The 57,671-nt window shown below is 51.0% G+C and carries 45 protein-coding genes and 2 pseudogenes (1 of these 47 running past the window's edge); 21 read left to right on the plus strand and 26 right to left on the minus strand.

The features are described 5' to 3' along the window. Positions 1-40: 40 nt before the first annotated feature. Positions 41-244 carry a DUF7853 family protein gene (locus LIX00_RS24340; protein WP_227357534.1) on the plus strand — a complete coding sequence of 68 codons (204 nt, stop codon included), beginning with the start codon at positions 41-43 and terminating at the stop codon, positions 242-244. Positions 245-364: 120 nt separating this feature from the next. Here the strand turns inward: LIX00_RS24340 and LIX00_RS24345 are convergent, their stop codons facing one another. Then, the gene (locus LIX00_RS24345) at positions 365-664 is read right to left on the minus strand and encodes a helix-turn-helix transcriptional regulator (RefSeq protein WP_227357659.1); all 300 of its coding nucleotides are present in this window, start codon (positions 662-664) and stop codon (positions 365-367) included. Between the two features lie 585 nt (positions 665-1,249). Between LIX00_RS24345 and LIX00_RS26580 the strand changes: the two genes are divergently transcribed. After that, complete coding sequence (locus LIX00_RS26580; RefSeq protein ID WP_497007362.1) at positions 1,250-1,366, plus strand: DUF8106 domain-containing protein; 117 nt, start codon at positions 1,250-1,252, stop codon at positions 1,364-1,366. 214 nt (positions 1,367-1,580) lie between these two features. On the opposite strand, the gene LIX00_RS24350 is transcribed toward LIX00_RS26580, so the two are convergent. Further along, positions 1,581-1,763: a DUF7556 family protein gene (locus tag LIX00_RS24350; protein WP_227357535.1), complete on the minus strand. Its 183-nt coding sequence runs from the start codon at positions 1,761-1,763 to the stop codon at positions 1,581-1,583. A 448-nt stretch (positions 1,764-2,211) separates the two neighbouring features. Here LIX00_RS24350 and LIX00_RS24355 point away from each other — a divergent pair, with 448 nt between their 5' ends. Continuing rightward, the gene (locus LIX00_RS24355; RefSeq protein ID WP_227357536.1) at positions 2,212-3,735 is read left to right on the plus strand and encodes a hypothetical protein; all 1,524 of its coding nucleotides are present in this window, start codon (positions 2,212-2,214) and stop codon (positions 3,733-3,735) included. 354 nt (positions 3,736-4,089) lie between these two features. Here LIX00_RS24355 and LIX00_RS24360 read toward each other — a convergent pair. Beyond that, positions 4,090-4,566: pseudogene (locus tag LIX00_RS24360) on the minus strand (DNA-binding protein); the annotation flags it as partial. A 145-nt stretch (positions 4,567-4,711) separates the two neighbouring features. Between LIX00_RS24360 and LIX00_RS24365 the strand changes: the two are divergent. Beyond that, positions 4,712-4,999, plus strand: a complete 288-nt coding sequence (locus LIX00_RS24365; RefSeq protein WP_227357537.1) for an AbrB/MazE/SpoVT family DNA-binding domain-containing protein — start codon at positions 4,712-4,714, stop codon at positions 4,997-4,999. Next, positions 4,996-5,487 (plus strand): PIN domain-containing protein, encoded by a 492-nt coding sequence (locus tag LIX00_RS24370; protein WP_227357538.1) that lies wholly within the window; start codon positions 4,996-4,998, stop codon positions 5,485-5,487. The genes LIX00_RS24365 and LIX00_RS24370 overlap by 4 nt, the downstream gene beginning before the upstream one ends. 135 nt (positions 5,488-5,622) lie before the next feature. Here the strand turns inward: LIX00_RS24370 and LIX00_RS24375 are convergent, their stop codons facing one another. Then, on the minus strand, positions 5,623-6,585 hold the full coding sequence (locus LIX00_RS24375; protein WP_255679379.1) for a TackOD1 domain-containing metal-binding protein: 963 nt from the start codon (positions 6,583-6,585) through the stop codon (positions 5,623-5,625). Positions 6,586-7,548: 963 nt separating this feature from the next. Here LIX00_RS24375 and LIX00_RS24380 point away from each other — a divergent pair. Next, positions 7,549-8,094: a carboxymuconolactone decarboxylase family protein gene (locus tag LIX00_RS24380; protein WP_227357540.1), complete on the plus strand. Its 546-nt coding sequence runs from the start codon at positions 7,549-7,551 to the stop codon at positions 8,092-8,094. Positions 8,095-8,157: 63 nt separating this feature from the next. Here LIX00_RS24380 and LIX00_RS24385 read toward each other — a convergent pair whose 3' ends face one another. Both LIX00_RS24385 and LIX00_RS24390 read right to left on the minus strand, forming a co-directional pair. Further along, a complete protein-coding gene (locus LIX00_RS24385) occupies positions 8,158-8,649 on the minus strand; it encodes a DUF7995 family protein (protein ID WP_227357660.1) in 492 nt (163 codons plus the stop codon). 128 nt (positions 8,650-8,777) lie between these two features. Next, on the minus strand, positions 8,778-9,215 hold the full coding sequence (locus tag LIX00_RS24390) for an SWIM zinc finger family protein (RefSeq protein WP_227357541.1): 438 nt from the start codon (positions 9,213-9,215) through the stop codon (positions 8,778-8,780). Between the two features lie 143 nt (positions 9,216-9,358). Here LIX00_RS24390 and LIX00_RS24395 point away from each other — a divergent pair, with 143 nt between their 5' ends. Continuing rightward, complete coding sequence (locus LIX00_RS24395) at positions 9,359-10,039, plus strand: nucleotidyltransferase domain-containing protein (protein WP_227357542.1); 681 nt, start codon at positions 9,359-9,361, stop codon at positions 10,037-10,039. A gap of 373 nt (positions 10,040-10,412) precedes the next feature. On the opposite strand, the gene LIX00_RS24400 is transcribed toward LIX00_RS24395, so the two are convergent. Beyond that, the gene (locus tag LIX00_RS24400; protein ID WP_227357543.1) at positions 10,413-11,270 is read right to left on the minus strand and encodes a DNA-binding protein; all 858 of its coding nucleotides are present in this window, start codon (positions 11,268-11,270) and stop codon (positions 10,413-10,415) included. 646 nt (positions 11,271-11,916) lie between these two features. Here LIX00_RS24400 and LIX00_RS24405 point away from each other — a divergent pair. Together LIX00_RS24405 and LIX00_RS24410 are read left to right on the plus strand one after the other, a co-directional pair. Beyond that, on the plus strand, positions 11,917-13,218 hold the full coding sequence (locus LIX00_RS24405; protein WP_227357544.1) for a metallophosphoesterase family protein: 1,302 nt from the start codon (positions 11,917-11,919) through the stop codon (positions 13,216-13,218). After that, a complete protein-coding gene (locus LIX00_RS24410) occupies positions 13,215-16,712 on the plus strand; it encodes an AAA family ATPase (protein WP_227357545.1) in 3,498 nt (1,165 codons plus the stop codon). The genes LIX00_RS24405 and LIX00_RS24410 overlap by 4 nt, the downstream gene beginning before the upstream one ends. 928 nt (positions 16,713-17,640) lie before the next feature. Here LIX00_RS24410 and LIX00_RS24415 read toward each other — a convergent pair. From LIX00_RS24415 to LIX00_RS24440, 6 genes are read right to left on the minus strand one after another with little or no spacing between them, the layout of a single operon-like run. Continuing rightward, entirely contained in the window at positions 17,641-19,146 is a 1,506-nt protein-coding gene (locus tag LIX00_RS24415; protein ID WP_227357546.1) for a primase-associated protein, read from the minus strand. Then, complete coding sequence (locus LIX00_RS24420) at positions 19,143-20,042, minus strand: bifunctional DNA primase/polymerase (protein ID WP_227357547.1); 900 nt, start codon at positions 20,040-20,042, stop codon at positions 19,143-19,145. Before LIX00_RS24420 ends, LIX00_RS24415 begins: the two co-directional genes overlap by 4 nt. Then, positions 20,039-24,250 carry an ATP-binding protein gene (locus LIX00_RS24425; protein ID WP_227357548.1) on the minus strand — a complete coding sequence of 1,404 codons (4,212 nt, stop codon included), beginning with the start codon at positions 24,248-24,250 and terminating at the stop codon, positions 20,039-20,041. Before LIX00_RS24425 ends, LIX00_RS24420 begins: the two co-directional genes overlap by 4 nt. 32 nt (positions 24,251-24,282) lie before the next feature. Then, positions 24,283-26,502 carry a VirB4 family type IV secretion system protein gene (locus LIX00_RS24430; RefSeq protein WP_227357549.1) on the minus strand — a complete coding sequence of 740 codons (2,220 nt, stop codon included), beginning with the start codon at positions 26,500-26,502 and terminating at the stop codon, positions 24,283-24,285. Positions 26,503-26,504: 2 nt separating this feature from the next. Next, positions 26,505-27,545 (minus strand): TraC-like domain-containing protein, encoded by a 1,041-nt coding sequence (locus tag LIX00_RS24435; RefSeq protein WP_227357550.1) that lies wholly within the window; start codon positions 27,543-27,545, stop codon positions 26,505-26,507. A 6-nt stretch (positions 27,546-27,551) separates the two neighbouring features. Continuing rightward, positions 27,552-27,941: a hypothetical protein gene (locus LIX00_RS24440; RefSeq protein WP_227357551.1), complete on the minus strand. Its 390-nt coding sequence runs from the start codon at positions 27,939-27,941 to the stop codon at positions 27,552-27,554. A 247-nt stretch (positions 27,942-28,188) separates the two neighbouring features. Between LIX00_RS24440 and LIX00_RS24445 the strand changes: the two genes are divergently transcribed. The 3 genes from LIX00_RS24445 (at position 28,189) to LIX00_RS24450 (ending at position 29,782) form a co-directional block, all read left to right on the plus strand. After that, complete coding sequence (locus tag LIX00_RS24445; protein ID WP_227357552.1) at positions 28,189-28,725, plus strand: DUF7342 family protein; 537 nt, start codon at positions 28,189-28,191, stop codon at positions 28,723-28,725. Positions 28,726-28,730: 5 nt separating this feature from the next. Then, positions 28,731-29,147 (plus strand): toxin-antitoxin system TumE family protein, encoded by a 417-nt coding sequence (locus LIX00_RS26585; RefSeq protein WP_497007363.1) that lies wholly within the window; start codon positions 28,731-28,733, stop codon positions 29,145-29,147. A 104-nt stretch (positions 29,148-29,251) separates the two neighbouring features. After that, complete coding sequence (locus tag LIX00_RS24450) at positions 29,252-29,782, plus strand: hypothetical protein (RefSeq protein ID WP_227357553.1); 531 nt, start codon at positions 29,252-29,254, stop codon at positions 29,780-29,782. 43 nt (positions 29,783-29,825) lie between these two features. Here the strand turns inward: LIX00_RS24450 and LIX00_RS24455 are convergent, their stop codons facing one another. The 8 genes from LIX00_RS24455 to LIX00_RS24490 form a co-directional block, all read right to left on the minus strand. After that, positions 29,826-30,119: a hypothetical protein gene (locus LIX00_RS24455; protein WP_227357554.1), complete on the minus strand. Its 294-nt coding sequence runs from the start codon at positions 30,117-30,119 to the stop codon at positions 29,826-29,828. Positions 30,120-30,263: 144 nt separating this feature from the next. After that, positions 30,264-30,596, minus strand: a complete 333-nt coding sequence (locus LIX00_RS24460) for a DUF433 domain-containing protein (protein WP_368410794.1) — start codon at positions 30,594-30,596, stop codon at positions 30,264-30,266. Between the two features lie 10 nt (positions 30,597-30,606). After that, positions 30,607-31,029: a toxin-antitoxin system TumE family protein gene (locus LIX00_RS24465; RefSeq protein WP_227357556.1), complete on the minus strand. Its 423-nt coding sequence runs from the start codon at positions 31,027-31,029 to the stop codon at positions 30,607-30,609. A gap of 2 nt (positions 31,030-31,031) precedes the next feature. Then, positions 31,032-31,565, minus strand: a complete 534-nt coding sequence (locus LIX00_RS24470) for a DUF7342 family protein (protein ID WP_227357557.1) — start codon at positions 31,563-31,565, stop codon at positions 31,032-31,034. 127 nt (positions 31,566-31,692) lie between these two features. Beyond that, a complete protein-coding gene (locus tag LIX00_RS24475) occupies positions 31,693-33,099 on the minus strand; it encodes an ATP-binding protein (RefSeq protein WP_227357558.1) in 1,407 nt (468 codons plus the stop codon). Positions 33,100-33,146: 47 nt separating this feature from the next. Beyond that, positions 33,147-34,622: a TrbL/VirB6 family protein gene (locus tag LIX00_RS24480; protein WP_227357559.1), complete on the minus strand. Its 1,476-nt coding sequence runs from the start codon at positions 34,620-34,622 to the stop codon at positions 33,147-33,149. 76 nt (positions 34,623-34,698) lie between these two features. After that, positions 34,699-36,528: a DUF8186 domain-containing protein gene (locus LIX00_RS26590; protein ID WP_497007364.1), complete on the minus strand. Its 1,830-nt coding sequence runs from the start codon at positions 36,526-36,528 to the stop codon at positions 34,699-34,701. 70 nt (positions 36,529-36,598) lie between these two features. Beyond that, entirely contained in the window at positions 36,599-36,940 is a 342-nt protein-coding gene (locus LIX00_RS24490; RefSeq protein ID WP_227357561.1) for a hypothetical protein, read from the minus strand. Between the two features lie 242 nt (positions 36,941-37,182). Here LIX00_RS24490 and LIX00_RS24495 point away from each other — a divergent pair, with 242 nt between their 5' ends. Together LIX00_RS24495 and LIX00_RS24500 are read left to right on the plus strand one after the other, a co-directional pair. After that, positions 37,183-37,554 (plus strand): helix-turn-helix transcriptional regulator, encoded by a 372-nt coding sequence (locus LIX00_RS24495; RefSeq protein WP_227357562.1) that lies wholly within the window; start codon positions 37,183-37,185, stop codon positions 37,552-37,554. Positions 37,555-39,434: 1,880 nt separating this feature from the next. Further along, positions 39,435-39,641 carry a hypothetical protein gene (locus LIX00_RS24500; protein WP_227357563.1) on the plus strand — a complete coding sequence of 69 codons (207 nt, stop codon included), beginning with the start codon at positions 39,435-39,437 and terminating at the stop codon, positions 39,639-39,641. 578 nt (positions 39,642-40,219) lie between these two features. Here the strand turns inward: LIX00_RS24500 and LIX00_RS24505 are convergent. Then, positions 40,220-41,215 carry a PGF-CTERM sorting domain-containing protein gene (locus LIX00_RS24505; RefSeq protein WP_227357564.1) on the minus strand — a complete coding sequence of 332 codons (996 nt, stop codon included), beginning with the start codon at positions 41,213-41,215 and terminating at the stop codon, positions 40,220-40,222. Between the two features lie 205 nt (positions 41,216-41,420). Beyond that, entirely contained in the window at positions 41,421-44,381 is a 2,961-nt protein-coding gene (locus LIX00_RS24510) for an FtsX-like permease family protein (RefSeq protein WP_227357565.1), read from the minus strand. 1,109 nt (positions 44,382-45,490) lie between these two features. Here LIX00_RS24510 and LIX00_RS26220 point away from each other — a divergent pair. From LIX00_RS26220 to LIX00_RS24530, 5 genes and pseudogenes are all read left to right on the plus strand, one after another. Continuing rightward, positions 45,491-45,745, plus strand: a pseudogene (locus tag LIX00_RS26220) (FtsX-like permease family protein); the annotation flags it as partial. Between the two features lie 1,320 nt (positions 45,746-47,065). Further along, positions 47,066-47,812, plus strand: coding sequence for an FtsX-like permease family protein (locus LIX00_RS24515; RefSeq protein ID WP_227357566.1), 747 nt, complete (start codon positions 47,066-47,068; stop codon positions 47,810-47,812). 25 nt (positions 47,813-47,837) lie between these two features. Continuing rightward, positions 47,838-49,445 carry a sodium/phosphate symporter gene (locus tag LIX00_RS24520; RefSeq protein WP_227357567.1) on the plus strand — a complete coding sequence of 536 codons (1,608 nt, stop codon included), beginning with the start codon at positions 47,838-47,840 and terminating at the stop codon, positions 49,443-49,445. 482 nt (positions 49,446-49,927) lie between these two features. After that, positions 49,928-51,154, plus strand: coding sequence for a glycosyltransferase family 2 protein (locus tag LIX00_RS24525; protein WP_227357568.1), 1,227 nt, complete (start codon positions 49,928-49,930; stop codon positions 51,152-51,154). Between the two features lie 103 nt (positions 51,155-51,257). After that, positions 51,258-52,151 carry a glycosyltransferase family 2 protein gene (locus LIX00_RS24530; protein WP_227357569.1) on the plus strand — a complete coding sequence of 298 codons (894 nt, stop codon included), beginning with the start codon at positions 51,258-51,260 and terminating at the stop codon, positions 52,149-52,151. Here LIX00_RS24530 and LIX00_RS24535 read toward each other — a convergent pair. Continuing rightward, entirely contained in the window at positions 52,148-53,239 is a 1,092-nt protein-coding gene (locus LIX00_RS24535) for a glycosyltransferase family 4 protein (protein ID WP_227357570.1), read from the minus strand. The genes LIX00_RS24530 and LIX00_RS24535 overlap by 4 nt on opposite strands. A 125-nt stretch (positions 53,240-53,364) precedes the next feature. On the opposite strand from LIX00_RS24535, the gene LIX00_RS24540 reads away from it, so the two are divergent. Continuing rightward, positions 53,365-54,591, plus strand: a complete 1,227-nt coding sequence (locus tag LIX00_RS24540) for a glycosyltransferase (protein ID WP_227357571.1) — start codon at positions 53,365-53,367, stop codon at positions 54,589-54,591. A gap of 5 nt (positions 54,592-54,596) precedes the next feature. Then, a complete protein-coding gene (locus tag LIX00_RS24545) occupies positions 54,597-56,123 on the plus strand; it encodes a flippase (protein WP_227357572.1) in 1,527 nt (508 codons plus the stop codon). A gap of 29 nt (positions 56,124-56,152) precedes the next feature. Here LIX00_RS24545 and LIX00_RS24550 read toward each other — a convergent pair whose 3' ends face one another. Together LIX00_RS24550 and LIX00_RS24555 are read right to left on the minus strand one after the other, a co-directional pair. Continuing rightward, positions 56,153-57,076, minus strand: a complete 924-nt coding sequence (locus LIX00_RS24550) for a hypothetical protein (protein ID WP_227357573.1) — start codon at positions 57,074-57,076, stop codon at positions 56,153-56,155. Positions 57,077-57,146: 70 nt separating this feature from the next. Next, positions 57,147-57,671 carry the 3' portion of a sulfatase-like hydrolase/transferase gene (locus LIX00_RS24555; protein WP_227357574.1) on the minus strand. Its footprint extends 873 nt past the window's final position, so 525 of the gene's 1,398 nt are visible here — the last part of the coding sequence; the start codon falls outside the window, past its right edge; it ends in the stop codon at positions 57,147-57,149.

A 57,671-nucleotide genomic window follows, 5' to 3' on the forward strand; every position in this document is an offset into this window, starting at 1 on the left:
GCTCCTCCATCGAATCGATCGAGAAACGACTGCCGACGACATGAGCGTCATTGATCCGCCACCACTTGAGGTCTTCCAATCGTTCGAAACGCTCGACGCTGGTGGCACGCAGTTCTCCATCGCTCAGCTCGAAGCGATCCAGGCGGTTCTCGCAAAGTACCATCATTCAATATGGTGGGAGGGAGAAGAATTGCAGCTAGAACGCCTCCTCCATCGCGTCACAACGATACTTGAAGGAAATTAACTCCCATACCTACATCCTGAGTAACTGCCAGCTCACCGATACTGGCCCCTCTCTACAGGCGGAGCGGGCCGAGTGCCTCTGAGTCACGCCCCGAGGCGGGTCACAGAGGGGAAAGAGCAATTAGCGCTCTTCCTGTGCAAGCTGTAAGATCCACTGCGTAAACGCCTCAGAGTCAATTGGGTCAATCTCTTCTTCGTTCTCGATCAGTGGAGAGAGCATGTCCCCTGCCGTGAGGAGCGAGAAGTCGAGATCCTTTGTTGCCGGGAGAAGGAGATACGTTCGCTGTCCATTGTAGGTCGCTTCTTCTCGTTGAATTACTCCTGCTTCCTCCAGGCTGGTTGCGAGACGGCTGCCGGTTCGGCTACTTACATCAAGTTCCTTCCACAGCTCGCTCTGGTAGATACCCTCTCGATCGGCAATGAGTGCTGCTGCACGTGTTCTGAGATCATCCGATGTATCTTGGGATACGTCTTTTGCGTGTTCGCTCTCTTTCTGGGTGGGGATAGGAGAATCCCCATTTGTCAGCTCTAGTAGATAGGTTCGGTGTCCATTACTCGTTGTCTGCTCCCGTTTGAGGAGGTCCTTTTCCTCCAGCGAGGTTGCAAGACGGCTACCTTTGCGACTCGTTACATCGAGTTCCTTCCAGAACTCGCTTTGGAGGAGCCCATCGCGAGAGCTGATTAGTTCGTATGCTCGTTGTTCGTCTGTAGTGAGATCATCAACTACGCTCATTCGCCTATCTGTCGCTAGGAGATCAACAAATAAATCTTCAGCGTATTATCGCACGCATTTCGGACGATCTGCTCACGTTCCACTTGTACTGCGAACTGAAACCAACAAAAAAGAAAACGACGCAAACGACGTGCGTTATTTGAGTATTCAGCCACGGGTCTCGTGCTGGAAGACCGTGATCGCGGTCTCACTGAGGAAGCGTTCGGCAATCACATGCGATTTTTGTAATGTGGGCCGCCATTTTTACTCGCGTTCGTACGCTCCCCTTCACTGATGCCCCCTTGGATTGTCCCAGCGTCCTCCAGCAACCGCACACGCAATCGAAAAGCTCTCCTCAGTTGTCCGTCGTGTGACCATGAAAGTCCACCAAGCGGGGATTGGCACATCTAGCAGAAATCCCTCTCAACAACCAATCGGCTATACTCCGTGTATCGGTGCCCCGGGTGTAACACGGTCATAACGGTGCGGCCTCACTTTCGCCAGACAGCATGAGCACAGCGGTAGGGATATTCGTCACCACTAGCAAAGTCAGCTCGTCTCGAATGGCGTTCCCGTTCTCAGTAATCTGGATGTAGTTTCTACTAATGGGGGCGAATGCGATTGTTCATCGCCATGCATCCAGTTCTGCTGCAGCTGCACTGTCGATCGCGATCCATGCATTGTCTTTCGTGATATCTGCAATGATCGCTGTCTCAGAGGTTTTCCCAGGGAGCGCCGTATCCACCGCAAACACGACATTGGAGTCCAGATTCCCTGTGCCCAAGGTGCCGCTTTTTGAGTCGGTCATTATTCTTAGTTGCTGCTGGTGATTTGTCGGCTATTCTACTTGCTTGGCTCTACTTCGAGTTCAAAATTACTGTGGCTATAAAAGGCAATTCTGACCGAATCGTCAAAACAACAGTACTATGCTAACGTACTGCACTATTGCGTGTTTCCCACCGTTATTCCCTTGTGGTAGAATAATAGTTAGACACCGCTAACACGACGCTAATATCGGAAGAAATGTTCATTCAGTGGGTTGTTAGTTTTCTATTCCAGTAATGAGCACTGGTGCTGTACTTAGTATATGTCGTATTTAATATGCAATTTAAGAAATGTGAAGGTTGGAGACTCTTGGTAGGCTCATCTGAAATTACTACGTCTAATGGTAGTTGTAATCGGTGATTACTACCTAATACCGCATTCAGACTACTCATAACAAAGTGTGATCTGGTCTTCTGCTATGTCGCAACATGATGGAAACCAATAGACTTAGTGGGAAGGTTAATCGAAGAGGGTACCTAAAAGGAATCGCAGCAACCGGCATAGGCGCTAGCCTCCTTTCTAGCGCCTCTGGCCGCTCACGTGCCGCCTCGAATAATACTACGCACGTAGATGGGGACGATATCTTCCTCGTCTTCGGTGCTGATACGTCATCAACCGACCTTGAATCGTGGGTCGAAAATAACAAATGTGACATCAAAGCAAATTCGCAACAATCCTCGGCGGAAGTCATCCAGTTTCAGGATGTCTCCCAGCTGAATATCACTCAGCAGGGTGTGGCCGTTGCTATCTCCATTGATGGTGGTGAAGCAGACGCAATTCAGCGCACCTACCAGAATAATGAAAACACGCAGGCCGGGAGCGCACAGTCGATAAACGAATCGCAGGAAAAAGAGAAGCAGACATTCAAAGATGTCGGGAACGCATATGTAGTCTTCGCAGAAGAAACGAACTGCCGGGAATTTTCTGGATGGGTCATCAGCGACGATGCATATCAGAGCGAGCAGTCTGCTGAGGCAACGGTCGACCAAGTGCAAGAGGTTGAGCAGGCTAACTATAGTACCCAAAGTACTGCTGTCGCTATCTCGGAAGGCGGCAGCTATTCGCGGGCGTATCAACGGAGCTATCAGAAGAACAAGAACGTCCAGACTGCTGACGCGGTCGCAGCCAACGTTGGCAAAGGTGATTCTCAGAGTGCTGAATCGTCAGTTGAACAGTCCCAGACCGTTGATCAGTTGAACGCCAGCGAGCAGGGTGTCGCAATCGCGATTGCTATTGGTGAGGGAAGCGTCGCAAAAGCTTGGCAGATTAGCTGCCAGTTCAATGTGAATAAGCAGCTTGCCACTGCCACGGCAGTTAACATCGATCCGAAATCACTCAAGGAAGTCACTGCGAGCGCAAAGATGAAGGGTGATTTCTCGAAGAAGGATATGACGCATTCAAAAAATGGATCGGATCAGTCCAATATACAGACTGCGTCAGCCAATATCGAGCAGTTCCAAGAGGTTAGTCAACTGAACGTCAATGAGCAGAACACAGCCGTTGCCGTCGCACTTGATGATAGTTCGGCGACGGCGACGCAAGTTAACTACCAGGCAAACCTCAATGCGCAGGTTGCCGAAGCAACTGCGCTAAATATTGATACAGGGCAGTACAAGGCGTGTAAGGTGATGAAGGGTACGGATATCAAAGGTGACGACTCCTGGGCGGTCGCATACGATAATGGCAAGCAGACTACTCAGCAGGCAGCTGACGTTGATATTACGCAGGTTCAGTTTGTTGAACAGCTGAATGTCAATGAACAGCTCAGTGCTATTGCTTTCGCTATAAACGATGGCAATGCGACGGCAGAACAAGCTAACTATCAAGTGAACACGAACGTTCAAAAAGCCGAAGCAGCTGCGGTTAATACGAGTGATAGTAAAAGTAATAATCGCAATAATGGGAGTGACAACCACAATATGAGGAAAGCAGCGGGAATGATCCTCCGCACCTAAGCTAGTATTCAATACTAGTACTACAGATCAATAATTTACGTACATTGCGTAGTTCTTGATAATAGTTTTCTCGCTGATGTTCATAAAGGCAGTTATTGATACACGACGGCCTTGATCACTCATCACCCCACCAGCGTAGATGAAGAGTATAGTGGGTGATGTCGGTATTTCGTAGAGTTTGAAACCCCTATAACTAATACACTCACAGTGGTAATTGGTACCATGGCAACACGCCAACGAAAAGTGTACCTCCGTCTAGTGTTGACGATTCAATTACTCTCTTGGATTGGGCTTCTCGTGCTCGTCTGGATAGCTGCAAGTATTGTATTATAGAATAAAAGCTGCGAGATCCAGTTACTCCCACCACTGATCGCGCTCGGGGAAATGCACAGTACTCCACCCAGTCAGGGCTATCGAGACGCGCCCGTTGTACCAGTTTTTCGCCGCACCGTGAATGCACACTTGCTCACCTTCTTCCATCCAGGGGGCATCCGACGCTTTCCAGCTCGTGAACTTCGTTCGCCCACTCTCATCTTCGATAAGTCCAACTTGGGCAATGCTTGGATTCGATGGCTTCCATAGCTGGGTGATCGTTCCTTTGATGCTCACCTCCTTCCGATTCACAACCTGTATATCCGCGATCGGAATCACCTGCCCAGGGGCTGCCCGCAATTCCTCGTACACCCTGACGACTGCACTCATCACGCCTGTCCCATTCACAACCTGTTCGGCCAATCGCCGACTGATCGCTGCTCGCGACCACCCATCGAGTTTCTTCGTTAACCGCATCGCTTGCGTGTTCACTGCCGCCAGCTGCTCCTGAGCCAACTCCTCCAGCACCACGCGCCGTAGAGAATACTTCCTCCCGGGTTCTACGCGAGGTAAATCGGCCAAAACAGGTCCTCATAGAGTAGCGTAGGTTGGATATTCACAGTAATACTCATTAGGTATTACCCTGTAGTCAGTAACGAGGACGATGCCACGTGTCACCACCAAAGGCCAGGTCACTATTCCGAAGGAGATTCGCGACGCACTCGGGATTGAGCCAGGTGACGAACTCGCCTTCGAGAAGACCGATTCCGGCTACATGATCCAGAAGGAAGAACCGACCACTGCGGAGGGCGACAACCCCTTCGAGAAGTATCGAGGGAGCGCCGAGACCGACGAGACGATGCCCGAGCGGATGCGCCGGCTTCGCGGTGAATACCCCAGAGACGTCGACGACGAGACGGATGAAGACGCTAACTCAGAGGTTGACGTGTGACGACGGCAGTCGACACGAACGCCTTGCTCGCATTACTCTACGAGGATGACTACGCCGACACCAGTGAAGCAGAGCTCCGGCGTGCCTACCAAGAAGGACGAGTCGTCGTCACGTCGGTCGTCTACGCCGAACTCGCGGCTGACGGGCATTTCGATACCGCGTCTGAACTCACTCAATTCCTGAAGGACTTCAGCATACAGCTTGTAGAGCCATCCGAAGCGGCCCTGTTTCGGGCTGGCGAACAGTTCCAACAGTACACCAAGAACCGACCTAATGGCCTCCAATGCCCCTCGTGTGGCACGAAACAGATCGTCACCTGCGAGGAGTGCGGCGAAGATCTCGCCCCGCGCCAGCATATTGCCGCAGATTTCGTCATCGGTGGTCACGCTGTCGCTGACGCTGATGCACTCATTTCCTTCGACAATGCATTCTACCAGACGTATTTTCCGTCACTGACTGTTTCTCCCGAGTCAGCTACCCACGACTGAAGTTGTGGGCTTCCGCGCTGTTATCTGGATTGCAGGCGCTAAAACCCCGTCCGTCAGGGCGGAGAGGAGTCACTGTGAAGGCAATGTTCATAGCGGCAGTTCTTATCCTCGTGAACGTTGGCTGGTCATCGGTCTCTATCCGGTTTGCGGTTCAAAGATGTTGGCGATACGAGCGATGATTGAGTTTCGTGCGGTTGGATCAGAGATGATTTCGTATTCACGTTGAAGCGTATCGTCTTTCGTCAACTGCAGAATCGTCACCTGATCATCGGTGATGAGCTGGTCGATATCTTCTCCGACGACCGTTCCAGATGTCGTGACCACCATTGCATGTGCGTCCACGTCTACCGCGATCGCGAGAAGGTTTGTAATGTCACCCTCATCCGGTCGTTCGTGTACCGCAGCGACGACGTGGTCATTTAGTAGTTCGTCCTGCCCAAAGACGTGAACTGGAACCTCCTCGCCCGACCCATTAGTCACGGTCGTATCTATCTCCGTCCGCAGCGTTCTGTTTTGCAATGTCTCGGCGACCAACTGTCGTGCGGTTAATTGTTCTTCGATCCACTTTGCTCCCTGGTCTGTGAGATGGTATTGGTAGAGGATTCGTTCGGTTGCCCGTGTCGGTTGGGCGATAAGACGGCAGTCTCTGCACAGAAGTCGGTGTTTCGCTGTTTCGAATATCGTATCGCAGTTTTGGCAGAAATTTGCAGTCTCTGATTTCAAATAATCATGCGATTCGAGAACCATTTCACACTTTGGACAAACGACGCCGTCATCATCGACGAATTGGTCGTGTATCCCTTCGTAACCACACTCGACATGACGATATCGCTCCGTCCGAATCGTCTCTGGAGAGTCACAAGACGGACAAGCGGACGTATACTGCATTCCCTTCGTCTCACAGTGAGGACAGATATACTGTTTCTCTTGAAACTCTCGATGCAGCCGGTCTTGTTCTGCGAGCGTTTCCAACACTTCGAAGGTAGAGTCGTCGCGTTCGTCGAGGCGAGCTGTCGCTTCAGGATATGTGACCTCGCCTGTTTCGATGTCGACGGTCGGATAAATCCCATCCAACGAGTCCTCCCAGAGGTCGGTCATCAATCGGACTGTCCCCGGTGAAGCCATGCAGTGCAACAACAGTAACCAAATATTTAATTATCATCCAACTACTAACAGTACTATTAGATTAGTTGCATATTCTCTACCCAAGCGAATTGCTGCAGTCAGTCGGTGATAGTTACAATGTCGTGACCAGAAAACGAAGTACAGAAAATGTCGATTTGGCGTTTGAGTCCCTGATCCAGTGTTCGATAGTGTTTCTAAGACTGTGCTGACGAATGATTCACGGAAGTCTTAATCGGGTGAAAACGGAGCCAGAGTCGAACCCGTGTGTCACCATGATCGCGGAATCGTCCACACAATTCGTGCCCTCGTTCGAAAAACCGCCACGTCATCGGATCAATTCACCTCTGTTCGGCTGCCGCGTGAGTATATGGTGCGTTTTTATAGCAACCGCCGCTACCAGCGTCGGCTAATCACCGTGCTGGCTGTTCGCCGTCTCATCCAAGAGACAGACAAATTGGGCGGGCGGCAACGGCGAGGCATGCCGTACTCATCGCACCAGTCAAACAGTGAGAGAAGCCACCACGACTACCAAACCAGGTGGGACTGAAAGGGGGCCGGGCGCTCGATGCATTTCCGACGATGCAAGCACCACAACGGAGTGAAGAACGCAGCGAGGCACGGACATCGAGTGCTCCGGGGCTTTCGGAGTGATCAATCACTCCCGCCTAGAACTCACTGACAGATTGCCACCACTGGCAGCTGCTGTAGTAGCAGTTCGCACAGAATACCGGCCATGTCCCTGACAGCCAGCAATCAGACAAGAGGCACTGAACTACTGTTCCACAACCGGACATAGCGATCGCGATCAGTCCCGACAAACTGAACAAGATACAGGTAGTTCCTGTTTTGTTGTCTCTACAGCGAAACCGAAAACCAATTACGGACGTCCGCTCAGAACAACTATTTACACATCGACGTCGTCTGGCCACAGAATGCATGGACGACCACGTGCCTAGAGTTTCAGCTATCACGAATAGAGAGGAGATTCCGGAAGGCCACCGTCACAATTTCGACCTCATTGAAGAGAGTCGAGGGCAGGTAAGCGGGCCATTTGCCGTCCTCCTGAATAGTCCAGAAGTCGGTGGGAGGGTCGGTCATCTTGGGACGTACATTCGCTTCGAGAGTCAACTGTCTGACCAGGAGCGAGAGCTGGCGATCCTTACGACCGCGAGAGAGTTCGACTGCGCCTACGAGTGGGCAGTCCACGAACCGCTCGCTCGTGAAGCGGGTGTTCGAGACGAGGCTCTCGAGATTGTGACTGACCGACGAAGCGTCGATACCCTGACTGTAACGGAGGCTATAATCGTCCGATACGGACGGGTACTGCTTCGAGATCACGAGGTTCCAGACACCCTCTTCCACACGGCGAAAGACCATTTCGGCGTCCAGGGAATAACCGACTTGACCGCAACGATCGGCTATTACAGCCTGCTCGCCTGCGTACTCAATGCATTCGATGTAACCCCCGACGAAGGAACGTAGCGTTGGCACGAACTACGTCGATCCCAGACCCATCGTCTCTCGATTCGGTCAGTAGGAGTGGTCTTAGTAGTGGACATCTGCCGGGATGATCCACACCTGTTCGTCGGCATTAAGTACGTGCTCAAGGTGGTCACGATTGCGAATCGCGTCGCCGAATTCGGTGTACAGGTAGAGCGATGGGCCACGATATGCGCCAAGATTGTAACAGGCGTGGCGGGCGAGATCTTTGTCGTGCATGAGTTCCTCATCACTGAACTCGGTGACCGCCGTTCTTACCCGCTCGAGATTCCGTTCGAACTCTTGCCTGGTTGCCTCCCAGCCACGTTCTAAGAGTTTTTCACCGTCGTCCGAGTCCACTGGTGCGACGACCGGAAGCTCGCCCCACCGGGCCTTGCCCGCGACGGACGACCGCTCGTCATCGAACATCACATAGTAATCAAAGATGGCAGTATTGTCGGGACCAGCGCCGACGAGCCGGTCGAATGCTGATTTTCCGCATGCGAGTGCGGTGTCTTCAGTCGATGCTTCTACGAGTGCGTAAATTATCTGGTGCATTTTGGTCACCTCGCCGACGAATTGATCCGACACAACTCTATCATCCAACACCTCATTCTGCGCCGGCACCCATCGCCGGCGCCAATAAAATCCTCCTGCAAGAAGCGCAGATTCACACAGGATTTGCACTACTCTTCCGGGAGATCGCGACGCCCGGATCGGACACAAGGCCAACACGGAAATCCACCAAGCCCAGCACAGTCACAGTCCTCCGGCTGGTCACTATCGCTGTCTTCTACATGAGTTTCAGGTTTGTTCTCAATTTGTGTCCCGCCGTCTGCAACGAGGGAGTGGTCTGTTGCCGCTTGCAGGAGTGGCGTTCGAATTGCGACGCCAACGCGGTGTTTGCATGCACCGTCGTACCGTGCATCAGCAGGACACTCACAGGCAATCGGTATTCCATTGTGAACAGTAACGAGATATTCGTGATCCGCTGGTTTTGTGTGACTGGTATTCCGAACACGAACACCCCTCGTTGTGAGTGAAAATTCGAAGGCTTCGTACTGGGCGCGCTTTGCAACTCGTTTCGTGAACGTCAGCTGGGATAGGACGTTGTTACTGGACATACTCGCTCCACGAGGCACGCAGTGTGCCCCGCACCCCTTGGGGGCAGAAAACAATGTCTCTAAGAGTCATATCTCTCTCCTCATCGTTGGAAGCTCATCGAGTGACATAACGCTTATTATACCTTGTTGCATAGAATCGAACGATGATTGACGAGGAGCAACGAGGTATAAGGGCATGTATCCAAATTCATCCAGGCGACGAGTCCAGGATTTTCCGACTCGGCGCCGCTGACGACATTCTCCGCATATTGATTGATGCTCATGAGACAGAATTCACGCTAAAAGAACTTGGTCGAGAAACCGACTATTCCCGATCAACCGTCTGGCGAGCACTTGAGTTGCTCACTGAGTTGGATATCATTCAGATCCGAGAGACCACACAGCGAAAGTACGTTTCCATCGATACAGAGCATATAGAGAAGGCAGATCCCATCCTCGCCATCGAACAACCAGAGTTTCATCAACCGGTTCGGACGTATGTTCAGCGGATCCAAGACGCTCTCGATGACACTGATGAGGTCCAGGACATCATTGGCGTCCTTGTGTTTGGAAGCGTTGCACGGGGCAAAGCAGATCGGAAGAGCGACATCGATCTCTTCGTCCTCGTCGAGGGGGATCGAACTGTCGCTCGACGAATCGTCACAGAGGTTGCTGCTGAGCTGGGAGACGAACAATTCGACGGTGATCGCTACGAGTTTGAATCGTATGTCGAATCCGTAGAGAGCACACTGCGTGCCCGCACGAAACTCCGAGAGATCTTCCGTGAGGGAATTACCGTCCACGGCGGGAATGAATTCCAGCAAGTCAGAAAGGAATTCGAATAATTGTAGTCCTACCCAGATATTTGATTAACAGGTGTTTTGGCACAAAAGGGGAGTATCAACGCCACCGATGGAGGATGGCGACTCTCAAACTTCCCTAGCTGGACGACAATCTCCGATAACACACCGCGCATCCCACTACGCGGTGGTACGTCGCCCACTAGGGTGGATGGGTTCAAGGAATAAAGATATTGTCCGCTTAGCTTCCATTCATTTGGCTTACTAGGGAAGAAACGCAGCATCGGATATAACCCAGGAACTTTGATAACGTCGGTCGTGGCTGCGCGCGCAGCGACGCGAGCACGGAGCGGAGGGTGGGGCGGCGGGGGCTGGGTTGGTCCGGCACACAATAAAAAAAGAAATCCACGCTACCGGACTATTCCCACCAGCGACCCCGTTCGGGGACATGGATACCGCTCCACCCAGTCACTGCCACCGAGACACGTCCCTCATACCAATTCTTCGCGACTGACCGCAACTGCACGGTTTCACCCTCACGAACCATCGTCTTCTGTGACGCTCGCCACACGGTGAATTTGACACGACCACTGTCGTCTTCGATCAGTCCAACTTGCTGGATCTTCGGACTGCCAGGTGTCCACAGCTGGGTAACTTGTCCCTCGATGCTCACTTCCTTTCGATTCACATCCTGTACATCCGCAATCGGAATCACCTGCCCGGGGGCTGTCCGCAATTCCTCGTACACACCCACAACCGCACTCATCACACCTGTCCCATCCACGACGCGTTCAGCTAACCGCCGACTGATCGCTGCTCGCGACCACCCATCGAGCTTCTCCGCTAACCGCATCGCTTGCTTGTTCACCGCTGCTAACTGCTCTTGAGCCAACTCCTCACGAGGATCTCCTCTCTCCGGGTCACACCACGGATCCACACTCGCCGCCCGCTCCTGGAACGCACAGCGCCACTCTCGACTCACTGCTTTCGATACTCGCCGACACTGCACTTCTCGCTTTGAATCTTGGGATCGATCCCACCGTTCTCGCGTTCGTGTGATTTCCGTCTCTCGTGCCACCAATCGCTCTTCTGCCGCTAACGTCAGTCCACGCCCAATCCCATCCGGATAATTTGTATCGACTTTCCCTTGGATCGTCTGCTCAACTGACGGCCGCAGCTCAGGTGTCTCCTCAACACTCTCGATTTCTGCTTCGTCACATTCAATCGCCTGTTCATCAACCGAAACTATTTGACCGATCGTGTGTTTACTACTCATTGGATTACAACTCCGAAGGCGCGTCCACTACCGCGTCTTTTCCGACACTCGCCACTACACGAGTCACATCTTTCCACTGCACAACTCATCCGTCACCTCCGCGCGCTCGCTTGCGCCTTCGCGAGCGTCCCTTGGGCGCGAAGCGAGCGCGCCATAGAGGGATACACAAACGAGCACGCGCGCCGTCCCGGTCGGGCCGAGTGGCCAGCGGAGTTAGTCTGTCGCCGAACGGAGTGAGGGCAGTTCCGAGCACCGACGGCGCGCAGGAACCGACCGACTAACCCGATGGCGGTCCGGGAGGGAGCGAACGACGGCCCGGCCGAAGTGGACGGCGAGCGGGCGTACACTGCGCACACACAGAGACGACATCGCGAAAAGTAGACCGACCAGTCCACAGGGCGGGATTGAAAGGGGCCGTCCGCTCGCGTTAGCCGTGGTCGTCTCGGTGACCTCTATCGCAGAGCGGGCGGTGCGGAGAGAGTCGCGATATGTTGCCGAGCGGCCGCGAGCGGACGGGGGCTTTCGACGTCATCACGGTGCACCACTCCTTTTTCTCCCCGCAGAACTCCTCAAAACCGAAGACACTACGAGCCATCTACAATTTTATATAGTGTTAATACAATATCTCATCCAGAAATGTGTCAGCATGAGCGATGATGATATTACCATTCTTTGTACCGGCGACCTTCATCTAGGCCGCCATCCCAGTCGGATTCCCGAGCGATTAGGTGGCCCGGAATTTTCTCCGAAAGCCGTTTGGCGTAAAACGGTCCAACGAGCCATCGACCGTGACGTTGACGCGGTTGTTGTCACTGGTGATGTCGCTGACCGGGAGAACCGATACTTCGAAGCATACGGCGCCTTTGAGGACGGTGCTATCCGCCTCGATGAGGCCGAAATTCCGACGATTACTATTGCTGGAAACCACGACTTCGACGTGTTACCACGGATTGTGAAGGACTTAGACCTCGAAAATCTCCATTTGCTCGGTGAAAACGGAACGTGGGAACGGTGGTCACTCGAACGGGAGGGCGACCCCATCGTGAATTTTGATGGCTGGTCGTTCCCGGACGAACACGTATACGACTCTCCGTTTGACGAATACAACCTACCCGAGGGGGACATTCCCTGTATTGGCGTCCTTCACGCAGAGTTAGATTCCCGTGGGAGTCAGTACGCCCCGGTCCAATCGAGCGAGCTTCGAAACACCCACGCGATTGCGTGGTTGCTCGGCCATATTCACAGTCCAGGCATTCGGATCGACTCTGACCCAGTAACACTCTACCCAGGATCACCACAGGCGTTAGACCCTGGCGAATCCGGTAGGCATGGCCCGTGGATACTCACCGTAGATGCTGACGGGGCTATCGCGCACGAACAGATTCCTTTGGCGAGCGTCCGATACGACCAACTCAAGGTAGACGTAACTGGCGTGAATGACCCACAGGCTGTTGCACCACTGCTATCGGATGAAATCCACGACTACATCCAGTCCTCGTCCAGTGTCGGAGCCCTGGACCTCTTCCTCGCCCGAGTTTGCCTCACTGGCCGAACGAATGCACATACAGCCCTCACCGAGCAACGCCAGACGATACGAGAGCAACTCGGAACCAAAACCGGTTCTGTCGACGTTCGCATCGAATCAATCGACATCGAGACTCAGCCTGAAGTCGATCTCAAAACGCGAGCAGAAGGCGACGACGCACTCGCGTACGTAGCGAACCTACTGTTGGAACTCGAAAATGGAGCACCGAGTGACGAATACGAGCCACTCATAAAGAACTCGCTGGACGCGATGCGCCAGACACACCGAACGAACGCGTACAACATCCTTCGGCGAGAATCAGACATCGACCAACCAAATCGGGACGATGCTGTTTCAGTACTCAAACGGGAGGCCCAAGTCTTACTTGATACATTAGTGAATCAGAAGGAGGCCGAACGATGACGGACGACCCAATCGGCGTCGAAGAGCTGACCATTCGCCGGGCACCTGGCTTTGAATCCGAGGGATTCGCTGTTGAGGACATCTGTTCAGGGATCAATATCGTCCACGGCCCGAATGCGACCGGAAAAACGACGGTCGCCAAGTCGATAGAGCGGTTATTTTGGCCAGAGGCCACCGAGGGCCATGCCGAACTTGTCGCCCGTCTCTCAGTCAATGGAGATGCGTGGCGAGTAGAGTTGAACGGCAGTCGTACAAGCTATCAGCAGGATGGAAAGGATGTCAATCGGCCGAATCTACCGCCTGTCGACCAACGCGATCGCTACCGACTCTCGCTTCACACCCTCCTCCAGCAAGAAACCCGAAACGCGACCTTTGCCGAGACTATCGAGCGGGAATCCGCTGGCGGGTATGACCTCGCTGACGCACGCGACGAACTCGGATACGCCGACTCCACAATCACCCGTGGGAAAGGGGTTGTCAAGGATGCCGAACAGGCCGTTGAGGACCTGCGTGACGCACAAAGCAACGTTAGCACGTTACGACGGAAGCAAGATCAACTTGCGAGACTTCGTGACGATCTTGAGGACGCCAGACGAGCCAAGGAGCGAGTCGAGCTGCTTGAACAGGCGATCAGTTACGTCGAGGCTCGGGACAAGCTCGAAGCCGCCGAAGCAGAACTGGAGGCGTTTCCTGAGGTATTGGAGCGCGTCAACGGTGATGAAGCCGATGAGGTTGTGAAGCTCGAAGAGCAGCTTCAGGAGTGGACAGAGAAGAAAACCAAGGCGGAAGATGCCAAAGACGAAGCTGAGCAGGAACTCGAAGACGCTGGCCTCTCAGAGGATGGTCTCCCCGATGGGAGGCTCCAACAGCTGAAAGGGCTCCAAGATAAATTGGAGTCGTTCGAGACCCGATCAGATAGCCTCAAAAGCGAACTCACCGGTGCAAAAGGTAAGAGGGCTAATGCGCGCAACGACATCCCGCTCGACGTCACCAAGAATGACTTGAGTGAACTTGACCCGGTGAGTTGGAAAGATGTCTCGAAGTTCGCTCGGAAGGCAGAAGAAGTACGAGCGAAACGGGAGTCTCGGACGGCTGTCGAAGAACTACTCGAAAACGACGAAGAGCACGAACAGGACCTTCAAACGCTGCAACGAGGGAGTCAGTTCCTTGAGGAATGGTTGGCAACGGCCTCACCGAGTGCTTCGAACGGGGGTGACGCGGCATTCAGGGTTGCTCTCGTTTCTGCTGCACTACTCTCGGCGGCAGGTCTCGCACTCGGAGTGCTAGTCAATCCTGTCCTCTTAGTGACGCTCCTTGCTGCTGCTGGCGTGCTCCTGTATGGTCATCGATCTCGTACGTCGACTGATGAGGAGAGTGATCCGCGGAAGCCACATCGCGACTCCTTCGAGCAGACGAGGTTGGGGGTACCGGATTCGTGGACGGTAGATGGAGTGCGAGCCCGCCTCACTGAACTCAACGACTCGATTGCACAGCAGCAACCCGCAGTGGAACGCGACCAACGACGTGAAGCTCTCACAGCGAACGGAGACCAACTTGAAGAAGACAAGCAGTCACTCGAAGCGACGCGGGCAAAACTACGTGAGAGCTTGGGTGCGGCCCCGGACACGACCGACGTCGAACTCACCGTAATTACGAAACGGGTGCTGGAGTGGCAGAAGGCCCACGACGAGGTAGTGAGACTCCAAGACGAACTTGATGCTGTCGAGGAACAACTCGATTCGGCGAAGAACGAACTTCAATCGAAAGTACAGCCGTACGGGTACGAGGATGTCGAGAGTGCGCCAGCCGCAAAAGAAGCTATCCGGAATCTTGAACAGCGGAACAGTCAGCACGAGACTGCACAAAGCGACCTTGAACGCGCCAAGCAAACGATATCAGAGGCCAATGAAAAAGTCGAGGAGCTACGCTCGGACCGAGATCAGATTTTTACTACGCTCGACCTCGCTCCGGGAGACCACGACGAACTGCAAGCTCTCTGTGAGCAGATTGAGGACTTCGAAGACGCAAAGACCACGGTCGAAACAGCGAGCGCTCTCGCAGAAAACGAGGCAGGAAAGCTCGAGAACCTCCCAGGGTACGAGCATGACCTCAAAGAGCGAGCCATTCCCGAGCTCAGAGAGGAACAACGTCAAGCAGAAGAGACAGCGGCAGGCTACGACGACACTCAGACCAAAATCACTGAGATAGAGACGAGAATAGACGACGCAAAGACTGACGATACGGTCGAGAACGCGATCACCGAGAAAGAACGAGCGTTGGACGCTCTTCAAGAGCAATTCGACGACGATTATTCTTCGACAGTCGGTGATGTGCTCGTCGACCACGTTCAGGAGACGACGATGGACGCGAGCAGACCGGCGGTGTTTCAACGTGCTCGGGAAATCCTAACGACGATTACAGGGGGGCGCTATCGGTTGGATCTCGCCGAGGAAGAGACGACGTTCCGAGCCTTCGACACGGCTAAACAGAAGGGGTTTGCACTGGACGAACTTTCCAGTGCGACTCGGGTGCAGGTGCTGCTGGCCGTCCGAATTGCGTTCATCGAACAACAAGAGCAGGGCATCAAGCTCCCGCTCTTGCTCGATGAGACATTAGCGAATACCGACGACCACAGGGCCACTGTGATTATCGAGTCGATGATAGAGCTTGCCCGGGACGGTCGACAGGTATTCTATTTCACCGCACAAGGCGATGAGGTGGCAAAGTGGCTCAATGCACTGGAAGAGACAGCGACCATCGACCACAACGTAACCGACTTGGCAAACGCACGGGGACTCGAGAAAGCGGTCCAAATTCCGGACGTAGACGGCGGGGTCACCCTGACGCCTGACCTCCCCAGTCCTGATGCCCACGACCACGCCACATATAGAGACGCGCTCGGCGTGGAACCGTTCGATCCCCATCAGGGGGTTGGCACAGCACACCTCTGGTACGTCGTTGAGGACGTCGAGTTGTTACACCAACTGCTAGAACTCGGGATCGAGCGATGGGGACCACTAAATAATCTCCTCGAACGCGGGAGTGAGGAGATTGTGGTAGAGGAGACAGATCGTTTAGAGCCGGTCCGGCAGAACGCAGAGGCGCTTGATGCGTTCGTAGCAGCGTGGAAAGTCGGCCGTGGGAAACCGGTCGAGAGACAAGTCCTCGAATCGTCAGGTGCCGTCAGCAGTAGGTTCATCGATGAAGTGGTGGCACTCGCCGAGTCTGTCGGGAACGATGGCGAGCGAGTCATCGACGCCCTACGAGATGGGGAAGTCAATCGATTCCAAACTGGGAAGATCAACGATCTCGAGACGTATTTCGAAGACTGTGGCTACATTGAGCCGTCGGCTTCACTCGATGGAGATCAGATTCGCATTCGAGTGATCGAAGGATTTGTCGACGCTGGCGTTTCCCGAGAATGTGCAAACGAGAAGGCTACGACGCTGCTCACGCGACTGAGTGAAACTACGACAGTCGAAGCAATCGAGTAGTTGAGCGACATTGAGGCTCGAAGATTTTTAACACCTCACAGACGGTATCGAGCGTTCTCCCGGAGCGAGTGGACTAATTCGGCGTCCTCAAGAGAGCCGCCATCCGTGTCTAATACCAGTCCAGCTACAAAGAATTCCGTCTCGCTTGTTGGTGCAAATAGACCTTCTCAGTATGATATGGATTTGATATATAATGATGAAAGCTGGCGATTGTACTGTTCACGATACTGGGGTACCACTCGACTCAATCCATGGTAGTCTGTCCTCACTCGACCGACGACGACTGCACGCACTCTGCTCAAAATATGCTATTGTTGAAACAATTTGGTAGTAGAAACTGCGACCTCATTTACGCCCGGCCCGTCCATTGGTTGACCACTCATTTTTGTTTCTCGCTGTCGGGTCGCCACCTCTCTCTGTACGGTCCCAAATACTCCATATTCTTTGTCCCTCATCGTTGATACTTCCGGGATCTCGGCGGTCTTTGACCTCCCTCGCAATTCAGCAATTACATACTCTCCACCTGCACCCCTGTACCCCACCATTACTTTGGAAGAATTTGGAGGTACAGGTCGGCCGCTGACAGTTTTAAAATCGCGTATAGGGACGTAGGGCTGGTTTCCGGCCGTAAAACCCAGCCTTAGGATTGTCTAGAGCAATTCTAAATCGTAAATGTAGCCTTACAGCGTCCCAAACCGCTACTAACGCCACTTTTCGATCTGCCATCCAATTGTGTAAATCATCCAACCTTAGGCTTCAAATTTCTTGTTACTATTCCAACCTTAGGATTTGGAGGTCAAAACCGCTGAGGAGCCGAAAATCCTTGCATAGAAGAGCTAAATCCAGCCTTAGGTTTGCAGCATTGTCGCCAACTGGAAAACAATGGCTGACATTTGACTATTTTGTGGTAGAGTAGTCCATTCCCAGTTCAATTGGTTCCCGATGTCGATTGACTATCGAGCTGCTCGTACATTTCGTCTGGGAACGGAAGGCTCCCATAGATTGAGTACGGACACTGATCGCGCCCGATACAGTAGCGCTGCATATCATCGTTCGAACAATTCATTGGAAGGGGAATCTCGCCGTCGATCTCGTTCTCAAGTTCGTATCGAATCTGGTACTCCGTTGTCTCCGCATCGTACCAGGACCATCGGGAAAACAGGTCTTTCACATCACTGATGAATTCTGCTGTGCTTGCGTCTCGATACTGGGGCAACCACCATGCCATCCGCACGAGATTGAACAAGTCTTTGCGGACCGGTTTTTTCTCCTGGAGCCGTTCGTCCATCGCCGCCAGGCAGGGAAGTTCAAAGAGGTCCTCGAGATCGTCGATATAAATCGGTTGTGCGCCATCGCTGTACTCGGTAAGTGTATAGCGATTTTGCCAGGCCTGTTCGACAGTTACGCTCGCGTGATTTTGCATCGCGGAGAGAATGTTCCCGAGGCTTCGTGGGGTCGAAATCGCGTCACAGGCGTGTTGTTCCCACAGTTGATCGGGCTCATAGGCGTCCAATGCATCATACAGTTCTCGTGCTGTCTGCGATTTGCCCAACTGCGCCATGTCGGCGTCCGCTGCCTTGACAGCGTTGATGATCGTCAGCAAATCCCGTTTCTGTCGGCTCCAGTTCTTCCAAAGGCGGTGGGTCTGACCTGCCTGGAAAAATCGATCGATCCGCTCGGTGATCGCTGACTCGTTCGCAGTCAGCCAACTGCGTTGCTCAGGCGTGAGTGCTTCTTCTTGGGCAGTGAGTAGTCGTCCAAATGCATCCTCGGCATACGACCGATACTTCTGCATAAAATCCGAGACTGGGACGTACAGATGATTGTCTGCGACGTGTGCTTGAATCTCGCCTTGCTGGTCACCGTCACGATCTGTCCGTGCCAAGCATTTCCGCGAGGCAGCGACGAGTGGAATCTCAAGATAGTATCCGTCACCGAACGCAGAGCGTGTCGTGATGTCCGTACAGACGCGCCCAGAGTGGGGGCCGTCTTCACCAGGCTCTTTCGCGTAGAGGATTTCGGCGATTTCCTGATGTAGGGTGAAATCATCATACTCCCGAATGACTGAGGCGATGTTGTTCACATAGAGTTCGCGTAGATCCCTAAGAAGTGCGAGGTGACGTGGTGGTGTCTCTTCGAGTTTCGGGTGATCCATGATACAGACCGCACCGAGGGTTGCGAGGACGGCAAGCATCCCTGGATCATCAACATAGGGTCGCTCTGCAGCCTTCCGACGTGTGCTTGGCGTGAATGCATCACACGTGAACTGCTCAATATCTGCGAGCAACTTCTCGGTTTCTTGTGTATCGTCGACCGTCCAGCGCTGATACCCACGTTCGAACAACTGTGTGAGCTGGACCTCTCCTTCATCGCGCGGCAGCGCTGCCACTCGATACGCCATGTATTCGTCGTTTAGCGGTGTTGTTCGGCTCATATCGTGAGAAAACTGGGGGCGGCCTCAGTTCGGAAGTCAAAATCCGGGCTCTCGACCGGTTGGACGACCCGCGAGACATCAGCGTGCAGCGAGTATGGCAGTCGCAGTACGCGGCGACGGTCGGCCGTGACAACCGGATCGATGGGGATCTCGTATTCTTCGAGCAGCAGGCCGTTGATCACTTCCCGACTTTGCTCGTCGTAGCGATGTTTGCGGTCAGTATCGAGCAGGTAGACGTGACATCCCTGACCCGAGTAGACGACCATCGTTTCCGTGGCTGCAAAGTCATCCTTGAAGATCTCCTGGACAGCAAATCCGTATTCGAGAGCCTGCTCGATATCCGCAAACGTATAGGGATAGCCCTCGGGTGCGCTGTCGAGAATGCCGGCATCTTGAAGAGCATCAGATCCGACTGATTCCGTGGGCTCAGCAGTCGTTTCTGTCTGGGAAGTCGCTCGTTGTGCTGCAATATCTTTGGCGTCGATATCGACGGCAAGGACCCACGGACGCTCCCAGTGATCAAGCGCATAATAGACCGCGTCCGGTCGTGGTTCGGGACGTTCGAGGAGATCCGGATCGGCAAGCGCGTAAGTACTTCCTTGGAACGGATCGTGCCGAGCTGGATACTGGATGAACTTGACTAGCTCGTCTAGTGAGTCGAAGTGTTGTGCAATTCGATCTCCTGAGTCGCTTGTCTGCCACGTTTCTCGGCGGATGAACGTTCGATCGGGTGTATTCTGCTTCCGAACTGGGTATGGTTCACTGAACGCGAGAGCGTACTCCTTCGGCCCTTCGACGGTAATGAACGACGGTAGTGCGTCGATTTTCCCTGGGAAGGATTCCGTGTAGTAAGTATGAAGCTCGTCGTGAGTTGCTTCGCGCCACGTCGACGTCATCGCTCTGTGTCAACCTCCGTTTTGAGACTCCGGAACGTGTTCACCGCGGTCATACCGGGGATTGCCGTTTGGCTGAGGGCAACACGAAGTGCACTGACCGTCTGTTTCTGGGTGGCAGTCAGCGAAAGATCGAGCTGACCGGTCTCGATGAGCGTGTCGATCACGTTGATCGCACACCGTCGGTCTTCGAATGCCCACGCGGCGTTCACGTTGGCCTTCGCGAGCTTTTCGTAATCAGCGACCACGGCGTCTGTATTATGGCTCTTCGTTTCAACTTCACCGACCCAACAGAGGTCGCCTGAAGCGTCAAATCCTGCAACATCGAAAACAGTCCCTGAGTCGTGCTGATAGTAGCGTTCTGTCCGGTCGACATCGTGGTACTGGACAAGCCACTGTTCAAGGAATACGACACCAGCTTTGTGTGGGGTTTTCTCGCCGAGATCGCCCACCCCCGGGTTCACAGCCAGTGACCGGTCGAGGAAGGTTCGCCCGGCTGGCAACACGGTGTAGTACGTCTGCCGGAAGGCGCGATGCTTCTCGAGGAACCCCTTCTGTATGAGCGTCTCTACGTCAAGATTGGCAAACGGCTCGTCGAAATCAGCCATACTCTCGATGAGCGAGTACTCGTCGAGCTGGTGGTTCATCGCATCGAGCACGAGGCCAAGAAACGCTGCCTCATCGCGTGTCACACCCTCTGCTCGGAGCGTTGTATCGGGAATGTCCGTCGTCGCTTCGCTGAAACGACCTGCTGCCGTCGTATCTGGAGCCTGTGTCTGTTCGGGTTCTGGACGTGGCTCTGACGTCTCTTCCTCCGACGGGACGGATTCAGCAGGCGAATCGAGCGATGCAAACTCCTGGATAGAGATTTCAATGCCGTAGTCTTCGGCATGGGCAGCGATTTTCCGGAGTCGATCGAGGAGGTCACTCGTGGAGCCAGTCGTTTTGTGCGCTCGACGAGCGGCAACGAAGACTTCGTCTTTGGATGCGAACTGACAGCAGGCGCTCGCTCGTCGCTTCTCAGCATCGGCATATTCGGTGCCACAGAGATCACAAACGTAGCAATCGGTCTCCGTATTGTAGCGAACGTGCTCGGAGAGCGCAGCGTCACTTGATCGTTCGGCCTCGTCATCTGTGTCCCTCGGCTCTTCGCCTGCGTCTGTGGTTCCTACCTCTCCTTCGCCACTATGTCCATTCTGGATGTTTGTCGCTGTCTGATCGGGTGAAGTGGATGTCGGTGGGTCTTCGGCTGATAACTGCTCCGTCGTCGGTGCACCGAACATGGAAGCACCTCCGAAATCCTGTTCGTCACTCGGCCGGTCGCTGGCTGGTGTGTCTTCTGTGCCCGTTGCTGCCCTGTCGTCTGCAGCTGTGCCTGTGGCGTCACTCACACCACCTGTACCGAAGAAGGGTGTCTCGGCTGGAGTGCCACCGTCGGCAGCTTCAGCGGCGGCTGTGTCCTCTTGAGACCCGTCTGTGCCTGCAGTGTCCGCATCACCCATCTCCACAAACGTATCCCGTGCATCAACACGCCCGATTGTGCTCGGGCGATCGGGGATGCTACATTCGTTCTGAGTTCGTCGTCTGACCTGTGGTCGAGCCATCTCCTCAAAGAGGTGGCGCACATCACCGGAAAGTGGCTCATCACTTTCCGGGTGCCCTTCTGGAATTGGCAACGGAGCAAGCGAGAATGTCGTCGGATCTGTTTCACCAAAGTCGGGACTCGGGAGTTGCACGATCCACTCGCCAGACGGCAACCGTTGTATCCGCTTGCTGAGATCCTGTTTAGACAAATTCTCATGGGCCATCGATTTCGCGAGCTCATCGTCAACCTCGATGTTCCCGATGATTTTCGTCTTCACGTTGTTCAAAATCTCTTTATACGGTCGATTCGATCGACTGTGATCGTTCACTTGATCGGGGTACTGCATGATCAGGCCAAGGCTCACACCGAAGCCCCTACCTTGGGGCAAAAACTCCTCATAGACGAGTTCGGAGGTCGCGACCGCTGCTGCCTCTTCAATAATAACGTTTGCAATCTTCTCGTCACTGGCCATTGGTTCTTCCTCGCCTGTCCTGCTCTCATCGGACCATCCCTGCGCAGCATCCCAAAGGTTGCTCAGCAGAACCATCGTCAGCGCGTTGCGCGAGTCGGTACGCAACTCACCGATATCGAACAGAATCACTGCATCTTCCACAAGAAAATGCCGAAAGTCGAAAACGTTCTCAGTGTATTCGCCAGCCTCATCATCCCACTCAGGGACGTGATTGAAGATCTGGTAGAGGTGCTCGAGTTCAACCAGTTTGTTCAGTCGATTCGCAGCACCACCCATCGACTGCTGGAACTGCGCCTCGTCCAGCTGACATTGTTGGAGTAACGCCCGCTCGATGTGGGCGTTCTCTGCACAAATTTCCGGGATGATGCGTTCATGGCGCATTTGATAGACGGCTTCAATGAGCGAATCCAGGCTGAACGCGTCTTGTCCGAATTCCTTATCAAACAACGCTTTGATCAAGAACGTCAGGATCTCGTTCGCAACAAATGCTCGATCATGTGTTTCTTTCCCGAGAATCAGCCGCATGACTTCATGGAAGTGCTCGACGATATCCTGGATTGCATCTTCGCGGCGGCGGCCCATCGCAAGCTTGGGACGAATATCGAAAAACGAGAAGGCTGGTAACATATCCGGCGCATCAAAGTGATAGACGTTATCCAGCGTGCCGAATTTCGTGTAATGGGCTTTGAGATAGTTTTCAACCATCCCATCGCCTTTCGACTCGAGCAGCACCGTTGGTCCCCCAACGTGCTCACTCAGTGTCAGCATATCATTCAAGACGCTTTTGGACTTGCCCGACCCAGTCGAGGCGGCGCGAATGTAATGTGTAACGAGTGTTGATCGGTGGACGTGGATCGCATCGTCAAGTGGCTGATTCCGACCTTTGAGTGGCAGACCAATCGCCATTCCAGGTGCTGATAAGCGGTCTACCATCTCTGGTGCCGGAAGCGGAAGTGGCTGACGCAATCGCTCTTTGCCGCGAGTCCCGCGAGCACCCTCAGTGGTCAATGTATGTGCACTCGGTACAGCCACGAAATTGGCGAGTTCGTCCGCATTCAAAATGAGCTGCGGGCGCTTCCGTCCTTGGCGTGAAATCTTGAGCGACCGATCGAGCAGCCGTTGTAGCTCTTTCTTTGCCGGGTCACGAATATTGGTCAGTCCCTTCGTGAGACGGCTCCCGTCGAGTTCATAGTACGCCCCATCGAGATGGTTGAACGCGTTCGCAAGTGCGTCGACGTCACTCTGCACCGTTCCAATAGTCGTCTCGGTAGCGTCTGCGGGTGGCACCCCCGCTGCACGCATGTTTACTAGAAACGTCTGTGAAGGGTTTTTCTGGTCGATGAGTGCTTGCCGGGAGGCAGCTCCTCCACTTGTGGCGTTTGGTGACTGTCGGATATTCTCCCCGATTTGAGGGGCATCTCGGCCACGCCGTCGATCGCGAATATGCTCCTCGTCATAGCCCCGGAGCATATCATTGAAGCTGGTTTTTGCAGACTGGACGAACCCATCGTGTTTCGTCTGAATATTCTCTTTGCGTGTATTGGCTGCCTTCTCCCAGTCCGCATACCGAGTGAACAACACTTGCAACACAGTGGGGGCACTCGCTTTCGCAAGCCGCTCGACGGCCGTTGCAAGCGGGGCCTTTGCCGATGCACTGTCGTCATTATGTGTCGCGTGGAGCTGTGAATACTGTGTGAGCGGCGTCATCCAATCGTCAGTACGCGTTGCCACGCCCTGCCACCGAGCTGCAATTGGTGTTCGGTTCAGCAGTTCCGATCGCGCATCATCGATAGGCTGGGACTCGACAGTATCTTCGTCCGTATCGGGTTCCCTGGTGGATGGCCCAAGTAGTTCCTCGGGCAGCGTGAGTTCTTCTTCTGAAAGATTGTAACTCGCCGGATATGCAGTAGTCAACTCCGAGCGGACCGTCGACAAGAGCGATTCGTCAGTGGCACCGAGATAGAAGCGCACCGGCGTTTGGTTCCCCTGTGTGAGCGCGAGAAACTCGAACGTGGGTGCACTCTTCTGAGGGAGATATTTGACTTTCCAGCCAGATTTGAGCTTGCGTAGCCCGGCGAATCGGGAGATGATATCGGAGGGTGTGACACGTTCGTGGGCTGGTTCGATTCGAATGTAGCGACGAGTGGTTGTCATGGCTGGTGAATTGATTCCTGTAATTTCGCGCGTTAGCTGGCGGGTGGTGTGGATTCGCGAGCTTTCTCTAGCAGTGATTGAGGAATATCGTACTCCTCGGCGCGTCCGTCCGCAAGAAGGTAGGAGATATCACTCGTGTCGAGCGCATTCTGCTCGATCAAGTACTCCCACGGGTCGAGGTCTTCGTCGAGTACATGGACGGCAAACTCGTCAACATGCAATTGGATGCGCTTTTTCCAGTCATTAACGAGCAGTAAACTCTCCGAGTGGGTCCCGTCCTCACCGGTCTGTGCAGAGGCGATGAATCGCTGTTCGTTATGCGTGAGATCGTGGGCGGAAATCATCTCCTCGCTCACCGATTCGTGCCGGAAAATCTGCTTGATATTACAAAGGTTGTAAATCTCGCGGGCCTTCTCTAGCGCGTCTGCTGACTGCTCAGTGGACTCAACCAGGAACTCATCCACCGTCTGGGAGATTAAGGTCAGCCCCGTGTTGAAGTGGCGACTATGCCTGATGAAGAGGTCGATTAGATCCGTCGTGGCTGCTCGGCGCAAGAGATAATGAGCTTCGTCAATCGTCACCTGCGTCCGGCGATCGCTGCTCTGTGCTCGCTGGTAGATCCAGCCGAACATCACGTGCATAAACAGTGGTGCTTGCCCCGTATCGGAGAACATCGACATGTCGATGGTCACAAGCCGATTATCGAGTTCGACGTTCGTCCGGCCGTTCAGATTCGCGTTCTCGCCGCCTTCTTGGAAGGCCTCAAGTCCAAGGAGAAGTTGGTAGGCAAGCCGCTCGTCCGTGTCTCGGAATCGGTCGGCGATATCTTGGACTTTCGGAGCAACTCGTCGTTTGTCGGCATCAGGATGATAGTCGAGGAACTCAGTGGGATCATCGCCATCAGTGATGTGTTCAAGGATATCGATGATATCCCTGATAATCGGACTCGTGTTCTCGTGGGTTGCTGGATCTTCGGTGATGCCGTACTGGTAATACGAAAGCAAGACGGCACGCCGTAGAATCCCCTCTTGTTCATTTGAGAGGGCTTGGCCGTCACCCGAAGCAAAATGCAGTCGGAATAACTCCATCACTGATCGGTACTTCTTGAGAAACGGATCTTCGACGACGTCGTCGATCCCACGACGAATCTCGAGTGGGTTGATCGTGTTCTCGCCACCAAACCGAATGACTTGCCCACCAAGATCCTCCGCAAAGTCGACAAAGTCAGCCAGTGGATCCAGGACGAGAAGTTCGATCTCGGGATCCATCATCATGCGATGGAACATCTCGTATTTCTCGGCGAACGTCTTCCCGGAGCCCATCTCACCAGCAATCACCTTCGAATATGAGGAGAACCGGTAGCGATCGAGGAGAACGGGGGTATGCGTCCCGTCGAACCCGTAGTAGACACCTTCGTCATCGGCCAGTGCAGGCTCAATAAATGGGAACATGGTGCCGACAGCCGTCTCCTGCATGAGTTGGGTCGCTTTGATCGGATCACTCCCGAGCGGTGCGAGGGCATCCTGTGACTCAACTTGCCGTTTCTCCAAGGGAACCGCTTCTGTATTCGCCTTGGCGATAATCTCCAAGGCACGCTCGGTCGCCTCATTTAGTTCCTGCTTCGAGTCGGCAATGATCTCGAAGTAGATAGCAAAGGTGAACAGTTTCGTCTCACCGCGAATAATATCCCAAATGAGATCGGAGACAGCCTCGTGGTCGGATTCAAGTTCGTGGGTATCACTCTGATTTTTTTCGTCTTTCCGATAGAGACGGGCACGAAGTTGTGTGAGGCGATTGCGGAGTTTCCGCAGAATCTCGTGTGAATCACGCGGCCGGATGTGCTGTGTCACCCGAATATTGTCGTGGGTCGTGTAGAGGTCGTCAAGCCAGCCGAGCGGAACACGCTCCGGATAGCCATGGATCGTCATCGTGCGCACGTACTGGCCTCCACGAACCATGTATCCCGACTCTAGGAACCCTGATCTCTCGGATATCTCGTGTGGAGCGATGATATCCCGGTCGGCGAGTGAACGTTCCGTCTCATCTTGAAGAACGCCCAGACGAATCTCACCCTCCTCGGCATTTTCGAGTTCGAGGAGATGTTTCGCTTGGGCCTGGATGTTTTCCTTCGAGAGTTCGTCGCCATTCGCTTCGAGAATGGCGGTCGCTCGGTCGAAGATCTCATCATCGATTTCATCGAGTCCTGGTTCGCTCTTCAGGCCGGGAATGAGTGATCGGAGTCGAGAACCCATCGTTAGATCTCCCCCTTGGAGAATGTTGCATGATCAAAGCGATCGAACTCCGGTTTCACGTGATTGTAGTAGTGGTACAGGAGTTCCATCGTCTCCTGTCGAGTGCTGACTAATTCAGTCGCGACGTCCGTTCGCCCAAGCTTGTCGATGACGCGGCGCTGGCGATTGTGTACTTCCCGGATGCATAGCTCGGTTTCCGCGTTCTCGTACGTCTCCACCCACGGAAGCCGTTTGAGAATGTTTGCGCCAGCAGAGCCGATAAGCGGGAGCGTGCTCAGCTGGTTGAGGACGCTCCCAGTATCCAGATTTGTCGTGACCTGCGCGGCGTTGACGCGAATGACAATGTAGTAGTCGCGTGTTTTGATCCCTGAGCCGTCGATGTTGTCCTGTGCCCACTGGATGTAATACCGGCGTCCATACTGCAGAATCGGAGATTGCCCACGTGCGGCGACACTCGTGCCACCGCGAATGAACTTGTTGTAGTGCTCACCGAGGTCGAACTCACGGGGATAGCACGGGATGGCGATCGACCAATCAAGTGCCATAAGAAACGAAATGTAGTCGCTCATCACCTGCCGACGTTGCTCATAGTTGAGTGTCAACCAGTTCCGTGGCTTGACTTTCACGAGTCCGATATAGTTCTCACCGTCGACCGCGATACCGTCATCACGCACATAGTCAAAGCCGAGTTGCGCCTGTGTCGTCGTTTGCTTGTTGAGTTTATCTTCGAGGTGGAACTGGTCACGAGCTCGTGCTTCGTTACGAGCCGTTGGGAGATCCGTGTCAATTTCTGCGAGAGCTGCATCTATCGCCCGGAGAACGTCCAAATCTGATTCAGGCCGGTCCGCATCGGTCCCAAGGTCACGATCGGCTATCCCGAGCGCTGTCCGTACTGTGGGGCCGTCATCGGATGACTGAGTGGTTGACTCATCTGGTGCTGTCGTGGAATCAGATTCGGTAGTCTCGGTTTCTGCTTCGTCTCGAGTGCCAGACTGTCCAGTAGTGGCTGTCGAGGTGTCGGTGGCAGGCGGTGGTGAATCCATGGTTGTTTACTGGTGGGAGTCGTGACCGTTTTCCGCTTCGATCGTCTCAATGTCGAGGCCAGCGTGGCGGACGCCGACGACATCTTGGGTTTTCGTCGTTTCTGTGGTGGGTCGTGTCCGGCGATTTCGATACACCGTGGTGCCGAGATAGTAGTGCACACAAGCTCGCGCGTAGCTGAGCGGCCGTTGTGCGGCAGGAGTGATGAGGAGAACCACGACACCGAGAGCGAGCGCAAGGCCGGTCGCCATGAGAAAGAGATCGCCTGAAGCGCCGAGACTCTGGGCAATGCCAAGGCCGAGAAACGGAAGGACGAGTGCTTCACCGATATCGCGGGCGGTCAGACCAAAGATGAGCTTTGTGTTGATGATTTGGCCGGCGATTGGGAACGTTTCCATTTGATATTATCTTATACCGTGACTAGTTAATAATTACTCCACGTGTCGGCTTTTGTTTTGATTTTCACTAACACTAAGGTATTATCCTAATCAAAGAATAGTTCCCTGGAGTCAAGCCATACTAATGGGATAAGAGCGCCACGATTGATGTACTCGCGAGTCTTCGTCGGCCTCGTTCGGTAGTAGTTCAGATCAATATATTCTTCTAAGGGCCAAATATATGATCTTCGAGCACGAAGGATCGTGTATGTCCAATCCCGGTCATCCAGATGATGCAGACGCCGTTGAGAAAGAGCGGCAGCAGTGGGATCACGGGTCCTCGACGCGTGATCGTGTCTACGACACAGCCATCCAATTGTATGAACCAGCAACCGTTGACGAGGTTGCGAGCCGCGCTCACTGTTCGGAAGGAGCTGCACGAGAACACCTAGAGTGGTTGAGCGACCGCGGGATTGTCGAACCAATTGATGGGCGGCCGAAACGATACCAGAGAAACCATGCGTACTTCGAGTGGGTTCGTGCGAACGAGCTTCGCCGTGAGCACACCGACGCTGAACTCGAAACCAAACTTTCCGCCCTCGTTGCAGAAGAGCAAGCGTATCGTGAGCAGTACGGTGTTGCTGACCCAGGACAGATTGACGCACTAGCGGAAGCAGACTATGATTCGCTTGAGACGGTCTGGGAAGACATCGGTGACTGGAAAACGATTCGTCGTGAGCTTCGGATCATTGAACGGGCACGAAAGGATCGAGACACACTCAGCGGTGCTGGAATCGTTGGGTAGTCTGGATGGACGAAACTGACACTGGTCCCCTTGATGAGGATGTTTTGCGAGCAATTCGGGGACGGTTACTGCAGGACGACCGGTTCAAACATGTGAAGTTTGAACCGTCTTCAAATCGAGTTCGGAACCTTGGCGCGGAGTATGATCCATCCCTCTTTCCCAATCGAATTCAGGGTGCTCGACTCGACATCCGATGGTATATTGGCGGTGATTTTTCCGTCCATTATTGTGAAGAGTGGCGAAATGGAACACAGTGGGAGTGTCGATGGGACCGGCATCCAAAGCCTGTTGGACGAACGCACTTTCACCCCTCACCGAATGCAGGACAGGCAACAGCAGCAGACTTTCCGAGCGACTATCGCGATGTCCTCGCAATTGTGCTTGCATATGTCGCTGAACGGATCGAAACCCTCTGGAGTTAGCACTAACAACGAACCATGAGCAGAAAACTCGTGTCTCCATTGTCTAAGTAGGCCAGAGACTGGTACGCGAAGTGTTATTGACGGCAACTTCGAAGCTATCATGTATGGTCGTGTTTCCGGTTCGTGAGTATACGAGCTACGATGAGTTTGTTCGTGAATGGTGTGCTGAGGCTCTTGCCGACGAAGAGTGTTCATTGACGGAGGCGCGTGACCGCGGATTGATTGATGAACAAGCGACGCAGTGGCGGTGGCAACTGCTGGGCGAACTCAACCCTGATGAACTGCTACTCAAAATCCCGAAATGGCTTGCAGAGGAGAAAGTTGGGTTTACAGAGGGTGGAACCCCAACAGAGCTTGTCGGTCGAATCGGTGATGAAACAGAGAAAGCGATTTTGTTCATTGACTCCGCACCAGCGCAACCACTCATGAAACGCGCCCATCGCATCCACATGCTCGAAACAAGTCTCAAGGAGCAGAACACAGATACGCCTGATGTCGAGCAACGGGCATGGTTGCAAGATCGGCTCACCGAACAACGCAACCAGTATGCCACAGACCGAGAAACGACAGGGCTTGTTGACGAGTGGCTCCCTATCTCACAAATCATCCAAGCAGTCCGCCGTTCAGATCCCTGATTCGAGTTCCTCGGTCATCTCTAATTCCTCGGCTGAACCGTCATCAGGCACGGTGGGATTCAAGACTCTCGAATACCTTCTTTCCCTTTCGTGTTGCGAGTTCCGATGGTGGTGCAACGCGATACGCGAGTTCAGTTCGTTGCTGCTCATCGGACGTTGCGTTGTCACGAAGAATCGCGACCAGCATTCCATCTTGTGAGCGCAAGAGGATTCCGTCCTCTGTGATTGACGACCGCAATCCCTTCAGTGTTTGCTGGACGAGTTCTTGGGCTTCCCCTGGCTTGATGGTGAGTTGCACTGTGTCAAATTCTGGTCGATCTTGCGTCGCTGCTGTCATGCTTCGTTTCCACCAGGCTAGGCGTCTCTAAATCCATCTCTCACATAAACTTGTGGCCGCGCGTTCTCCCCTGTCCAAGTTCTTTCAGTGCTCGCTCAAAGATGCGGCTTACATGCTCATCCAGCCGGATCTTTGTTGCGGCAGTCACTGAACTGATTGCTTCGGTTTGAGTGAGTGGGTGTGGACGCGGTCAAACGCAGTATTGTTTTCTCGTCTCAGAGCACGTATCTCATCGATATGTGAGTAATAGTATGAAAGAGCTTCATACACCTCCGTAAGTGCGAGATCAAGCTGGTCAGCAATATATGCAGGTGACTGGCTCGTGTCAATCACTCTGGCTACGATGTGACGAACGCCGATACGAGTCCCCTCAATTCGTGGTTCCCCACTGAGTACATCATCGTCACAAATGATGGTCATGGGTCTGGATACGTAGCAAAGTCGTATATTCCTTGTTCGGACATTTTCAGCTCTCATCGTGTTCCGCCTAGATCGTTCCAAGGCGCGTCTCCACCCACGGGAAGACGACTGTTTTAAGAAGAGCAGTCACATCGGTCGGGAAGTCCCGATTCTCGGCATCACTTGTCCCTGCAGCCGGAAACGGATGGAAATGATCCTGTGTGTTGTGATTTTGCTCATGTCGGTCCCACCGGCAACGCCGGATCTCCCCGACGTAGGTCTCGATATACAAGACATGGAAATTGCCGTTTGTGTACACTCGCAGTTCGAGTCGGACGTTGCCTATGGTGTCCGGAGAATAGTCGGCGTTAAGGTGAATGAGCAGTGTCTCCTGCTTGTTTGCGGGGAACAGCGATGTAGTCTGTACCTCGTCCAGACTGGCAAGGACACGGGCAAGATAGCGAAGCAACTCTTCATCAACCGATTGTGTTTCATCGGTTTCGTTGGCCACAGTCAGGCGGCCTCCGACTCCGAATCGGCCGCTCGCTGCTTTCGCACATCATCAAGCCGTCTGATCCGACGTCGGACTGTCTCCCACTCGCTGAGTTCCATCCACACCTCTTCGATCTGGTCGTAGTCAGCGTGATCGAGTGCGTTGACGTCGCTTGGTCGCTTGGCATCGTACCGATCTCGGAGTGTCTGTTCACGAGTCGTGAGGTCCTCAAGTCTGTCCTGGAGCTTGCTCGGCGAGAGTTGTTCGAGGCGGCTTCGCTTGCGCCACTCGAAGTAGGACTCGTTCCGTCGGTACGTCGCGGGGTTTTCGGCGACGCGTTCAAGCACACCAATATCGACGAGGCGTTCTAGGTGGCGACGGGCGGTATCGGGCGCACAATCAGCCCGCTCTGCGATTGCAGCCACTCGCGCCGGCTCATAGAGTTGGAGCGCGACCCGGTAGACGCGCTCATCAGCTGGTTCCGCGGCCAGTTTTGTCTCGAACTCGCCAGCGAGATCGAATTTGGACGGTGGGTCGGCGTCCGGCGTGGGCATAACTAGTAGCTAGTGTTGCTGACTAATATGTTTCCCTCCTGCCGATCTATTTCGTCAGCAGTGTCCTAACATTGGATCTCTCTCGACCAATCACCCTACAGTTGCTGATCAAAGCTGAAGAAGCAAATTATTCGAGAGACGCTTCAGGGAAGGACTTGCGGAGATCTTTCGCTGTAATCGCTGTTGCGTCGCGTTCAGCGGCCTGCATCGCTGCATCGTCAACAATACCGACGATATCAGCACTACTGAGACCTTCCGAACGATCAGCGAGATACTGGTAGGCGTCCTCGTCGAGAGCAGTCGGCAGTTCACGGAGCCGCACGCGGAAGATTTTCTCGCGAGCTTCTGTGTCCGGAAGGTCAACCTCGTACTGCTGATCAAAGCGACCACGACGAGTCGCAGCTTCATCCAATAGGTCCGCACGGTTCGTTGCTGCAATAAGAAGGAAACTCGGATCTTCATCGTCCAAGTGTGCGAGAAACTCGTTGACGACTTGGGCATGTTCACGATGAAGATCGTTCCCACGACCGGCGAGGAGGGCATCGATCTCGTCGACGAAGATCACACAGCGTTCAAACTGCTCGGCCTCGTTGAACAATTGGTTAACTTGCTCGGTGGACTCGTTCACCCATCGGCTTTTGATATCGCCAGCGCTCAGCTCAAGGTACGGGTGGCCGAGTTCACCAGCAATCGCCCGAGCAAAATGAGTCTTCCCCGTGCCAGGGGGGCCATATAGGAGGATGCCATTTGGTGGAGAGACGTTGAACCGCTCGTAGGCAGCATCGGTGTGTGAGAGCGGGCGAAGAACTGACCGCATTATATTGCGTTTGAGGGTGTCCATGCCACCAACATCGCGAAACGTCGTGGTGGGAGCTGACTCCCAACCAAATGTGAAATCAGACTGAATATCCGTCATCGTCTCTTTGTTGTGATTCTGATGCTGACTCTGCTCTTGTCGTTTGGTGGATTGGCTATTCTGGTAGTTACGATCTCGAGATTGTTCTCGCTGTTTCTTTGTCTCCTTTGAGTGGTCCTCATCCGAGCCGAGAACTACTGAAAAGCTCGTCAACTGTATCGGAATACATGCTATCCAACTAAGGCCCATTAGCCATGGCCCGTCGAGCATGGGAGCAACACGGAAGAGTTGCAAGACTCCTGCAAGCTGTGGGGAAAGATGGCTCCAAAGAGGAAGAAACCACACACCTGTTAGTAGAGTTAGTCCGATAACCTCTCCAAGAATCCATCCAGAATCTATGTCTTGGGAATCCAATCGAGCTACCTGGTTCGTGAGGTCATAGATTACAGAGGTTACAAGAGTTGGAATGGTCCAGATAGCAAATACCCCGATAATTGCTGGGATGAGTATACCAACAGTCGAGACGAGTTCACCTGTGACCAGTAATAATCCAAGTGGAGAAAGGAAATAACACACCGAAGCAATTAGTGTCGAGAGCGCAATTCTAGTAAGTCTCTTGGGATCGCGTGAGCGATTGTTCTGCGCTGCGGTGGACGTTATCTTTTCTTGACCGTCCATGAGTTATCTTAGATTTCCCCCGTCATAAGTGCGTTCTGTGAACCAGGTTATCTGGTTCCCCGTTTCTCCTGGGATGAATCGGTCCATTCGTTCAACGTGCTTTGGTCTGCTTTTGATCCATTCTCAGATGGGTCTATAACTGGATTTTCGCGATAGTGGCCAAGTCCAGCTTCTGCCCAGTCAAGGGGTGAGCGGTCAAGATTTCGCAATGCGAAATTTGTGCCGACACGAGCATCGTTTGCAGCACGCTTTCCACCGCTCTTTGCTCGCTTTCCCTTTCTCTTCATGAATTCAACCCCTTGCTCTGTCCTCGGTCCTTCAATTTTGGATCCAGCACGACTTTTTACACTTCCAACAGTTGAACTGGCTTTACCGACACTTCCACTAACCGCTCCACCAGTGAGACGCTGATCAAGAGAGCCCATCTTAGAACCTGCATAGCTACCAGCTTGCTTCCCTCCAAACCGAGCCTGCTTCATGATACTCGCACGGCTCGACTCCTGCGACCCGCCTGCTGATGCCGACGACCGACTTCGAGATGTCCGCTTCCGCCGACTGCGTATCCGACCAGGGACAAAACCTGAGGACATGGCTGTTTTCAGCCCATAGATCGCAGGCGCCACCAAGCCGATCAACCAGAAGAGGAACGACTCGAGCACATCGTTAAACGAACCTGGATCGGCTCCTGCAGTGGTCGCTGCCTGTGTAGCTGCACCGGATCCAGTGATACCCATTGCCGTCGCACCCACAAACATGAGTGCAGCCATGAAGACACCTGCAAGCAGGAGCGAGAGTGTCGCGTTGATGAACATCTTCGCAGCTTTCGCCGAATCCTCGAACGGCCCAAAGTCGAGATAGAGCATGACCGCCAGAATAGGCAGCGTCACAAACATCGCCACGAAGAGGAACTCCCGAATCACCAGCATCGCAAACAACAGGAGAATTCCAATGATCGAGGTCACACTCAGAATCACCATACCGACTGCGACAACGCCTGCGGAGGCGGCTGCACCCTCCATCCCTGTTTTGAGCATCTCGGTCCCGAATGCGCCATAGCTCTCGGGGTAGATGTAGGCGATGACTGCATTCACGAGTAGCAGGCCGAAATGCATGAGCTGGCGCCCCACGGCCACGAAAATGATCGCCTTGAGTGCCTTCCAAACAAGAACAATACTATCCACGTCGGCGTTCCTCGCGAATGGCTGCGACGCAAACCCAGCCATCACCACTACCACAAGCAACTGTGGAAAAATACCCAGCAGGTGGTCAAACGCCTGGAGGTACTGCGGATCGGTATAGGGACTATCGAAGACCAGGAAGGTGTACACGCCACCCGACATCAATAATCCAACAAAGCCCATCAACTTCGTCATGAGCCAGGTGAACAGATCTGCGATCCACCCGGTGAATCCAGCAGCAAGAACGAATGACATCATCTCTGCAGGATATTGCGTGGATTCGACTGTGAGCTTGGGAACACTATGAACGAGGGACGCAGCGTGTGAGTGGAGGGTGGGGATCATTGGGTGTCAAAAAGATGGTGTTTGCTTGTATATCAGTACCATCGCGTAAAAATATTTTCTTAGATATTCTGAATTATTATCGGCGGAGATAGTGAAATGGGAGATAGAACAGCACAAACGCGATGACAGCCACGAACCCCTTACTCAACGCCACCAGAGCGCTATAGATGTTGAACGGCGTCGGCGCGAACCGAATCTGATTGTGCGATGGGGCGTAGTAGATTCCCTGTGAATCGTTGGTGACTCCCCGAAACGTGGCCTCGACGGCGCTCTCATCACGTGTGACGACAGCAACACCGTTGCTATTGGTGGAGACCCGACCCTTAATGGCCCCGTGAAGGTAGATCGATTGGTTAGGGACCGGGCTCCCAGTCCGTGTGTCGGTGAGTTTGATCCGAACGTGTCTCTTATCCTGCTTCGTTAGTGTGAGCGAAACCGGGTGTTCAGAGACTGTCCTCGTTTTCAGCGGGATCGCATCACCATGGATCTCGTAGAGCGTAGTGAGCGGCTGATCGACGTTTGTGATAACCACACGAGTGGACGCCCGTGGCCGAACCGATGAGAGGTTGACAGTCGGCTTGAGCGGTGCAGCCTTTGGAGCGAGCGGAACAGTACGAACACGCCCAACGGTTGCCGTCGACGCTGTCTGTGAGCCAGTCCCAGCAATCGCTGGTTTGCTTCGAATGGCGATCAATTGTTTCTCGAGAACACCTGGCGGCGGGACCGTTCTCTGTGAGGTCGTGGTGGCTGGTGAGGTCCGATTGACTGACCTGTTGAGCGGAGCTAGTGGCTGTGATGGATTGAGTGAGAGCGTCGTGTTCGGGAGCTGGGTGCCGATCGTTGCATTCCGGTACCGATGCTGAGAATAGACGCCCCACACGTTCTCGAGGCGCATCTTCCCGGATTTGAATGACGCATAACTCCAGTGTCGACGATTGGTGACTGTCTCCGGCCCGTCCAGGCGGAGAATTATCTGTTTGAGTTCGCCGTTGTCAGTGACGAGGGTTTGCGTCGCATTGAGTTGCTGATTCGGTGTGATCACGACGGGTGCTGCATCGCGGACGGTATGCGAAAGGAGAGTGGTATTTGAGGTCACGTTTGTCTGTTCCCACCCTGACTTCGTCTGGACAGAGACGGTCTTGTGAATAGCCAACTGCGTTGTAATCGTCCCTTTCACGACCATTGTCGTGCGTTCAGTCGCCTGTGCATTCGTGTATGTGAGCGGCCGCGATGCTCTGGCTTCCTGTGAAGTCTCTCCAATAGCCCATGTTTGCGAGCCGATTCTGAGTGATCGATTGATAGACTGGCTCGTGATGGAGTAGTCGAGACAGGTCTTGGTTCCATTCGTGACCGTACAGGTCTGATTTGGAAGCACTGTCGAGTAATCGAGCGAAGCGAGAACAGTCCCATTCCGGGGAAGCAAGAAGAGGTTTTGTGACGATGTGTTCGGCCGACCGAGACGGGTTTGCGTCCCGTTCTGCGTCCCGAGGATCGTCACATGCGCATTCTTGACGACAGTGCCGTTCGTACGATTCGAATCAGGAAACCACACGCTCGTCGAGCGATTGTGCGGAAGGGTCTGGAGGTTGGTGCGACGGTGCTCAGCAAGTGTCTGATTGCGAGGTCCGACTTTGTGGGATGGCTGGGACGTTGAATACGTGAAATCACGAGCGCGACTAGCATTTGCTGCCGAGATCTTCGGGGAGTGGAGAATCGCCCGGAGATCTGGCTGAATGAATGGTGGCAGTGCACCGATGTTGGGATCTGGATCGTCAGAGACGAAGACGTCAGTAGCAGTAGCGAATCGGTTTGTGCTGACGCCAGTTGCAAACGAACTGAGTAGCAGAAGCAGGACAACGAGTCCAAGAATGAGTGGCCGAATACGTGTGTCCGAGAGTGGTGGCATTCGTGAGGGAAGCGTGTCTACGGAGATGGTCGGCCGATGATATACGGGAGGTGAAACTGGCGCACCGTCGTTAGAAGAACGGTGGGACGATCATCCCCGGAGCAAGGTTTTCAAAGAGTGTGACGAACACATTATAGCTGACCGAGAGGACGATCATGCCAGCGCCGCCCCAGAGGGCACGCCATCCCCACTGTGTGCGACTTGCGTTCCGCCCGGAGACGAACCACAGCGCTGCGCCAACGAGGAAGACGATGACTCCGATTTGGCCTAACGTGGTTGCGACGAATTGTTCGATTTCACTGAGCGAGTTGTTGATCTCGCTTTGTTGTGCAGCAGCGATACCAGTACTGATACTGATCGCGAGCAAGGCAGTGACCAGATACCTAACTCGGCAATGGAATGGAAGGCGCATACACAATTTCATTCTTTTCCCCGAGATAAAAATCTTAGCCTTTATGAATAATATTCTGAATTTATGTGGCGTAGTGAGACGCTACAAGTTTATTTCGAGAGTAATTTCAGAAAGGTTCGGTGGTTGATACTATTTTCTTTCAGCAAAGGTGAGTATTCACCCTAAATTCTTCCGTCAAGTTAGCGCTAATTCTTTGATGTGATTATAGCAGGATTTAAGTAACAAAGATCAGTCACTCCAGTATGACTAATTCGGATTTTGACCGAGATGACGCATCTTCTGATAGCAATGAGAATGAGCCATCTATTGATTTCTCGACATACAATCTCCCAACAGACCTCACTGCGTTTCAGACACACCTCTTATGTCTCATCTATCGGTTAGGACCAACCGAAGGTGTTGATCTCCAAGAAGCCCTTGAAGAGCTCTATCCAGAGCCGATCAATCATGGTCGATTATATCCAGGCCTTGACCGACTCGTTGAGAAAGGATTGATCTCGAAGCAGACGAAAGCAAGCGATAAGCGACGGAATGCGTATGCAACGGTCGGACGAGGGGAGTGGGCGGTTGAGGAATATCACCGATTCATACACGATATTGTGATGTCGGAGTAACCGTCAAGTATCTCTGACAACTATGGTCCTTGTACCAACTCTGTAGAAAAAACTGACTTTTATTCAGTAGTATCATTAGAATAATCTACAAAACCGTCTTACTCAACCTCAGTCGAATCACGCTCCACCCCTAATGAGCAACGGTGGTTGGTCGGAGATATGTGCCTCACGGCCCGAAGACACATGTTTTCTCTTTTCCACCGTGACGTGACGATGGGACTTAGTAGGTGGGTAGGTGGCAAGGGGAGCAGTCGCGTGACCAGATTTGCGCGTTTTCTCTGCTTTGCCGTCCTACCGAATACTATGATGAACTATCCCACTATAGTTCCTCTGGCTACATACGTTGGTAAATAATATCTGATCTGTATTGAATAGGAACACGCTTCTCTAACAGGCATGTATAGAACGTGGAAATAAGCAGTGAGTTTGGTTGTTTCTCGTTTTGCAACGCTGCCCACATCCGTCGAGTAGAAGACAGTAAGTTTCAACAATGAACTTGCTATGAGTCACTCAACACAAATAGGATACTAATCACAGACTTGTATCTTACTTCCGTTCTTACCACTATCTCGAAAGAGGGGGCACACTGATTGGCACGATCTCCTGCCCTCAGAGAGATGACGTGCCCCGGCGATAAATACGGGTTAAATGATAAAGTCCATGGATAGAAGTGATATGATTTCGTGCCAACCGAATTTTCTCAATTATTTATACTCACTAATAATACATTGCTTATCGTATCCCATGTATTTAATAGGAATAGACGACGACACGCTTATCTTGTGATATTCGCGGAATAGAGACGTTTATTTCCGTCTTACATCGGAACCACGGTGTGTTAGTTTAACAAGCATGTCACCGTATTGAACGTGGAGTGATAGAGGTAGGTGCTAGTCACCGCGAGTTCCACGTTCGTCGGGTGGAAGACAGCGGGTTTCAATCGTGAACTCACTATGATCCACTCGACACAAGAAATACACTAGCTCTCCCCTTAGTAATTGGGCTGTCTGTGGGCGGTGAGATGGGGGACTTGGCACGCGAATGGTCTCCTCGCGGTTGTCCCCCACTCAAATGATTGATTAACTAACCAAAAATCTATTGATTGAAGCAAGGTAGCGAACTCGATCATCGCTTCAGTGTCGTATCGAAACGTGGGTGAGCGGTGGTGAAGTTGTGATCGCGCTGCCCACGTTTGTCGGGCATGCTTATCCAACAACCGTCACGAATGCCCGACACTAGCTAGCATTGTGCAAGGTGATAAAGTAATTTTGGTAGCAATTGAATAAATAAAGTTGATGGGAATTATTTACAACTGTAATAGTAGTACACGTAAGTGGCCATGGTTAGGACAACATGCTAACAGCCTCGACATTGTCTAGAACGTGAGGACTATGGAAGAAAGCGATTCACCGGGTGAATGGTACATCCCCACGCCCGCCAAACACATGAGGTGGCTTCACTATGACTTGTGTTTGGCATACATTATTACGCTAGTCAGTAATATATCTCTGTCGCTACTATAGAAGAAAGTTCCCATTCAAGGAAAGTACCCATAACTCCTATGCCCCCGTCATAGACTAGCTTTCCGCTGCGGAGATGACTACCAATCGTAAAACGAACAACCAACGAAAGTGGTCTATCGCCGTCGAGAACGGATAGTACGTCAATGGTGAAGGACGGCAGACGATCATGAGTACCGTGATACCTAGTCAGACCACTACCTGAATTGAGTCGCTAAGGCCCCTTCCTCAACGAGCGACCGAAGGGAGCGAGTAGGGAGGGGATACAGCGCCGTCATCGTCTGTCTTGCGATGGCGTCCCGAACGAAAGTAGCGAAAAGTAAATAACACTTGATTCATTCGATTCAAATGTAAACATCAATGGAACAAAAAGAGACGGACGACAATAACACACTCGAGTTCAGAACACTTGATACTGGCAACCTCGTCAGCATGGTTGCTCATAGACGGACACACAATCTCAGCGAGAATGCCACCGAACTTCTCGAAGCCATTGCTGAGTCGATGGAAGAGGAGTTTGAGGCGATCTGTGACGAGGTAGAACGGTTGGATACCAGCGCTGAATAACAGATATCTTCCCTCTTCGTGTGGTTGTATGAGTGACGTATCTCTTTCAGAAAAATAGTCTCGGCATTTCATTGGTGGCTTTGATACAAGCGCTGGAAGCATGCGACGGTATCGCCACATGGTTGGGTTGGCACATTCTCTTCTCCTTCCGACCTTATGAGTAGCCGTGAAATGGGAACGAGTGCCCCTCTGTGGCATATATTTCGCTATGTAGAAACACTAGTAAAACTCAAGTTGAGGTGGCCGAATGAATCACTTGGGGCGACGTCTGAAACAGTATGGTCATCTCAACGGCGCTCCCCCACTTCACCCACTTGTGTGATTTTGACAATTAGTGCGCCAGATAGTTAGAAAGGTGATCGACTATTATCACATAACAATATATTATACATTCGAATGAAAGTCTGCCGCAATTCTATACTATTCACGGAAGGATCTCTCCGCATGTCCGTGTAAAAGGTAGACGAATAATGGCCAACGAAACCCCTTGAACGGTGTACCTATGACGCTTCTCACCTCTCGGCAACTTGCTGGCCAACGAAAAATCTCACATCAAGAAAACGTGGAAGGATTACTTTTTACGGTCTGCGCCTGGCGAGGAGTGCTGCTCCAAGGAGGGCAACAACGGCAGTAGCAACGCCAAATCCAGGTTGACCATTGCTTTCAGTTGTCGTTTCGTCTCCACCCGACCCACCGTCCGACGAATCAGTAGTGGTCGTGTCCTCTTCAGCGGTCGTAGTTGTGGTCGTCGTCGTCGTTGTTTCGCCAGGATCTTCGCCTTCTCCTGAGTCACCGAAAACGAGTTTCACGTTGCGGATTTCGATATTCTGGATGATGACGCGATAGGTCTTGCCTTTCTTGACACCTTTTTTCGCCATCTTTTCTTTCACTTGATCCCGCACAGATTTCACCGCAGCCATCGACTGCTTATCTTCCTTTGTGGAAGAACCAACGGAGAAGGTGCGGTCTTTGAGGGTCACATCTCCAAGTGTGATTGTCTCATCTGGAGTCTCATCAGGGCCAACAACAAACGACCATTTCTCGATACTCAATCGTTCAATCGTAATGTGGAACGAAGGGAGTTGCGAATCCTCCGACGTTAGCGACTGCCATTCAGCCGAAGAAATCAATTCCTCTCGAGAGACGTCGTCGGGCATCTTGTTTGGCAACTGCGCAATTACTTTGACGTTTTGAATCCGAATATTTTTGAAGCAGATACGGACAGTTTCTCCCTTTTTCCGCTTGACAGATTTTTTCGCCTTCGCCACTGCTTTCTGTTTTGCAGGGACTGATGCGACCTCAGACAAACTGTCTGCCTTCGCCAGCTTCTTCGCATTCACACGGTACGTCTTGTCCTTGATCGACACAGGACCAACGAATACGGTTCGGTCTGGTTTCTCATCAGGGCCCACAACAATCGACCAGTTATGGATCGTCAGTTGCTCGACTTTGAAAACGACCTTTTGTGGGTGTTTTTTCTCCTTATCTTTACCTTTATCTTTATCTTTTGCTCCGTCTGCCTGTACAACCCCAAATGCGGACACGAGGAGTATCCCTACGAGGAAGATACTCACGATCTTGTTCTTATTCATTCTCATTGTATGGAATTTTAAATTCCTTTGTGACCTCAAACCATCTTAATTTAGGCAGGTATTTAATACTTATCCAAATCTACTGTCAAATTCTTGCTCAGTACATCTCGATTAAGTAATATCCTTCGCCGCGAAAGATGGAGAAGGACACAAAATAGAGTGGGTAAATAGCTCAACCACTACAGAACTAGCGTTCTTGAGGTGTCGAAGTGTTACTTGAATTTGATTGTAGTGTCGTGGGTTCTGCCATGAGGAATGGTAGAACTGCAAGTGAGACACTGAGACAAGATAAGAGGAATGCGCCAACGCCGGTAGCAATGAGTATAAACGGATCAGTCGTCACCGACAACTGAATACCAAAGATCGTTAGCATATCCGTGAAAGACATGGCATAGACGATTCCGAAAGCACAGAGGATAGCCATGATCGAGGCAGGTATCGAGAGGCGAACAACATCACCAAGTAGAATTTTGAGAAGTTGCCATTGAGAGGCACCTGTAGCACGGTGAATGCCGATCGCTCGTCGACGAGCATGGACTACCTGTGCGAAGGTTGCCGTCGTACTCCCGATCGTAGTCAGTCCGGCAAGTGCCACCATTCCTACTAAGAGCAACCTGAAATTCCCAAAGATGAGTTCTACGGCTTGTCCGAGGCCACTCCCGCTCGAAAATTGTGCGTTTTGAGCAAGGGTTGAGCGAACCCGCTCATCACCGACGACAGTATACGTATCGCTAGCAATCGTGTTCCCATCAGAAACAACCTTGATAGTATATTCTCCGGGTGCGATTTTGCTATTCGAATCGGACGTACCGAGTGTAATCGGCATGGTACTCATATTGTACGCCGGAATTGTTACTGAGCGATTCCGTGTCTGCACTGGCGTAACTAATGATAGATTTCGTGCGAGCGGTTGCCCCCACGGATTTGCGATTCGAATATCGGCTTTTGGTTTCGTATAAACACTTCCCGTATTCGGTGTGACATCGACGTCGGCAAACAATCGTCGTGATGCGTCTGGTGAGATTCGTATCTGGGTCGTTTTTGTCCGCTCACCTTTACGCGCCGTTAACTCATACGTGCCAGGTGTTTGTGGAAGTTGAATGAGTGCTAGTCCTTGGTCATTGGTTACTGCAGTTGTACTCCCGATTGTAACCGTTGCACCTGAGACATTTTTTTCGGTGATAGTTTGAACTGAGACGGCAATCTGCGCTCCTGGTGGTGCTTGTTGTGGAGTAATCGGTAGAACAATTGGCGGGCGCTGATAGACCTGCACTGGCTGTGAGTGGCGTCCCACGTTCAGCGTGTAGTTGCCTGCTTGTGAGACACTCAAATCCATCCGAATTGTCGTTTCTTCTCCTGGTTGGAGAGTTACTGTCTGGTGCTGTCTGGCATCGCCAAGTGACGCCGTCACGTTGTGAGTGCGCTTTGATGACCCGACATTTTGGACCGTAAAAGAGACATTTGTTGGCTGGTCAACAACCGTTACATTTGGGGCAGTAACGCTACTCACGACTATCTTGTCAGACTGAGAGTCAGTGGATTGGGTATCGAGGAGTTTGTTTGGTGTGCCACCTGACGTTCGGATAAAATGAACGATCCCTGGTTTCGTTGAGAGCGTGTGTGCAGTCGAAAGAGGGATAATGAGTTGATCATCAAGCATCCCAGGCGCTCGATAGACACCAACGACCGTCACTTGTGTCACGGCTGGCGATGTACTGCCGCCCACAAGAAGTGAATCACCAGTTGAAACGCCCAAGGTTTGTGCGAGATCTTGTCCAATAACCGCCTGTGCTGAAGACTGTGGTGGATGCCCTTTGACTAGGTTTGCATCGGAAACTGCAGCAAACGCAGTATAGTTTGCTCCTCTCGCTAAATATGGATCTCCATCAGAGACCTGTGCGATAATGATCTCTGGACTTGCCTCAAGCCCATGATCTCGCAGCGCCGTTGCATACTGACTCTCGATTCGACTTTCCATTGGATATGATGCGCCCGGTTCTGTGACGGTTCCTGTTGAGGTTGTTGCTAATGGAGCGAGCACACCTGCAAGCGATCCTGAAAGGATGACGAGAAGGGCAAAGACAGTCAATGTGGTTGTGGTCGGAATCACAGCTCGCCATGAGAGTAGTCGAGGGTGGATGCGGAATCCGAGTGATGGCATTCGTCCATTGTTTGCGTGAGTAGTTTCTCTAGATCCAGGTTTTTGGGCTAACTGCGAGGGCGGCGTCGTCACCGTCGACCACGTCGCGAGAACACCTGCAAGTACACCAATGCCAACCACACCGAACAACAGTGGGAATAGAATACGAGCAACTGCTGGGGTGACAGTTGGATCCAATGAGATAGCCATCCCCGCGGCAATCGCGATATTTACGACCGCTCGGATTGCGATTACGCCGATCGCGTACCCTAGTACAGACCCAACTAACGCGAGCAAACCAGCTCGAAGCGCAAAAATGCCGATAAGACGGCGTGCCGTTCCGCCAGTAGATCGAATGACGATAATCGATCTGAGCCGATCGCGAACACTCATCCTCGTAATATTGTACAGAACGACAAGGATGAGAACACTTGCAGCAATCGTTGCTGCGAACAGGGCATGGAGCACGCCTTGCATCCCACTCACAAAGTATGCGAATAATGAAGGACTGATAGTCCCATGTTGGGACAATTGCCCCCCGTTGTTTGCCGTATTTGTCTGAATGAGGAGTGCATTAGTATCCCCTAACGAACGCACGGTGGCTGGCGTTCCAACATACCACGAGTGCGGGAAAATCGAATCATCCGTCTTGTATGGGGCGACCCGGACAGATACCTGCTTTCCTGTACTGGTTTGGAATTGCTGTTCGGTGGCTGTCGAGACGGTGCCACGGAAACCAGTTGATGGCGGTGTCGGGATCGTTGCATTCCGCCATGAAACAGAAAGACGCGTCAATTCAGACGGTGCACTTGGTGGGACACCAACAACGTGGTGCGTTGTACCGTTCTGCGTGATAGTAGTGATTGGAAAGACGAAATCTGATTGTGCTGCGTTCTGGCGAGCAGCCGCATATGAGTCGTAGTGGTGGACGACCATTGAACTCCGATCAGTTCCCGCAATTGCTGCTGACTGCGTACTTGCTGCGGATAACAACAGCGTCGTGCCCACGAGAAAGGCGACTGTAATCGCGATAATAAGGACTGTCAGTCGATCTCGTCGTGACCACTGTGTAAGGAGGACTTTAATATAATTCATTTATTCTTCATTTTCACCATATATGTTAGTACTGTTCCAAATGAAATCAGTCGTAGCTATTTGCTTATCACAACCCCACGGTATTCAAGATCAATGAAAAATATCAATCATTACTTTTCTGTTAAGACACTAAGTAAAGAACTATACGTTAAGTCGTCTCCTAAACCTATCGGGGACTTTTTATTGTGGTAGCGCTCATACGGAATTGAATGATTCGCGATGTTGAGTCAAAGTTCCTCCTCTTCCCTTTGAGATGCCCTGCAGATTTGAAGACTCCAAACGCAAGCTGCTCACGAGCAACGCAAGGTATGAGGTAGACCGTGGGATATCGTCGTTCGGTTCTTACACGGTGGTCACATCGCGATAAGCTTGCTATCCTTGTTATCACGGTCACCGTTGCATTTCTGACGGGGACAACACTTGTCCTTACAGCCGCTGGCACACAGACGACGACCATCGCAGAAGAGTATGACACAGATGGAACTGCTACATACTATGATTCAGTCGAGACAGCCACTGCGCACGCATCTACAAACGCACTTGTCCTCCCAGTAGCAACAGTTAGCCAGCCAAACGGCTCACATCAATATGTTGTCGGTATTCCCCCTGACAAAGCACAGACGTTCAGTAGGCGAACGGGAATTACCGTTCCATCCCCACCAGCGGCAGGTGTTAGTACGAGCCGCAGCTCAGGATTACCGAGTGATACACAACGCCTCGTCGGGACGAATCAATCACTCACAGTCCCAGTGACCGTAGAAACGGACACGGACTCGCAATCGAGTCTTCCACCATCCTGGTATCGTGCAACGCCAGCAACAGTCAACCGACTTGGATCGACTGGTGCGTTTGTCGTTCAGCCTGCCTCTTACAATTCGACGCCTGTTCCGGCAACTGGTGTCCCACTACGCGCTGCCCTTGCGTTTTTCGTGGCCGGAACACAGCAACTCCTCTCCGTCGTAGCGCTGCTTGCCCTCGGTGGCGCAGTGCTTGTTGGCGTTGTTGTCTATAGCGTCACGCGAATGAGCGTCCGCGAGCGCATCCAAGCAATTCAACTTATCCGTGCAACTGGTAGTCCACCAAGTATCGTGTGGCGGTTGTTCGGAGTACGTGCCGGACTGCTCACTGCCATGGGAATAGGAATTGGATACGCCATTGGTGTAATCGCGACACGTGCCGCGGTCAATATCGCAGTTGCGTCTGGGCTCCCAACATCGCTTTCCGTTCGAGTAACCCCGCAGGTAGCCCAACTCTTACTACTCGGCTATGGCGGGCTTGCACTTACGGGGATCATTGCTGGTGTTGGTGCAGCGTGGTCAGCAAGCCGAAGACCACCAGCAACACTCCGTCAAGAGACTACTCGTACCCCATCGACATCGGCACGGTCATCGAGCTGGATTCCAGACTTTATCTCTTTGACACTGCTCGACTGGCGGGCACTCATCCCAAGTACTGCGACACTCGCTGTCTTCGCAACAGTTGTTCTCGTGGGGGCATCTGTGGCCGGTGTTCTTGCACCACTTATGAGCACCAGTGGGACGACGATTACAGAGCCTGGTGCAGTCCATCCCATTGCTAGTAAAGTTCCGAGTAACTATGCAAGCGTGTTGCAGAACCAAGGAACGACTGCAAGTCCCGAACTCCTCGTATTTACTGTTCACAATGGCCAGTCGCTCGTTGTTCGAGGTGTTGAATTCGACTCTTTTGCTGCTCTTTCAGGAGCAACGCTTACACATGGACGAGCACCGCGTGCACAGAACGAGGCAGTGATTGGTGCCGATCTCGCTCAGACTCGGGATATCGAGGTTGGTGAGTCGATTACCCTTGGCGGGAGTACAGCGACATCATTTACGCGCGTCAAGGTTGTGGGGATGTATACTGCCTCTGGCATTTATGACGATCAGCTACTCGTGTCACTTCGGACTGGCCAGCATCTCTCACGTGCTCAACCAGGGATGGTACACTTTATTCGAACGTCAGAGCAACTCAATTCGACACCAAAGACACAATCTAAAGTTACAATTCTCGACGTCACCGTGCCGGAGACAGTCACGGTCACTGAGTCGCTGCCTGTACGAATTCGCACCCAGAATTTCGGTACAAAGGCGACTACTCGAACGATCCGTGTCCACGTTGGACAGCAGGTGCGGGAAAGAACCGTCCAACTTCAACCACATGCACAGCGAACTATCACGCTTAATGTTTCGCTAGCGGACGTTGGGACGCAGGAAGTTACCGTTGGCAACAAAACTGCGACAGTGAGAGTTGTACCACAGAATGCACTTCAACTCCATGGCCTCCCCGCATCGGCACCTCCTTCGAGTAGTCCACAGGTGCAAGTGACGACGGTGACAGGACATCCGGTGGCCAATGCAACTCTCCGTATTCAGAACCGAACAGTCACGACGGGGCACAATGGCACTGCTCGGCTTTCACTTGAAGCACCTGGAACATACTCGCTAACGGTAACCCATAAAAATCAGTCTGTGTCAAGAACGATCAATGTCTCGAGAACAGCGACACGAACTCCGACTGCCCAAGTACAGATCCGTCCTAACCAACCGTCACTCCTAGTACGACCCACCGCGCAGATCTCCATGTACAATCCCTGGCAGACGGAGATCTCAGCGCAGATTGATTTGACAGCGGCCGGAAAACAGTATACTCAACGCGTTACACTCGCTCCAGGTGAGACCACGACAAAGCAAATCCAACTGACGCGTGCTGCACCAGGGTCATATACTGCTCGTCTAACTACTGCTGGGCAAACGCTCGACACGGCTACCTACACTGTCACCGGTGATGAACGGATCGTAACAGCCTACGCAAACCAAGGCGGATATGCTGGCAGTAGTGGAATCGGCCGGATTCTTGAAACTGCATTCGGGAATCTGACGTTCCTCGTTGGAATTCTCGGTGTCTTAGCTGGTAGTATGACCATTGGCAGTACCACTGCCATGTTCGCACAAGCAATTCATGCCCGTCGGCAAGCCATTGGTGTTCATCGAGCCACTGGCGCACTTCCAAGGCAGGTCACTCTCCTCATCCTCACTGATGCGCTCAAGATCGGTGTTGTCGCGACTGGACTTGCACTTGGTGGTGCCCTTCTTACGACGACTGTACTTGCAAAGAGTGGTTTCTTAACGATATTCGGAATTCAAATTACGCCAATGGTAACGTTAACAGTGATTGGTGTTGTAATCTGCGGTGAGCTCATGATTATCCTCCTTAGTGCTCTCCTCGTTGCTCTTAGTCTGTTACGACAGCAACCAGTCGCGCTAGTTAGAGCCGCCGAGCAAACGAACAACTCGGCAACCAATTCTCGAGGTATGTGGAATGAATAACCGTCGTTCATACCTTCTCATCGGTGTGACTGTTTTCATGGTGGGAGTTGCAATGAGAACGATTCCACTTTACTGGAGTTATCTTCCGTTCAATCTTGACGGGCTCCAATTCGCTGCGCCCGCTCGATACACCCTGTCGCATGGCCACCTGCCGTTTTCGCATGGTTATTTTCATCCGGATAAGTACGTATTCACCGTACTGCTTACGATATGTAGCCAGCTAACAGGGATTTCTCCACTCCGAATCGCCCAACCAATGATTGCGGTTATTGGCAGTGTTCCAAGTTTGATTGCAGTTTGGCTCACCCGTCGTCTCGGTCGGCAGTTACGATGGCGGCCAAATGTCGTCCGTGTTGCAGCTGCACTTGCCGGTCTGGTGCTTGCAACAGAGGGCATTTACCTAGGGCGGTCGGCGGCAGTGACGAGTGAGGGTGCTGGTCTTGTCTTTGTCGCTGTATTGGCTATCGTCTTCTATCAAATGGTACAGACTGGTCGACCTTCATGGGTGGTGTTGACGATACTTATCATCAGCTTGTTCCCGCTTACACATAACCTTAGTACGATGATTGGTGCACTTGTGATCACTGCTTTGCTTGCTCTATCTCTAGGTCAAACAACGAAGCGGGTAGTACTTGCTGGTGGCTTCGCTGTTGCTGGATTTTGGCTTTATCTTAGTGGATATTACTCAATAATGGGGATGAGTGAGTTTTCGCGAGTCGCATCCTTGCCAGGTCTCTTTCTTGCCTGGCTTCTTGTGTTGATTGTGGTAGCGATCTGGCTCCCGTCGACGAGTACTCGTGCACAACGCGGGGTGCCAACATTCGCGCTTCTCGGTGGTGTCGGTATATTAGTTGCCAATTTCTTTGTTCCTGTTTTCCCAGGAACAGCGGCGCTTCAACCTTCAGCACTACTGTTTACTCTTCCAATCGTCGTTGGCGGTTTCCTCGCAACTCGTGGACTTCCATATATTACGATGACAAAAGACGGTGCGATTGTACTCGCGATTCTGTTAGGGCCCCTCGCACTGATTGGCTTTGCGCTAACTGGGGATCTCACCTTTAAGTACCAAGGTATCGCTGTTCGTAGTCAAATTTTTATTCATCTGGCAGCAGCTGTGTTGGCCGCACTCGCGGTAGTGGATATTGGTCTTCGTGGTCGTTCACGTAGGAAATATTGGAATATCGTTCGGACGAGTTTCGTTCCCTTACTTCTCATATTTGCAGTTGTAAGTGCACCTGTTGCCTTTGCTGGACTTCGAGCGACTCCAGCAAAGGCAGTAATTGCACCAAATGAATTCGAGGCGACCACATTTGCTGTGACTCATATCCCTAACACCTGGGTAAGTGATGGACATATCACACGACTTGCATCTTATTACTATCCACTCCAGACGAACTCGACTGATACTGTACTGTATCAATGGCTTCGTGGCGGTGATCCGCCAGCATGTCCAGTTGTTTCTCAGCAGTCATGGACGACGGTTGGGGCACAACTGTTCCCTGCGTCACCAGAGCAAGTCAAGTCGACTCGATACCAGACGATGCTTAGAAAGCGGAACGTTATTTATTCAGCAAGTGGGGATGACTCACTCCTTATTTCGAGTTCCGTGACTAACCAACAGAATAATTGTTGATAATTCGGTCGTATTTACCGGCGCGCGTTGGATTCAGATTATGGAGTGGAGCACATAGCGTTCAATCGCTATTTATACTGGTATCTGAACCTCCTCATCCGGTTAATTAGTGTACCGGACTAAAGGGCACATTTAACTAGCATACTACCTTCCGTCATCCAACGAACCGGAAAGTATATACGATAACATAATAGTAGTTGATACTGGAATATCTCAAACATAAGCTTGAAGTACTACAATCAATAGATAATACTATAGAAAAAATTGGAAGTTGTGAAAATTATGACAAGGTTCCCAAAATCAGTTCGAGCAGCATCGATCAAATGTATCTCATGTAATGCACCGGTCATACGAACGGTTGAAGATGCGTATGCCTGTGTGAAGTGCGGAAGAGCGCCTGTTGAGACACGATCCTCACCAGATCGAACAAAACTAGTAACCAAGAAAGAAACCACCTCCGACTAGCTACATTCATATAATTAATGTCACAAGAGAAAGCCACTGGCAGAACGACTCGTCAATCCTCCACACAGGATGGTACGCAGGTACCAAAATCTGCAGATAACCTCATACTCAGTTCGGATAGCGTTGTTACTCCAACATTGAGTGTGATTATGCCTACGCTCAATGAAGAGGAGGGAATTGCTGAATGTATCGAGATGGTCAAACGGGGTATTGATAGAATCGGAGTTACGACCGAGATCATCATTAGCGATAGTTCGACGGATCGAACCCCTGAGATTGCACGAGAAATGGGAGCGATCGTCGTCGAGCCAGACGAACCTGGGTATGGATACGCATATAGATATGCGTTTGAGCGAGCTCGAGGCGAGTACATCGTCATCGGCGACGCTGATACGACGTATGATTTTGAGGATATCCCCCGGCTTCTCGATGAAGTCACTAACAACGATGCGGACATGGTGATGGGAAGTCGTCTTGGAGGTGAAATCAAATCAGGAGCAATGCCTCCACTACACCAATATATTGGAAACCCATTACTGACGAAGTTCTTGAACACCTTTTATGGAGCTGGTGTCTCCGACGCACATAGTGGCTTCCGGATTATCAAGCGAGAAGCGCTTGAGAACTTGGAGTTGAAAACGGATGGGATGGAGTTTGCGAGCGAGATGATAATGGAGGCTGGGGCACGCGATATGACGATCAAGGAAGTCCCAATTACGTACCACGAGCGAGAGGGTGATGCGACTCTCGACAGCTTTGAGGATGGCTGGCGCCACGTGAAGTTCATGCTCGTGAACGCGCCTGGCTATCTGTTCTCAATTCCAGCAATGATTTTGACTGGGATTGGAGTGCTAATCATGTCACTCGCATATTTCAGCATTCCAATTGGTGGAGTGAATGTGGGCATTCACTCGATGATAGCTGGAAGTCTGCTTGCTATTAGCGGCTATCAAATTGGCAGTCTCGGGGTGTTTGCGACAGTAGCTGGGAATCCAATCAAGAAATCTCGACAGCCTGTGATGGGATGGTTATTGAAGCGGCTACAGCTTGAACATACAGCGACACTGGGATTGGTATTATTTACTGGGGGTGCTGTATATGCTGGCTATTTACTCATCCGATGGGTAACCAGCGGTTTCACCGTATTGCCGCTTTTGATGGAAGATATCGTCGCATTTACCGCAATCGTCCTAGGGGTACAGACGGTATTCTCGTCATTCTTCATGAGTACGATTGCAGAGTGACAACATATAGCTATAAAATTTGACTCATTAACTTTTGCTCACCGAAATTCAATAAGCGGAATAAATCCAACAGATTTTTACAAACAAGGATTCCAAACATCATATGGATTGTATTAGCGTTATCATACCAACTAAAGATGCTGGGGAGAATTTTGAACAGGTACTTAAACTAATAAGGTCACAGGATGTACCAAAAGTCGAAATAATTGTAGTAGACTCTGGGTCTACTGATAATACTTTAAAAGTTGCGGAGGAAATTGCTGATATAGTCATTCAAATCCACCCTAGCGAGTTCCATCATGGAAAAACCCGGAATTTAGGAGCTGATGCTGCTTCTGGCGAAATTATTGTCTTTACAGTTCAAGATGCATTGCCTGCATCAACTTCTTGGTTATCCAATTTGATTAGCCCAATTGTAACAGGTACTGCTGATGCTACTTACGGAAATCAAATAGCTCATACTGAGGCCAAGCCTCCTGATAAGTTCTTTTATGAATATTTCTATCCTAACAGTAAGGTCGTTCTTAGCAAGCAAGACACATACGACAAGAAAAGGTTTTACCTCGATAATATATTTCTATCAGATGTTTCCTCAGCAATATCGAGATCTATTTGGGAAGAGTTTAAATTTCGAGAGTCTATAGAAATGTCAGAGGACAAAGATTTGGCATTCAGGATCGCGAATGCTGGCTACTCCCTACAATATTGTCCTAAGGCAAAAGTACACCATTCTCATGACTACTCTCTACAATCCTTATTCTTTAGGCGGTACAAGGATGGAATGGCTTTCGAAAATATTGCAACTGATGGATCGGATGATTTTTTAAACGAAGGTGTCAAGTATGTTTTTTCGGAGTTCCACTATCTATATAAAAAAGATCAACTTCAATGGATACCATATACTATTTTATATAACTTCACTTATTTTATCTCGTTTACTCTAGGGAAAAATCATAAATTGATCCCCAAGCCTATTCATAAGTTTCTTTCCAATTAGATTACTTCTTCAAATACGTTTAGTAGTCTGTTAGTGGCTTCTCCCCATGTGAACTGTTGGGCTCTTTTCTTTCCTTTTGAAGAAAGCTCTTCAAGTCGGTCCTGGTCGTCTATAATTTTCAAGCCATCATGTATTGATTCCACTGAATAAGGGTCAACAAATTCTGCAGCATCGCCCATAACCTCCGGAATAGCTGAAACATTAGAAGTCAATACGGGTGTTCCACAAGCCGCAGCCTCAAGCGGTGGTAATCCAAATCCCTCATATAATGAGGGGTATGCGAAAAGTGTTGCTTGTTCGTAAATATATCGCAGCTCCTTTCTCGTAACATACCCAAGGTTGAGGACATCATCTCGGTTAAAATTTTCCTGACCATACGCTATACTATTTTGCGGTCCAACTACGACAAATTCAATATCGTTATCAAATTCATTGTATGCTTCAAGGAGCCGTCCCAAATTTTTCCGTCGGTCTGCAGAACCTACAAAAAGAATATATTCATCAGGAAGATCAATAGAAACGCCCGCATTTTCTTCAAAGAACAACTGGTCGACACCGTTATAAATCACATGTACTTTGGACTCATCGATAGAAAGATGTTCAAGAATCTTTCTCTTTGAAAACTCTGAAACAGTCACTACCGCATCTGCACTGCGTGCTCCTAGGGGTATCATAAGCTTCCTATAGAACCGTTGGATTGGACTATGGCCTTCTTCTGCTCCAACATGGTGAATCATCATGACTGTTCGATGGTTGCCGCCCTTGATTGGGGGTGCGTTAGCGTTTGGACAAAAAAGGATATCGAGATTGTCTCTAGAAGTTAAAATGGGTAGAACAGTTCGCTCCCACATCACTCCATATGGTTGTGAATTTTCCTGGAAGAAGATATTCCGAATAGGGGGAGCATTGTTGAACTGCCGCTGGCTGTCGGAGTGGCCATATAATGTGCAGGAGTAGTTCGAATTTTTAAGCAGATTCTCGGTATGTCGTATTCCCACTTGTGCCGAACCGTCAGGAGTATCGACGCAAAAAACTCGAGCATTTATTCCGATATTCATATGTATAGACTTTCTTTTCTCTATGGTCATGATTGCTTCGGTCTACTTAGAGTAATGGTATAATTAAAGAAAATTAATAATAGCAGAAGTTCAGGGAAGAAGAGAATCGACACGCTTTTTATTACTCCAACCCTATTTACTACTTGATATTATCTATGGCAAAAATTTGTTTCGTAAATGCACAATTACCGCCTCACCAAAATGGTGGTGCTGGAAATTATGTTCTTCGAGTAGCTAGATCGCTGCTTAATCGAGGGCACACAGTGAAAGTTCTTACTACAAAACCTTATGATGGGAAATCGTCGCTTAGACCTCAGTCTGAGTCAATGGATGAAATACCAATCGAACGATTCTATCCAATGAACATCTCCCATAGAAGTGGTGACAACCCATTCGGACTGCCAGGGAAGGTACTTTGGCATATAGGTGATGTTGTGAATCCCCACAGTTCAAAAGTTGCGGAAGAAGTCTTTTCGGAATTTGACCCAGATATCATACACACCAATAATTTAATGGGAATATCAGTAAAGCTAAGCAAAATTGCCCAGAAATATGATCGCTACCACGTTCACACCCTCCATGATTATGGTCTCATCTGCCCAAAAAGCACATTACTTCGTGAGTGGACCGCTGAGGATCAATTTGAGGTATGTGAAAGCCCCCCACTCCCTTGTCAGGCTTACTTAGGACAGAAGCAAAATTATATCGGAAGTCCTGATCTTGTGACTGGCCCGAGTCAACATATCATTGATATCCATCAAGAACATGGTTTCTTTGAAGGAGTAGAAACAGATTGTATCCCACTTGGGGTGTTAGATGTAAAAAATTCTACCACTGGTGTCAAAACCAAACGTTCGTTCTTATTCGCCGGTCAACAGACACATCCAAAAGGTTTAGAAACAATTTTTCAAGTTGCACGCCAGTTGCAAAGCGTGACATTCCACATTTGTGGAACTGGCCCACTCGAAAATAAAACAAAGTCTGTAGCCGAGTCGTTACCAAACCTCAAGTATCACGGTTTTGTTTCCAAAAACCGCCTGGAGGAATTACGGGAGGAAGTTACTGCAGCGATCGTTCCATCTCTTTGGATGGAAAACTCACCACTAACAATTTATGAGAGCTTTGCTCGTGGACTCCCAGTAATTGGAAGCAAAATTGGAGGAATACCAGAATTGGTCTCCGATGACGTCCGTGGAATATTAATGGAACCTGGTTCTACAGAATCTTTAAAATCTGCTGTCCGCGAAATTGTCGAAATGGAAAATGAAAAACTTGCCAATATGCAACAATCTTGTCTCGAATGGGCGCGGAGGCACACTCTCGAGAAACATGTAGATTATTTGGAGAGTGATGCATATGGAGAGGCTATGAATGAGAAGTAAGAAGTATGACCTCTGTTAATAATTCCCTTTCCTCGGTTGCATCCAGCGCCGTAATTATGTTGATTGGTTCCCTTTTCGGCCGCGGACTTGCGCTGGCTACGGAAGCATTAATGGCTCGTTCACTAACGCCCGAAATTTTTGGCCGTATTTCACTCGCATATACAATCATTATAACAATAGCTAATGTTCTTTTATTAGGGGTAAATCAGGGCATTCCACGGCTGTTATCAGCTAACGAGTCAGGAGAAAAGGAATCTTCACTCATTCAGTCTGCTTTCTTCTTCTCGCTGTTAACGGGTTCCATCGGGGTTATTGTGATATTGATGATCGTGCAGAATTGGCCGGGGCTTTACGGTGATGAAAATAAATACAAATACATCATCATATTTTCACCATTCTTGATCCTTTTCCCACTTTCACGTATTTCTGTCTCAGTGCTTCGATCGTGGGAACTAACTTGGCCCGCTATTTTTTCACGGGCTATTGTATCACGAACGCTTGGGCTAGCACTTTGGGGTCTCCTTTTCTATTTCGGTTATTCTATTGAGGCTGCTATCAGCTATTGGATAAGCATTCCATTGATTATTGTTATAGTTTCTTCAATATTTATCCACAGAAAAATACCGATACAAGATTTCATTTTGAAATACCCTGACAAGGAAGTGGCTAAACAACTTATTACATTCTCATGGCCTCTAGCTATGAGCGCAATCATGTTTATGTTCCTTTCAAGGATGGACGTCATTATGATTGGCTACTATCTATCATCTACAGAAGTAGGTTATTATCGAGCAATTCAACCCCTACGCCAGTCTACAGTTATTGTACTTGCTTCTTTTGGGTTCCTTTTTCTCCCCCTAGCGACGAATTTTTACGAAAATGACGCTATCGCCGATTTAGATCGGTTGTTCACAAGTGTTACAAAATGGGTTGTTGTGACTACCCTCCCGGTTATATTAGGACTCACTTTATTTTCGAAAGATGTAGTAACATTTCTCCTCGGCAAGAGTTATTTGCCATCAGCATTACCATTGAGTTTACTAGTCGGTGGATTTTTCGTAAGAGCAGTTACTGGACTCGATGGAGAGGTAACAAAAGCCATTAATAAACCGAAGATAGAATTATATGCTGCTCTTGTAGGTACTTTGATAAATATTCTTTTGAATATAGTTCTTATTCCAAGGTATGGTATTGCCGGGGCAGCAGTCGCAACTGTATTTGGTTACGCAATATACAACGGAGTTGAACTCTACGCTATATATAGATTTGTTGGGATAACCCCGTTTTCTAACAATATATTCAAATCGGCTTTGTTTACCACGGCTGTTGCGCTGGTGTACGTACGGTTGGTTGACATTCCTTCAAGCATAACTTATGTTATTTTATCAACAATCCTATTCATGTTCGTCTCATTCTTATCTCTTCCATTAACAGGTAGTGTTAGTGAAGCTGATTTGCTACTTATTAAAAGACTTGAAAAACGAACTAATGTTGATTTTCAGTTCCTTAGACAGTTACTCGACATTAAGTGATAAGATCAAACCAATATAACTATCTTATACTATTCAATGTATCCGAGAGCTTGTAACTTCCTTTCTCGGCTGACTTTGTTTTCTTTGGCGTCTTTAAGATTAGGCTCATAATCCCCTACGTCAGATGCAGAAGTTTGTATCCAAGGTACTTCTCGAAGGCAACGGAGAGGCGATCCAGGTGGATGACCGTAAATATTCCACTCACCTTTCGCATTTCCATGATCACTGGTAATTATTACATTATCAGCATCAATGTTTTGAAGCAATAGCTTTATTTCATCGAGGACAATTTCTAAATTGTTCCGGTAAGCCGCCCAAACCTCCTTTTCGGTGAGCTCATTGTCCCGGAGACGCTCCCAAACGTCTTTAGTATCTTGATTTCCCCATTTATCTTTTTCTTTTGAACTCATTAGTTCTGGATGGGGAATAAATGGGCAGTGGGGTTGCATATAATGTGCAATAGTGCGTTTCTGACTTTGTCCTCGGTTTACTGCTATTGTATGATCAGTAATCGCCCGTGGTGGAACAGTCCCGATATCAAGCCAGCTATGACGCCAAACCTCAATAAGTTGTCCAAAATCCACATTGGAAAGTTTAGTCGCTGAAAATGGATTGCCACAGATATAATTTGTTTTTTGGATTTCTTTGTTATACTTCTCAACAAAAGTTTTTTCCATCCATTGTGCTGTAGTACTGTCAAGCGACCAAATAGATTCGATATCATTGATAAAGTCATATTTATTTTTCATTTCCTTCATTAAATCGAGACGGCAGGCGTCGGCAACAACCAGTAAATCCCAATCTTCATCATAAATATTTTCGCCACGCGGTCGAATGTAATTTCCTTGTTCTAATGCTTTGTTGTATACTGGACGCGCTGATGCTCTGAGGCCTTCTATTCCATCGCGCTTAATACGATTAAACGAACGTTTTGTCCATTGTTTAACTTTCATATGTTCCGGTTTTTTCTTAGAGGGAATAAGTATTCCTGTTTATCGACGTATTTTACCAAGCTTGAATAGACTAGATATATCCCAATTCTTCGAGTCTGTTTTCTACCGTTTTGTTAACGATAACCTCTTCTTCGCTATTTGCGTCATAATCAATATCAATACGTTCCAACAATACGTCTGAAAGTTCTTCTTTTTTTTCCTCATTACACGAACTACAGTCATTCAAATCTACTAACTCTAAAGTTCCGTCTTCCCAATAGATAAGCTTATCTTTATTTGACTGAACCACACGACGGCGATCTGTATAAACTTCCTCATCGTGTCGTAATTTCGATGATTTTGAACGAAGTGTACCTATATCTGGGCGCGGTGAAAGATATTCTGAAACTGCGTATTTTCGAGTGCTTTTCGAATGAAAAGATAGCCCTTTTTTTGATGTCTCTCGTTCAATACCCGCCATATCTAAAATAGTTGGATAGATATCCCGAAGTTCTACTAATTCAGAGGATTTTGTCGGAGTATTTGGCCCAGAAATAATTAGCGGAACGTGAAGAAGTGTTTGTTGGACACTATATTGGTGATCCATAAGGTCAAA

Source organism: Haladaptatus salinisoli, from assembly GCF_020614375.1.
Taxonomy (GTDB): Archaea; Halobacteriota; Halobacteria; order Halobacteriales; family Haladaptataceae; genus Haladaptatus; species Haladaptatus salinisoli.

Excerpts from the sequence above, each read along its gene's own strand:
- LIX00_RS26585 (WP_497007363.1), top strand. The coding sequence starts at position 28,731 with ATGGACGAAACTGACACTGGTCCCCTTGATGAGGATGTTTTGCGAGCA.
- LIX00_RS24380 (WP_227357540.1), top strand. The coding sequence starts at position 7,549 with ATGGACGACCACGTGCCTAGAGTTTCAGCTATCACGAATAGAGAGGAG.
- LIX00_RS24435 (WP_227357550.1), bottom strand. The coding sequence starts at position 27,545 with ATGGATTCACCACCGCCTGCCACCGACACCTCGACAGCCACTACTGGA.
- LIX00_RS24445 (WP_227357552.1), top strand. The coding sequence starts at position 28,189 with ATGTCCAATCCCGGTCATCCAGATGATGCAGACGCCGTTGAGAAAGAG.
- LIX00_RS24440 (WP_227357551.1), bottom strand. The coding sequence starts at position 27,941 with ATGGAAACGTTCCCAATCGCCGGCCAAATCATCAACACAAAGCTCATC.
- LIX00_RS24400 (WP_227357543.1), bottom strand. The coding sequence starts at position 11,270 with ATGAGTAGTAAACACACGATCGGTCAAATAGTTTCGGTTGATGAACAG.
- LIX00_RS24450 (WP_227357553.1), top strand. The coding sequence starts at position 29,252 with ATGGTCGTGTTTCCGGTTCGTGAGTATACGAGCTACGATGAGTTTGTT.
- LIX00_RS24515 (WP_227357566.1), top strand. The coding sequence starts at position 47,066 with ATGTACAATCCCTGGCAGACGGAGATCTCAGCGCAGATTGATTTGACA.
- LIX00_RS24550 (WP_227357573.1), bottom strand. The coding sequence starts at position 57,076 with ATGAAAGTTAAACAATGGACAAAACGTTCGTTTAATCGTATTAAGCGC.
- LIX00_RS24475 (WP_227357558.1), bottom strand. The coding sequence starts at position 33,099 with ATGGACGGTCAAGAAAAGATAACGTCCACCGCAGCGCAGAACAATCGC.
- LIX00_RS24490 (WP_227357561.1), bottom strand. The coding sequence starts at position 36,940 with ATGCGCCTTCCATTCCATTGCCGAGTTAGGTATCTGGTCACTGCCTTG.
- LIX00_RS24455 (WP_227357554.1), bottom strand. The coding sequence starts at position 30,119 with ATGACAGCAGCGACGCAAGATCGACCAGAATTTGACACAGTGCAACTC.
- LIX00_RS24355 (WP_227357536.1), top strand. The coding sequence starts at position 2,212 with ATGGAAACCAATAGACTTAGTGGGAAGGTTAATCGAAGAGGGTACCTA.
- LIX00_RS24415 (WP_227357546.1), bottom strand. The coding sequence starts at position 19,146 with ATGAGCCGAACAACACCGCTAAACGACGAATACATGGCGTATCGAGTG.
- LIX00_RS24340 (WP_227357534.1), top strand. The coding sequence starts at position 41 with ATGAGCGTCATTGATCCGCCACCACTTGAGGTCTTCCAATCGTTCGAA.
- LIX00_RS24545 (WP_227357572.1), top strand. The coding sequence starts at position 54,597 with ATGACCTCTGTTAATAATTCCCTTTCCTCGGTTGCATCCAGCGCCGTA.
- LIX00_RS24420 (WP_227357547.1), bottom strand. The coding sequence starts at position 20,042 with ATGACGTCGACGTGGCGCGAAGCAACTCACGACGAGCTTCATACTTAC.
- LIX00_RS24395 (WP_227357542.1), top strand. The coding sequence starts at position 9,359 with ATGATTGACGAGGAGCAACGAGGTATAAGGGCATGTATCCAAATTCAT.
- LIX00_RS24430 (WP_227357549.1), bottom strand. The coding sequence starts at position 26,502 with ATGGGTTCTCGACTCCGATCACTCATTCCCGGCCTGAAGAGCGAACCA.
- LIX00_RS24535 (WP_227357570.1), bottom strand. The coding sequence starts at position 53,239 with ATGACCATAGAGAAAAGAAAGTCTATACATATGAATATCGGAATAAAT.
- LIX00_RS24405 (WP_227357544.1), top strand. The coding sequence starts at position 11,917 with ATGAGCGATGATGATATTACCATTCTTTGTACCGGCGACCTTCATCTA.
- LIX00_RS24365 (WP_227357537.1), top strand. The coding sequence starts at position 4,712 with ATGCCACGTGTCACCACCAAAGGCCAGGTCACTATTCCGAAGGAGATT.
- LIX00_RS24460 (WP_368410794.1), bottom strand. The coding sequence starts at position 30,596 with ATGAGAGCTGAAAATGTCCGAACAAGGAATATACGACTTTGCTACGTA.
- LIX00_RS24390 (WP_227357541.1), bottom strand. The coding sequence starts at position 9,215 with ATGTCCAGTAACAACGTCCTATCCCAGCTGACGTTCACGAAACGAGTT.
- LIX00_RS24470 (WP_227357557.1), bottom strand. The coding sequence starts at position 31,565 with ATGCCCACGCCGGACGCCGACCCACCGTCCAAATTCGATCTCGCTGGC.
- LIX00_RS24350 (WP_227357535.1), bottom strand. The coding sequence starts at position 1,763 with ATGACCGACTCAAAAAGCGGCACCTTGGGCACAGGGAATCTGGACTCC.
- LIX00_RS24500 (WP_227357563.1), top strand. The coding sequence starts at position 39,435 with ATGGAACAAAAAGAGACGGACGACAATAACACACTCGAGTTCAGAACA.
- LIX00_RS26580 (WP_497007362.1), top strand. The coding sequence starts at position 1,250 with ATGCCCCCTTGGATTGTCCCAGCGTCCTCCAGCAACCGCACACGCAAT.
- LIX00_RS24525 (WP_227357568.1), top strand. The coding sequence starts at position 49,928 with ATGTCACAAGAGAAAGCCACTGGCAGAACGACTCGTCAATCCTCCACA.
- LIX00_RS24530 (WP_227357569.1), top strand. The coding sequence starts at position 51,258 with ATGGATTGTATTAGCGTTATCATACCAACTAAAGATGCTGGGGAGAAT.
- LIX00_RS24540 (WP_227357571.1), top strand. The coding sequence starts at position 53,365 with ATGGCAAAAATTTGTTTCGTAAATGCACAATTACCGCCTCACCAAAAT.
- LIX00_RS24385 (WP_227357660.1), bottom strand. The coding sequence starts at position 8,649 with ATGCACCAGATAATTTACGCACTCGTAGAAGCATCGACTGAAGACACC.
- LIX00_RS24495 (WP_227357562.1), top strand. The coding sequence starts at position 37,183 with ATGACTAATTCGGATTTTGACCGAGATGACGCATCTTCTGATAGCAAT.
- LIX00_RS24375 (WP_255679379.1), bottom strand. The coding sequence starts at position 6,585 with ATGACCGACCTCTGGGAGGACTCGTTGGATGGGATTTATCCGACCGTC.
- LIX00_RS24410 (WP_227357545.1), top strand. The coding sequence starts at position 13,215 with ATGACGGACGACCCAATCGGCGTCGAAGAGCTGACCATTCGCCGGGCA.
- LIX00_RS26590 (WP_497007364.1), bottom strand. The coding sequence starts at position 36,528 with ATGCCACCACTCTCGGACACACGTATTCGGCCACTCATTCTTGGACTC.
- LIX00_RS24425 (WP_227357548.1), bottom strand. The coding sequence starts at position 24,250 with ATGACAACCACTCGTCGCTACATTCGAATCGAACCAGCCCACGAACGT.
- LIX00_RS24480 (WP_227357559.1), bottom strand. The coding sequence starts at position 34,622 with ATGATCCCCACCCTCCACTCACACGCTGCGTCCCTCGTTCATAGTGTT.